At 67.9% G+C, this 56636-nt stretch carries 52 protein-coding genes and 1 other RNA gene (2 of these 53 running past the window's edge); 25 read left to right on the top strand and 28 right to left on the bottom strand.

The features are described 5' to 3' along the window. Positions 1 to 948 carry the 3' portion of an LPXTG cell wall anchor domain-containing protein gene (locus F8O03_RS09380; protein WP_151423594.1) on the top strand. The gene continues 597 nt to the left of window position 1, outside the view, so only the last 948 of its 1545 coding nucleotides appear in the window; its start codon lies beyond the left edge, outside the window; its stop codon occupies positions 946 to 948. A gap of 289 nt (positions 949 to 1237) precedes the next feature. After that, the gene (locus F8O03_RS09375) at positions 1238 to 1777 is read left to right on the top strand and encodes an ankyrin repeat domain-containing protein (protein ID WP_151423593.1); all 540 of its coding nucleotides are present in this window, start codon (positions 1238 to 1240) and stop codon (positions 1775 to 1777) included. A gap of 106 nt (positions 1778 to 1883) precedes the next feature. Here F8O03_RS09375 and F8O03_RS09370 read toward each other — a convergent pair whose 3' ends face one another. From F8O03_RS09370 to F8O03_RS18415, 6 genes are all read right to left on the bottom strand, one after another. Beyond that, positions 1884 to 2393 (bottom strand): DUF1990 family protein, encoded by a 510-nt coding sequence (locus tag F8O03_RS09370; protein WP_151423592.1) that lies wholly within the window; start codon positions 2391 to 2393, stop codon positions 1884 to 1886. A gap of 87 nt (positions 2394 to 2480) precedes the next feature. After that, positions 2481 to 3506 (bottom strand): hypothetical protein, encoded by a 1026-nt coding sequence (locus F8O03_RS18250; protein WP_208851829.1) that lies wholly within the window; start codon positions 3504 to 3506, stop codon positions 2481 to 2483. A gap of 102 nt (positions 3507 to 3608) precedes the next feature. Further along, a complete protein-coding gene (locus tag F8O03_RS09360; RefSeq protein ID WP_151423591.1) occupies positions 3609 to 4586 on the bottom strand; it encodes a zinc-binding dehydrogenase in 978 nt (325 codons plus the stop codon). A gap of 2 nt (positions 4587 to 4588) precedes the next feature. Further along, the gene (locus F8O03_RS09355; RefSeq protein ID WP_151423590.1) at positions 4589 to 5011 is read right to left on the bottom strand and encodes an organic hydroperoxide resistance protein; all 423 of its coding nucleotides are present in this window, start codon (positions 5009 to 5011) and stop codon (positions 4589 to 4591) included. Positions 5012 to 5013: 2 nt separating this feature from the next. Next, the gene (locus F8O03_RS09350; protein WP_208851828.1) at positions 5014 to 5472 is read right to left on the bottom strand and encodes a MarR family winged helix-turn-helix transcriptional regulator; all 459 of its coding nucleotides are present in this window, start codon (positions 5470 to 5472) and stop codon (positions 5014 to 5016) included. 47 nt (positions 5473 to 5519) lie between these two features. After that, complete coding sequence (locus F8O03_RS18415) at positions 5520 to 6551, bottom strand: hypothetical protein (RefSeq protein ID WP_244296111.1); 1032 nt, start codon at positions 6549 to 6551, stop codon at positions 5520 to 5522. Between F8O03_RS18415 and F8O03_RS09340 the strand changes: the two genes are divergently transcribed. Further along, positions 6526 to 6747, top strand: a complete 222-nt coding sequence (locus F8O03_RS09340; RefSeq protein WP_151423589.1) for a hypothetical protein — start codon at positions 6526 to 6528, stop codon at positions 6745 to 6747. The two genes, F8O03_RS18415 and F8O03_RS09340, sit on opposite strands and share 26 nt — an antisense overlap. A gap of 61 nt (positions 6748 to 6808) precedes the next feature. On the opposite strand, the gene F8O03_RS09335 is transcribed toward F8O03_RS09340, so the two are convergent. Beyond that, positions 6809 to 7450: a Pr6Pr family membrane protein gene (locus tag F8O03_RS09335; protein WP_151423588.1), complete on the bottom strand. Its 642-nt coding sequence runs from the start codon at positions 7448 to 7450 to the stop codon at positions 6809 to 6811. A 64-nt stretch (positions 7451 to 7514) separates the two neighbouring features. Between F8O03_RS09335 and F8O03_RS09330 the strand changes: the two genes are divergently transcribed. Further along, the gene (locus F8O03_RS09330) at positions 7515 to 8540 is read left to right on the top strand and encodes a sensor histidine kinase (RefSeq protein WP_151423587.1); all 1026 of its coding nucleotides are present in this window, start codon (positions 7515 to 7517) and stop codon (positions 8538 to 8540) included. A gap of 36 nt (positions 8541 to 8576) precedes the next feature. Here the strand turns inward: F8O03_RS09330 and F8O03_RS09325 are convergent, their stop codons facing one another. The 4 genes from F8O03_RS09325 to F8O03_RS09310 form a co-directional block, all read right to left on the bottom strand. Next, positions 8577 to 9470, bottom strand: a complete 894-nt coding sequence (locus F8O03_RS09325; RefSeq protein ID WP_104253367.1) for an SDR family oxidoreductase — start codon at positions 9468 to 9470, stop codon at positions 8577 to 8579. 72 nt (positions 9471 to 9542) lie between these two features. Then, positions 9543 to 10343, bottom strand: a complete 801-nt coding sequence (locus tag F8O03_RS09320) for an SDR family NAD(P)-dependent oxidoreductase (RefSeq protein ID WP_151423586.1) — start codon at positions 10341 to 10343, stop codon at positions 9543 to 9545. A gap of 63 nt (positions 10344 to 10406) precedes the next feature. Next, a complete protein-coding gene (locus tag F8O03_RS09315; RefSeq protein WP_151423585.1) occupies positions 10407 to 11297 on the bottom strand; it encodes an SMP-30/gluconolactonase/LRE family protein in 891 nt (296 codons plus the stop codon). Then, on the bottom strand, positions 11287 to 13092 hold the full coding sequence (locus F8O03_RS09310; protein ID WP_151423584.1) for a glycoside hydrolase family 15 protein: 1806 nt from the start codon (positions 13090 to 13092) through the stop codon (positions 11287 to 11289). Before F8O03_RS09310 ends, F8O03_RS09315 begins: the two co-directional genes overlap by 11 nt. A 208-nt stretch (positions 13093 to 13300) precedes the next feature. On the opposite strand from F8O03_RS09310, the gene F8O03_RS09305 reads away from it, so the two are divergent. The 6 genes from F8O03_RS09305 to F8O03_RS09280 are packed head-to-tail and all read left to right on the top strand — an operon-like array spanning position 13301 to position 19610. After that, positions 13301 to 14371, top strand: a complete 1071-nt coding sequence (locus F8O03_RS09305; RefSeq protein ID WP_151423583.1) for an acyl-CoA/acyl-ACP dehydrogenase — start codon at positions 13301 to 13303, stop codon at positions 14369 to 14371. Further along, entirely contained in the window at positions 14368 to 15882 is a 1515-nt protein-coding gene (locus F8O03_RS09300) for a PIG-L family deacetylase (RefSeq protein WP_244296109.1), read from the top strand. The genes F8O03_RS09305 and F8O03_RS09300 overlap by 4 nt, the downstream gene beginning before the upstream one ends. Continuing rightward, positions 15879 to 16709: a glycosyltransferase family 2 protein gene (locus F8O03_RS09295; RefSeq protein ID WP_151423582.1), complete on the top strand. Its 831-nt coding sequence runs from the start codon at positions 15879 to 15881 to the stop codon at positions 16707 to 16709. The genes F8O03_RS09300 and F8O03_RS09295 overlap by 4 nt, the downstream gene beginning before the upstream one ends. Continuing rightward, positions 16706 to 17230, top strand: coding sequence for a hypothetical protein (locus tag F8O03_RS09290; RefSeq protein WP_151423581.1), 525 nt, complete (start codon positions 16706 to 16708; stop codon positions 17228 to 17230). The genes F8O03_RS09295 and F8O03_RS09290 overlap by 4 nt, the downstream gene beginning before the upstream one ends. Beyond that, positions 17227 to 18654, top strand: coding sequence for a phytoene desaturase family protein (locus F8O03_RS09285; RefSeq protein WP_151423580.1), 1428 nt, complete (start codon positions 17227 to 17229; stop codon positions 18652 to 18654). The genes F8O03_RS09290 and F8O03_RS09285 overlap by 4 nt, the downstream gene beginning before the upstream one ends. A 29-nt stretch (positions 18655 to 18683) precedes the next feature. Next, entirely contained in the window at positions 18684 to 19610 is a 927-nt protein-coding gene (locus F8O03_RS09280; RefSeq protein WP_151423579.1) for an aldose 1-epimerase family protein, read from the top strand. Positions 19611 to 19668: 58 nt separating this feature from the next. Here the strand turns inward: F8O03_RS09280 and F8O03_RS09275 are convergent, their stop codons facing one another. Next, complete coding sequence (locus F8O03_RS09275) at positions 19669 to 20715, bottom strand: LacI family DNA-binding transcriptional regulator (protein WP_104253357.1); 1047 nt, start codon at positions 20713 to 20715, stop codon at positions 19669 to 19671. Positions 20716 to 20832: 117 nt separating this feature from the next. Here F8O03_RS09275 and F8O03_RS09270 point away from each other — a divergent pair, with 117 nt between their 5' ends. From F8O03_RS09270 to F8O03_RS09260, 3 genes are all read left to right on the top strand, one after another. After that, a complete protein-coding gene (locus F8O03_RS09270) occupies positions 20833 to 21657 on the top strand; it encodes a Nif3-like dinuclear metal center hexameric protein (protein WP_151423578.1) in 825 nt (274 codons plus the stop codon). A 102-nt stretch (positions 21658 to 21759) separates the two neighbouring features. Then, positions 21760 to 22494, top strand: a complete 735-nt coding sequence (locus tag F8O03_RS09265; RefSeq protein ID WP_151423577.1) for a zinc ribbon domain-containing protein — start codon at positions 21760 to 21762, stop codon at positions 22492 to 22494. 149 nt (positions 22495 to 22643) lie between these two features. Next, positions 22644 to 23795, top strand: a complete 1152-nt coding sequence (locus F8O03_RS09260) for an ABC transporter ATP-binding protein (protein WP_104253354.1) — start codon at positions 22644 to 22646, stop codon at positions 23793 to 23795. 189 nt (positions 23796 to 23984) lie between these two features. Here F8O03_RS09260 and F8O03_RS09255 read toward each other — a convergent pair whose 3' ends face one another. The 3 genes from F8O03_RS09255 to F8O03_RS09245 form a co-directional block, all read right to left on the bottom strand. Next, complete coding sequence (locus tag F8O03_RS09255; protein ID WP_151423576.1) at positions 23985 to 24947, bottom strand: carbohydrate ABC transporter permease; 963 nt, start codon at positions 24945 to 24947, stop codon at positions 23985 to 23987. After that, positions 24944 to 26074: a carbohydrate ABC transporter permease gene (locus tag F8O03_RS09250; protein ID WP_151423575.1), complete on the bottom strand. Its 1131-nt coding sequence runs from the start codon at positions 26072 to 26074 to the stop codon at positions 24944 to 24946. The genes F8O03_RS09255 and F8O03_RS09250 overlap by 4 nt, the downstream gene beginning before the upstream one ends. A 112-nt stretch (positions 26075 to 26186) precedes the next feature. After that, positions 26187 to 27503, bottom strand: a complete 1317-nt coding sequence (locus tag F8O03_RS09245) for an ABC transporter substrate-binding protein (protein ID WP_151423574.1) — start codon at positions 27501 to 27503, stop codon at positions 26187 to 26189. 324 nt (positions 27504 to 27827) lie between these two features. Between F8O03_RS09245 and rnpB the strand changes: the two genes are divergently transcribed. Then, positions 27828 to 28216, top strand: an RNA gene (gene rnpB, locus F8O03_RS09240) — RNase P RNA component class A. A 65-nt stretch (positions 28217 to 28281) separates the two neighbouring features. Here the strand turns inward: rnpB and ppgK are convergent. Both ppgK and map read right to left on the bottom strand, forming a co-directional pair. Then, complete coding sequence (gene ppgK / locus F8O03_RS09235; protein WP_151423573.1) at positions 28282 to 29064, bottom strand: polyphosphate--glucose phosphotransferase; 783 nt, start codon at positions 29062 to 29064, stop codon at positions 28282 to 28284. A gap of 51 nt (positions 29065 to 29115) precedes the next feature. Then, positions 29116 to 29988 (bottom strand): type I methionyl aminopeptidase, encoded by an 873-nt coding sequence (map, locus tag F8O03_RS09230; RefSeq protein ID WP_151423572.1) that lies wholly within the window; start codon positions 29986 to 29988, stop codon positions 29116 to 29118. A 12-nt stretch (positions 29989 to 30000) separates the two neighbouring features. On the opposite strand from map, the gene F8O03_RS09225 reads away from it, so the two are divergent. Continuing rightward, positions 30001 to 30189, top strand: coding sequence for an SPOR domain-containing protein (locus F8O03_RS09225; protein WP_151423571.1), 189 nt, complete (start codon positions 30001 to 30003; stop codon positions 30187 to 30189). A gap of 29 nt (positions 30190 to 30218) precedes the next feature. Here F8O03_RS09225 and panB read toward each other — a convergent pair whose 3' ends face one another. Beyond that, entirely contained in the window at positions 30219 to 31046 is an 828-nt protein-coding gene (panB, locus tag F8O03_RS09220) for a 3-methyl-2-oxobutanoate hydroxymethyltransferase (RefSeq protein ID WP_244296107.1), read from the bottom strand. A gap of 75 nt (positions 31047 to 31121) precedes the next feature. Between panB and F8O03_RS09215 the strand changes: the two genes are divergently transcribed. Then, positions 31122 to 32459 (top strand): glutamine synthetase family protein, encoded by a 1338-nt coding sequence (locus tag F8O03_RS09215; RefSeq protein ID WP_104253347.1) that lies wholly within the window; start codon positions 31122 to 31124, stop codon positions 32457 to 32459. Positions 32460 to 32462: 3 nt separating this feature from the next. Beyond that, positions 32463 to 35480, top strand: a complete 3018-nt coding sequence (locus F8O03_RS09210; RefSeq protein ID WP_151423570.1) for a bifunctional [glutamine synthetase] adenylyltransferase/[glutamine synthetase]-adenylyl-L-tyrosine phosphorylase — start codon at positions 32463 to 32465, stop codon at positions 35478 to 35480. Positions 35481 to 35532: 52 nt separating this feature from the next. Here the strand turns inward: F8O03_RS09210 and F8O03_RS09205 are convergent, their stop codons facing one another. Next, positions 35533 to 35856, bottom strand: a complete 324-nt coding sequence (locus F8O03_RS09205; protein WP_151423569.1) for a hypothetical protein — start codon at positions 35854 to 35856, stop codon at positions 35533 to 35535. 124 nt (positions 35857 to 35980) lie between these two features. Next, positions 35981 to 37405: a type I glutamate--ammonia ligase gene (gene glnA / locus F8O03_RS09195; protein WP_104312035.1), complete on the bottom strand. Its 1425-nt coding sequence runs from the start codon at positions 37403 to 37405 to the stop codon at positions 35981 to 35983. 167 nt (positions 37406 to 37572) lie between these two features. On the opposite strand from glnA, the gene F8O03_RS09190 reads away from it, so the two are divergent. After that, the gene (locus F8O03_RS09190) at positions 37573 to 37998 is read left to right on the top strand and encodes an RDD family protein (RefSeq protein ID WP_151423568.1); all 426 of its coding nucleotides are present in this window, start codon (positions 37573 to 37575) and stop codon (positions 37996 to 37998) included. Positions 37999 to 38034: 36 nt separating this feature from the next. Here the strand turns inward: F8O03_RS09190 and F8O03_RS09185 are convergent, their stop codons facing one another. Further along, positions 38035 to 38754 carry a DUF4191 domain-containing protein gene (locus tag F8O03_RS09185; RefSeq protein ID WP_151423567.1) on the bottom strand — a complete coding sequence of 240 codons (720 nt, stop codon included), beginning with the start codon at positions 38752 to 38754 and terminating at the stop codon, positions 38035 to 38037. A gap of 116 nt (positions 38755 to 38870) precedes the next feature. On the opposite strand from F8O03_RS09185, the gene F8O03_RS09180 reads away from it, so the two are divergent. Then, complete coding sequence (locus F8O03_RS09180) at positions 38871 to 40490, top strand: serine/threonine-protein kinase (protein WP_151423566.1); 1620 nt, start codon at positions 38871 to 38873, stop codon at positions 40488 to 40490. A 17-nt stretch (positions 40491 to 40507) separates the two neighbouring features. Here F8O03_RS09180 and sucB read toward each other — a convergent pair whose 3' ends face one another. From sucB to F8O03_RS09165, 3 genes are all read right to left on the bottom strand, one after another. Next, positions 40508 to 41983, bottom strand: coding sequence for a 2-oxoglutarate dehydrogenase, E2 component, dihydrolipoamide succinyltransferase (gene sucB / locus F8O03_RS09175; RefSeq protein WP_151423565.1), 1476 nt, complete (start codon positions 41981 to 41983; stop codon positions 40508 to 40510). Positions 41984 to 42015: 32 nt separating this feature from the next. After that, the gene (gene lpdA / locus F8O03_RS09170) at positions 42016 to 43416 is read right to left on the bottom strand and encodes a dihydrolipoyl dehydrogenase (RefSeq protein WP_167516528.1); all 1401 of its coding nucleotides are present in this window, start codon (positions 43414 to 43416) and stop codon (positions 42016 to 42018) included. 91 nt (positions 43417 to 43507) lie between these two features. Then, on the bottom strand, positions 43508 to 44974 hold the full coding sequence (locus tag F8O03_RS09165) for a leucyl aminopeptidase (RefSeq protein ID WP_151423564.1): 1467 nt from the start codon (positions 44972 to 44974) through the stop codon (positions 43508 to 43510). Positions 44975 to 45076: 102 nt separating this feature from the next. On the opposite strand from F8O03_RS09165, the gene F8O03_RS09160 reads away from it, so the two are divergent. From F8O03_RS09160 to F8O03_RS09150, 3 genes are all read left to right on the top strand, one after another. After that, positions 45077 to 45991, top strand: coding sequence for a proteasome assembly chaperone family protein (locus tag F8O03_RS09160; protein ID WP_104253337.1), 915 nt, complete (start codon positions 45077 to 45079; stop codon positions 45989 to 45991). A gap of 120 nt (positions 45992 to 46111) precedes the next feature. Continuing rightward, positions 46112 to 47428 (top strand): MFS transporter, encoded by a 1317-nt coding sequence (locus F8O03_RS09155; protein WP_151423563.1) that lies wholly within the window; start codon positions 46112 to 46114, stop codon positions 47426 to 47428. Between the two features lie 131 nt (positions 47429 to 47559). Continuing rightward, positions 47560 to 48969 carry an RNA polymerase sigma factor gene (locus tag F8O03_RS09150; RefSeq protein WP_151423562.1) on the top strand — a complete coding sequence of 470 codons (1410 nt, stop codon included), beginning with the start codon at positions 47560 to 47562 and terminating at the stop codon, positions 48967 to 48969. 112 nt (positions 48970 to 49081) lie between these two features. Here F8O03_RS09150 and F8O03_RS09145 read toward each other — a convergent pair whose 3' ends face one another. Then, the gene (locus F8O03_RS09145) at positions 49082 to 49321 is read right to left on the bottom strand and encodes a DUF7455 domain-containing protein (RefSeq protein ID WP_104253334.1); all 240 of its coding nucleotides are present in this window, start codon (positions 49319 to 49321) and stop codon (positions 49082 to 49084) included. Positions 49322 to 49548: 227 nt separating this feature from the next. Between F8O03_RS09145 and F8O03_RS09140 the strand changes: the two genes are divergently transcribed. Beyond that, positions 49549 to 50832: a Mur ligase family protein gene (locus F8O03_RS09140; protein WP_244296105.1), complete on the top strand. Its 1284-nt coding sequence runs from the start codon at positions 49549 to 49551 to the stop codon at positions 50830 to 50832. Next, positions 50829 to 51587, top strand: a complete 759-nt coding sequence (locus tag F8O03_RS09135; RefSeq protein WP_151423561.1) for a type 1 glutamine amidotransferase — start codon at positions 50829 to 50831, stop codon at positions 51585 to 51587. Before F8O03_RS09140 ends, F8O03_RS09135 begins: the two co-directional genes overlap by 4 nt. A 48-nt stretch (positions 51588 to 51635) precedes the next feature. Here the strand turns inward: F8O03_RS09135 and F8O03_RS09130 are convergent, their stop codons facing one another. Beyond that, complete coding sequence (locus tag F8O03_RS09130) at positions 51636 to 52688, bottom strand: alanine racemase (RefSeq protein WP_151423560.1); 1053 nt, start codon at positions 52686 to 52688, stop codon at positions 51636 to 51638. Beyond that, positions 52685 to 53365 carry an alanine racemase C-terminal domain-containing protein gene (locus F8O03_RS09125; RefSeq protein WP_208851827.1) on the bottom strand — a complete coding sequence of 227 codons (681 nt, stop codon included), beginning with the start codon at positions 53363 to 53365 and terminating at the stop codon, positions 52685 to 52687. Before F8O03_RS09125 ends, F8O03_RS09130 begins: the two co-directional genes overlap by 4 nt. 221 nt (positions 53366 to 53586) lie before the next feature. Here F8O03_RS09125 and F8O03_RS09120 point away from each other — a divergent pair, with 221 nt between their 5' ends. Further along, entirely contained in the window at positions 53587 to 55686 is a 2100-nt protein-coding gene (locus F8O03_RS09120) for a DNA gyrase/topoisomerase IV subunit B (protein WP_151423558.1), read from the top strand. 77 nt (positions 55687 to 55763) lie between these two features. Here F8O03_RS09120 and F8O03_RS09115 read toward each other — a convergent pair whose 3' ends face one another. Next, positions 55764 to 56636, bottom strand: partial view of a DNA gyrase/topoisomerase IV subunit A gene (locus F8O03_RS09115; protein ID WP_151423557.1) — the final stretch only. It continues 1674 nt past the right edge of the window; only the last 873 of its 2547 coding nucleotides appear in the window; its start codon lies off the right edge, out of view — the gene reads right to left on this strand; its stop codon occupies positions 55764 to 55766.

The raw sequence follows: 56636 nt of genomic DNA, 5'->3' as shown, positions 1-56636 counted from the left end.
TCCGGCCGTGTCATCGAGACGGTTTCCGGCCCAGTGCAGATCCAGGCCGTCGTGCTGCCCGTGACGTGGTCGCGCTTCGACGGCGGAATCGTCGAGGACGCGTACGGTCTCCAGTTCCTCGCGGGTCCCGCGTCACCCCAGATGGCGATGACCATCAGCCAGGGGCGCACCGGCTACGACATCGAGCGCTGGGCGAGCAGTTGGCGCGGCGGCGGCGTCGACAACCTCGACGAGCGTGCTCTCGAAGAGGCACCGGATGCGGCGGCGTGGCCGCAGACCGTCGACGGTGCGCAGTTCATCGAGACGACGCTGCCGTTCGAAGAGATGGTTGCCGCAGAGACAGGCCCGTTCCCGGTGCAGCTCAACAACGCTTTCTGCTATTCCTTCAGCGAAGCTCGGGATGACGAGGCGCAGTGTGTCGGCACGAACGACCCGACGGCGCCGCCCGAGGGATCCTTCGCAGTGAGCGGTGGAGGCGGCGACTACCTCTCGAACGAGAGCATGTACCGCGCGAACCGCCTCCGCGTCGGCCTGGACCGTCAGGACGTGGCCGGCGGCCACCTGCACGTCCCAGTGCTCGACTACGCCAACCTCGCCGCCAACCGGGCGACGAACGTCGAGCAGACGCAGCAGCTCATCTTGGCCGCGGCCGCCGCGCTTCCGACACCCGCAAGCCCGGAGCCCACGCCCACGGCAACCCCGTCAACCACTCCGACCGTCGCGCCCGAGCCCACGCAGGAACCGGAACCCAGCGTTGCGCCTGAACCATCGACGGCTCCGAGCCCCGTCGAGACCGCGACGTCCGCGCCAGCGGCTCCCGTCGACGGTGACTCGAGCGAGTCACTCGCCACAACAGGGAGCAGCGGAGTGCCGTTCCTGACGATCACTGCGGCTGCGATCGCCGTACTCGGCGGGCTTGTCCTCCTGCTGCGTCGCCGACACAGTTAGGGCTGGCGTGACGGGGGAGGCCGCGGGTCTGTCTTCCCCGGCGGCACAACCACCACGATCTCCGCGGCCAGCCGAACGTCCCGACTCCGAGAGTCTCGACGTCCGGCTGGCGTGGAAGGAGCCCACCCGGTGCGGATGAGTCGTGACGAGCGCCCTGTGTGCGGGTCGGTCCGCCCCCGCACCGTCGACGAAGCCAGTACGGGCAACGGGCTGCCAGATCCCGCTCTCCCGTCTTCGCTAGGCTCGCCCCGTACACCAGCAGAAGGGCTCGACCGTCTTGGAGGCGATCATGCCGAACCGAGCACATCGCGCCGAGGAGGATTCGCTCGAGGCCTTCCTCGCCGACTACACGCCCGACGAAGCGACGTTCTCGCTGTCCACCGGCGACACGCCGCTGCTCAGGGTGATGTTGAATCCAGATCTCGAGGCCCGCCTGCGCATCGCCGAGCGGCTGCTCGACGACGGCGCTGACGCATCCGTCACGCTCTCGTCCGGTCTCAACGCCCTGCACCTGCTGTTCTCGAATCGCGAGCACGACCTCGACGGTGAGGCTGCGCTTGTCGCGCGGCTCGTCGCGGGCGGGGCGGATGCGAACGCGGTCTCGAAGCGGCATGGCCCGCCGCTGCTCGCCATGATCGACTCGGGCATGGGGTCGCTGCCCGGCGTCGGCGTCGTCATCGATGCGATCACCGAGTCGACGACGATCGACCTTGAGGTCCTCGTCAACCGCAGAGGAAGACCTCGGAAGACGCTGCGCGAGGAGATCGCGACCACCGACTGGCGCATTCCCGACGTGAGGGCGCGACTGGGGGTCCCGCAACAGGCCTGACGACTATCGACGAAGCCCAGGGCCGCTCTACACGTGTGCATCACCGACGTCGGACCTGCTGTTCCGCGACAGGATGAGAGTCTGCGACCTCTGGAGGGGGCTCCCGTCAGGTCCCTCGTTCCGCGTCGACGGCCAACGCCGCCAGGTACCGGCGCGTCATCCGCGTCTGCACGGAGCGTGCGAGTGGGCCGCCGAGGCGCGTGAACCAGCGCCCCGGCCTGGAGAAGGCGACGACGCTGAAGATCACGTCGCCGGAGTCGGCGAGCACGAGCTGGAAGCGCTCTTCGCCTCGCTCCGGATGCCCTGGCAGGGTTCCATAGGCGAACCCGCATGTGGTGGGCGTGCGTTCCGCCCACACGACGAGGCACGGGATTCTGAACCTGAGTGGACCGATGCGCATCCGCATGACGACGAGCGAGCCCTCCCGGAGCGGAACGTCGGAGAGTTCGACAGAGGCGCCGGCGCGGCTCTGCGCGCGGCCGGCGAGCAGGTCGTCTGCTGCCCGCTCGAACGCCGCCCGCCCGTGACCGATCACGAGCGACTCGCGCACGTGATGGTAGCCGTCAGGCAGTGCTCCTGCCGTCGCCCCGACCTCCGCATACGTGAGCCGTGTCATGAGGTGCTTGCCAGCCCGCACATCATGTGGGCGAGCTCATGCGACGGTGAGGCGAGATACGCCGAGGCGGAGGCGGTCGGCATGAACCTAGAACCTCTCCTTCGCGTCGATGGCTGCGGGAGACACGACGGCGGCGATCTGCAGGCCCTCTTCCGCGCTGGTGAAGAGGGCCACGACGACGTCGTCGGTGACCGGCCAGAGGTCGACGTGCTGGATCCAGGTCACCTCCATCTTGTTCGCGGCCCACGAGCCGGCCGCGGGTGCCTCGGCTCGAGGGGGTCCCCACCGTGCGGCGAAGGCGGCACGCACATCGCTCATGAGCCGCGCAAGCGTCGCGACGTCGGTCGAGTTTCCGGGTTCCTTCGTCTCGATCACCAGAAGCTCGTGCCCCCACGCGGCCGTGGTCCGCCGAAAGCCCCTGAGTCGTCCGAACTGGATTCCCTCGATGCGGGGCTCGTCGAACAGGTCGAGGCAGGCCGCGATCACCTCGCTGGTGTTCACCTCTGGGGCGACGAACGCAGTGGCGGCGCGGACAGGCTCAGGTTCCTCGTTCTTGACCTCAGCGACCCAGGCGTCGAAGGGATCCGGCTCGCGAACCTCCCACTGAGCGGGCACCTCGACACCGAACTCGGTCTCGACCCACGCCCTGAACGGGGCGAGCGCTGCAACGGACTCCTCATCCTCCTCCGACGGTTCCTCCGGCAGCGCGTAGTCGTTCAGCTCCAGGTAGCCGACTGCGAGCAGTCGAAGGAAGTCGACGGCATCGTCGGCAAGGGAGAGTCGCTCGCCTTCGGAGCCGAGCATGACGAAGCGGATCACGTCCGACGGATCCAGCCAGAGCGCGGCGAAGCTGCCGGTCCCGTCGGTCTGCCCGAGCGGGAAGAGGCGGTCGTGGCCGGGTTCGCCCGGCTCGAACCAGCCGGTCAGCGACTCGGTGGGGGAGAAGACGATGCCGAGCTGCGTGGTCCCGGCATACGGGGTGAGGAAGTAGCCGTGCCTGTTCTCGAAGCCCCAGCCCTGTTCCTCCATCGACGTCCACGCGCGCTCGAGCGGCTCTGGGATGGTCATGCCTGCGGGGAGCTTCGGCGCCAGGAGGTCTGCGAGATGTGACATGCGTTCAGGATGGCGGCCGAGCTTGGGCAGATCCAGGGAGCGTCGTGCGGAATGCCCCGCCCTGTGAAGGGCGGGGCATTCCCGAAGCTGATGCTCGAGCTGCTACGGGCGGAGCAGGACCTTGCCGACTCGTCCCGAGGTGAGGCTCGCCTCGACCGCGTCGGTGATCTGCTCGAACGGGAACACGTCGGCCACGGGGAGCGTCAGCTGGCCCGAGCCGAGGTGCTGGAGCAGCTCGCCGAAGAGGCGCTGCTTGAGGCCGGCGTCGATGGACTGGCTGACCTTGCTGCCCCAGAAGCCACGGACAGTGGCCTGCTTGAAGATGACGTCGCCAGACGACAGCTCGAGCGTGGGTGAGGCCATCGCGCCGAACACGACGAGTTCGCCGTTCTCCGCGAGGAGCGACAGTACCTCCCCGGCCGACTTGCCGCCGACGGATTCGATGCCGACCTTGATGGGCGCGCCCCCAGTGATCGCCTCGACCTCATCGCGCCAGCCGTCGACGTTCGTCGCGACGATGCGCTCGATGCCCTGCTTGCGAAGCTCCTCGACGCCCTCGGACCGACGCACGAGGCCGACCACGTTGACACCGCGGGCCGCTGCGATCTGGGCGACCATGCGGCCGACGGCGCCGTTCGCCGCGTTCTGCACGAGCCAGTCGCCGGACTCGAGGCCGAGCGACTCGAGCAGGCTGATGGCGCTGAACGGCATCGCGACGAGCTGCGCGGCCGATTCGTCCGGCACGCTGTCCGGGACGGGGATGAGGCCAGCGGCGGGGGTGGTCACGTACTCCGCCCACGCGCCGAACGATCCGCCGGTCGCGACCCGCTGGCCGACGCTCAGTCCCTCGACGTCGGGGCCGATCGCATCCACGACCCCCACGGCTTCGGTCCCAGCCCGTGCGGGCAGCTCGGGCTTGAAGCCGTACGTGCCGCGCACGGTCCAGAGGTCGTGGTTGTGGATGGGGGAGAGCAGGATGCGCAGGCGCACCTCGCCGGGGCCGGGCTGGGGGAGTTCCTGCTCCTCGACCGTCAGGACGTCCTGCGGCTCGCCGAAGGTGGGGTGGGTGATGGTGCGCATGTTCAGTCCTCCGAGACCGTGATGGTGACGTCGATGTTGCCGCGGGTGGCGTTCGAGTAGGGGCAGACCTGGTGTGCCGCGTCGGCGAGGGCCTGAGCTTCGTCATGGGCCAGGTTGGGGATGACGACCTCGAGCAGGACGGCGAGCTGGAACCCGCCCTCGCCGTTCGGTCCGATCTGCACGCGCCCGCCGACGCTGGAGTCGCCGAGGTCGAGCTTCTTGCCTCGCGCGACGGCGTGCAGGGCGGAGTGGAAGCAGGCGGCGTAGCCGGCGGCGAACAGCTGCTCGGGGTTCGAGCCGGCACCCGACCCGCCCATCTCCTTGGGTACGGCCATCGTGAGGTCGACGGTGCCGTCGCTCGAGACGACGCGACCGTCTCGGCCCTGGCCGGTCGAGAGAGCTTCCGCGGTGTAGAGCACGTCCACAGCTAGTCCTTCTTTCCTTGTGCGTCCGCCTGGTCGGCGGTGGCTTGCATGGTCTCGGTCAGGTGCTGGAGGGTGCGCAGCAGCGCGGCACCTGATTCCTCGCTCCCGAGACCGGTCCCCGCGGCGATGCGGGATGGGATGTGCGAGAGCTCGGAGCGGAGTGCGACGCCTTGCTCGGTCAGATCGACGTCGACGACCCGCTCGTCACCCGCGCGGCGCTGGCGCGAGATCAGGCCGGCTTCGGCCATGCGCTTGAGCAGTGGCGACAGTGTGCCCGAGTCGAGCTGGAGTACCTCACCGAGCGTCTTCACCGACTGCTGGCCGTCGTTCCAGAGAACGACGAGCACGAGGTACTGCGGGTACGTGAGGCCGAGCGGCTCCAGGAGCTTGCGGTAGGCCTGCGATGTCGCCCTGCTCGCCGCATACAGCGAGAAGCAGATCATGTCGTCGGTAACGGGCATGCGTAAAGCATTGCACACAACTCAATTGTGCACAATCAAACTGACTCTCAGTCATCACCGTCGAAAAGCCCACCGTCGAGCACCCAGTTGTACCGGAGGCGCAGCGCGCGTTCGGTGCTCGCCACCAGGCTCGCGACGACGAGGGAGATATTGAGCCAGGACGGAAGATGGATCGGCGAGGAGAACGTGCCGAACCGATCCGCGATCGGTGGGATGCTCGTCAGCTGCTCTGCGATCTGCGGCAGGCCGAGCACGAGCGCGACGACGAGGATGCTCACAGCCGCGATGCCGATGAAGCGACTCAGTCCTGGCCGGTCCCAATGCAGTCGCGCTCTGCGCCCTTCCGCGGAGCCAGGGTCGGGCACGAGCTGCTGTTCGCGTCCCTCCGCCGAGACGAAGTGGCAGCGTTTGAGCCCGTAGCCGCTGGTGACGACCTCGATCGTGCCTCCGGGGGCCTGGAACAGGGCGGGGAGCTTCGACTGCGCCACATGGCGCCCATCCCGGTAGAGGCCCGCCACAACCTCGCCGTCGGAGTCTCCCCAGAGCTTCACGTCCACCGACCAGAGGTGCTGCACGCCGTCGCCTTCGACGAGCCGGAGGTGGAACAGGGCACGTGAGAAGGGCTGCCACCACCGATACCGCTTGAGCTCGTGGCCATCACCGGCCGTCACCTTCCGGGTGGCCCGCTTGCGTTTCCAGTCCGAGAACATCGCGGTCACGGTAACAACAGGCCCTGCGTGGCTCCCGAACACCGTGACCGGAACGTAGCCGTTCGGGCGCTTGCGGCCAGATAGATTGAAGTCTTCCCGACCCGGAGGATCGCCCGTGACTCGCCCGTCGCCCAAGAAGCGCTCCCGCGCCGGAAGAGACAGCGCCAAGCGCGCGCCGACGACTGCTGGTCCAGGCCGGAAGCGGGTCGCGCCCCGCTCGGGTTCCGCGACGACGAGGCCGCGTCCGCCTCGACGTGCGAGCACGCCGCCGGCCAGGGGCGGCGGTACGAGCGCGAGCAGATCGTCGCGGCCAGCCGCCGCGAGGCGAGCGCCCGTGTGGTGGATGCAGGCGAAGCCGGTCACCTCCACGCTGCGCTATCCGCGGCTCGCCGCGCTCGCATTCCTGCTGGCGGTCACGTTCGTGACACTCGCTGCGACACTCGGCATTCTCTGGCTCTTCGTGCCGGAAGTCGCTGCGCGTACGGTCGAGCAGGGTCTCCAGCTGGCCCTCGGACTCGCCGAGGTCGTGCAGTCCGCCGTCTCGTGGCTCGGGTCGGTGCTCTAGCGCCTCGAACGTGCAGGCCACCTGTCACGGTCTCCCTCACCCGGTCTCGCGTCCTCCACGTTCAGCCGCGCACAGACCCCCGGAAGCGGCTCGCCCACCAGACGAACGTGGCCGCCACAAGGAGAGCACCGAGCAGGCCCACGACGTGCAGGAACAGAGAAACGGGCCCGTGCTCCGGCAGCAGGAACCCGTAGGGCACCCAGCCGTCAGTCGCACCTCGGAGCAGCACGACGAGCATCCAGAGCAGCGGGTAGGGCAGCACGACCCACAGCCGCTGCCAGGCCAGTCGCGGGCGATCACCGACGAGCAGCCAGTCGAGGACCACGTAGGTGGGGAAGACGACGTGCAGGATGGCGCTCACCCACGGAGGCGCAGAACCGGTCCCAGGCACGAGCGTGTTGTAGATGACACCCACGATGATCATGCAGCTCGTAGCGACACCACGGAGAACCGCGAGCCATGCGGGAGCGTCGCGCCCGAGCATGGCGAGGACTCCCGCCGCGATGAGGAGTCCGCTCGTGATGAGGCTCGTCTGGTTCGTGAAGTAGCCGAAGAAGTCGAACGGGTTGCTCTCGCCGACACCGATGCGGCCGACGTAGGTGGAGACGAGCATCGCGATGACGGCGAGACCGACGCCGATCCGCACCACGCCGACGACTCGGCGTGCCGTCGTGGACGCCTGGTGCTCTGTCGTGCTCGTCATCTGCGTCAGCCTAGGGCCGCGAGGCTGGCACGGGACTGCGACCCGCGCTCGTAGGATCTGGAGCGTGACCGACGATTTCCCCCTTCGCGACCCCGCTGCCACCACCGCCCACGTGGCGGAGTCCGATCTCACCGACGCCATCGACGAGGTCCTCGATGCCGCGATGACGTTGCTCTCGGAACGCGGCGATGCGGCGGTCGAAGATGGCGACCTCGATCCCGTCTTCCGCGCCCACGTCGTGGAGATCCTCACCGAGGCTTGGACCAGGCTCGCGGGACTCCGCGATTTCGGGTACCTGCAAGCCCCCGCATCGCTGGACCTCGGCCTCATGCAGGCGACGGCCGACGTGCTGCTCGCCCAGGGCCTGCACCCTGCCCAGCCTCTCGTATCGGCGAACGTCCTCTTCGAGGTCGCCCTTCCCGCCTTCGCTTCCCGGATGCCCGTGCCGACGGTGACGGTTGCCCAGGTACTGCACTCGAGTGTGTTCGGCAGATTCGTCCCGGGTGCGCTCGCCTACGCCGAGACGCTCCGTGGGCAGCTCTCCGGAGTTGAGCGCGTCGCAGAGCTCCGCCTCGCGCGTCAGCTGCGGGAGTCGATCCTGCCCGAGCTGGCCGGTGACCGTCCCGCTCGAGCAGCGGCACTCGTCGACGCGCTGAGCTGGGACCTCGAGCACCCGGTACCGCAGGGTTTCCCGGATGCGCTGCTCGAGTACGCGGGCCACGAGCTGCCGGTCCTGACGCCCGTGCCGGTCACGGAGATCGGCACCAGGGGGCGAATCGCCGCGCCTGCAGCGGAGGAGCTGCATGCCATCGCGGTGGAGGCGATCAGGAACGCGAGGCGTCATGCTGGGGCGAGTCGGATCGACGTCGTGCTGCTCTGGCGGCCCTCGACGCTGGTCCTCACGGTCACGGACGACGGGCACGGCGCCGCCGCGCCGCTGGAAGAGCTCGGGGCGCGAACCCACGGCATCGCCTCCATGCGGCAGCGGGCGGCCCTTGTCCACGCACGCATCCGCTTCGAGACGGACGAGACGGGCACGACCGTGACGCTGACGTGCCCGACGGGTGCAGACGAGGACGCCCGCGCCTGAGGCGCGGGCGTCCGAGGTCGACGAATCAGTCGAGCGCTACGGCGTGGGCATGCCGCCGTTCACGTTGAGCGTCTCTCCGAGCACGTAGCTCGACTCGGGTGATGCCAGGAAGACATACGCGGGTGCGAGCTCTGCTGGCTGCCCCATGCGCCCGAGCGGCGTGTCCTCGCCGAACTGCTCGACCTTCTCCGGCGGCTGGCCGTCCGTGACCTGGAGGGGCGTCCAGATCGGGCCGGGCGCGACCGCGTTGACGCGGATGCCCTTCGGCGCGAGCTGCTGCGCGAGCCCCTTCGTGAACGCGTTGATCGTCGCCTTCGTCGATGCGTAGTCGACGAGGATCGGAGCTGGCGAGTACGCCTGGATCGACGTGGTGTTGATGATCGTCGACCCCGGCGGGAGGTGCGGGATCGCGGCCTTCGAGATCTCGAACATCGCGTAGACGTTGACCTTGAACGTCTCGTCGAACTGCTCGCTCGTGAGCGTCGTCAGGTCCTCGTTGTAGATCTGCTTGCCAGCGTTGTTGACGAGGATGTCGAGTCCGCCGAGCTTCGCGACGGCAGCATCCGCGAGGCCCTTCACGTACTTCTCGTCGGTCAGGTCACCGGGCAGCTGCACCACGTTGACGCCGGCGTCCTGCGCGATTGCGGTGATGCGGTCTGCATCCTCCTGCTCGTCGGGCAGGTAGGCGAGAGCGACGTCGGCGCCTTCGCGTGCGAATGCGATGACCGTTGCAGCCCCGATGCCGGAGTCGCCACCTGTGACGAGGGCGCGGCGCCCCTTGAGCCGGCCGGAACCCTCGTAGGTGCTCTCACCGAGGTCAGCGGTGTCGCGGAGCTTCGCGTCGAGCCCCGGCTCCGTCTGGTCGTCGCTATTCGGCTCGATCTCGCTGTAGAGCTTGGTCGGGTCGGTGAAGGTGTACTGATTTGCCATGTTCGACTCCTGTTCGTTCGTTTGATCGTTCGTGGGTGAGGGGAAGGCGAGTCCGCGCGAAGCGGACGACGCTCAGATGGTGGCGACCGAGCCGGCGTCGACCCGGTAGTTCGAGCCGTTCACGAAGGAGGCTCGGTCCGAGCAGAGGAAGGTGATGACGGAGGCGACCTCATGCGCCTCGCCGCGGCGGCCGAGTTCCATGTACGGGCGCTCCTCGTCGAGGAACGATTCGATGGCCTCGTCGAAGCTGGTGCCGAGCTCCTTCGAGCGCTTCTCCATCATCGCGTCGGTCATGGGCGTCGAGATGAAGGCTGGGGAGACGGCGTTCACCAGGAGCCCCTCGGAGGCGTAGCTGCGGGACAGGCCCTTCGAGAGCGCGAGGATGCCCGCTTTGGCCGCGCAGTAGGGCAGCTCGTCGTCGTACGGCTGGACCGCATCCTCGGAAGCGAGGAAGACGATGCGCCCCCAGCCACCCTTGCGGAGCGATGGGAGGAACTGGCGGACGAGGCGGACCGGCCCCAGCAGGTCGATCTCGACGGTCTTGGTCCAGCCCTCGTCGTCGATCTCGTGGAAGAGCCCCTGCGCGCCGGTGATGCCGGCCGACTGGACGAGGATGTCGATGTCTCCGACGTGCTCCTGCACGAAGCCGTGGAGTTCCGCGAGATCGTCGAGCTTGGTGATGTCGGCGGCGTACGAGTAGAGGCGCCCCTCTGGCGCGTCCAGTTTCGCCGCGGCCTCCGCCAGCGACTCCTCGTCTCGGTCGCTCAGGACGACGGTCGCCCCCTCTTCGAGGAGCTGCTTCGCCGTCTCCCAGCCGATGCCCGAGTCGCCGCCTGTGATGAGTGCCTTCTTGCCGGTGATGCCGAGATCCATGTCTGTCTCTTTCGTGTCAGTCGTTCGGTGATGGTGTGCTGGCGGCCAGAGGACTGGCCGGGGTCAGCGAGACTGGCCGGTGGCCCCAAAGGCGTGGGTCGCTCGGCCTCGCCCGGTGTCCTCGAACGCGAAGATCGAACCGCTGAGCGGTGCGTCGGTGAGGCCCTCCTCCGTCAGGTTCTCGCGCGCCGTGCCGACGAAGAGGGTCGACAGATCTTCGCCGCCGAATGCGACGGAGGTCACGTTCGGGGCGGGAACGCTCAGATCCCCGAGTGGGTCCCCGTCCGAGCTCCAGTGCGCGACGCTCCCGGCTCCGTAGATGCCGTTCCAGAACGATCCATCGACCGCGCGCGCCAGACCATCCGAGTTCCGACCGCGGATGAACGGCTCGAGCTCGCCGAGGTCCTCGGGGCCGGGGCCGTACGCGGCGCGGTAGATGGTCTGCGTGGAGGTGTCCGTCACGTACACGGTGTCGCCGGAGTCGCTCCACTCGAGGCCGTTGGTCGTGTGGAACCCGCCGAGCAGCATCCGCACCGTGCCGTCGGCGTCGAACGTGTAGAGCGCGCCATCCGGGTCCGTCGACGTGGTGTTCATGGAGCCGACGACGAATCGTCCGAACGGGTCGACCTTGCCTTCGTTGAAGCGGATGCCACCGTGCGAGTGCTCGACAGAGGCGAGGGTCTTCGTCAGGTGCCCGTCGGCGTCGAGCTCGACGATGCGGTCTCGGAGCGAGGCGACGAACCCGTCACCCTGTGCTGGCTGGATCGCGCTGACCGGCGCGGGAAGCTCGACGACGCGGTCGTCGCTGCCGTCGCGTGCCCCGTCGAGTCGACCTCGATGGAAGGTCCCTGCGGTGATGTCCACCCAGGCCAGCTCGTCGGTGCGCGCATCCCACCAGATGCTCTCGACGAGCACGGAGCGCAGCTCGCGGAAGACGTTCGGTTCACTGGTCATCGTGGGCCTCCTTCGGTGCCAGGTCCTTGATCATGAGGGCGGCGTTGATGAGCGCGAGGTGGCTGAGCCCCTGGGGGAGGTTGCCCCAGAACGCCCCGTCGCCTGCGGCGACCGTCTCGGCGAGCAGACCGACATCGTTGGTCTGCGTCACGAGCGCTCCCATCGCCGCGACCGCCTCGTCGTGCCTGCCGACGCAAGCGAGCGCCGAGACGCGCCAGAATGCGCAGGCGACGAACGTGTGCTCTTCGTCGGCGACACCGGAGTAGCGGTAGAGCAGGTGGCCAGCACCGAGTTCCCTCGTCAGCGCGTCGATCGTGGATGACATGCGCTCGCCACGGTCGAACCCGCTCGGCGCGTGCAGCAGGACGGAGGCGTCCAGGCGGTCCGACCCCGGGTGCATGACGTAGCTCGCGAGGTCCTCTGACCAGCAGTGCTCGTCGGTCCAGTCGTGAATACGGTCGCGTTCCGCTCGCCAGCGCGCGACGTCGCCGTTGATGTGCGCGCCATCCGCCAGCGCGATCGCGTCGGTCAGCGCCTGCCAGCACCCCATCTTCGAGGACGTGTAGTGCTGCTCGTCCTCGAGCTCCCACATCCCCGCGTCGCGGCTGCGCCACTCGTCGCACACTTTGTCGGCGACCTTGGCGAGCAGGCGCGCTGTCTCGACGTCCAGCAGGTTGCCGTCGTCGACGTAGGTGCGGCTGATGGCGATGAGGTCGCCGTAGATGCCCAGCTGGAGTTGACCCTGCGCGGGGTTGCCGGTGACGACCGGGCCGATGCCGCGCCAGCCAGGTACGTCGTACTCGACGACACCGGCGCAGGTCGAACCGCCGAGGGAGTACATCACGAGGACGTCCGGCCCCTGTTCGCGGATGGTCCGGAGCAGCCAGGAGATCGCCGCGTGCGTCTCCTCCCGGAGTCCGAACCAGGTCAGGGAGTGAGCCGTGTAGGCGAGGTCGCGGATCCAGGCGAAGCGGTAGTCCCAGTTCTTGCCGCCAGCGGGGTTCTCGGGCAGGGAGGTCGTGGCGGCTGCGGCGATGGCGCCCGTCGGGCTGTGGATGAGGAGCTTCAGGGCGAGAGCGCTGCGCTGGACCTGCTCGGACCACGGACCCTCGTATGAGAACTCGTCCGACCAGGTCAGCCAGCTGTCGATGGTCCGGTCGATGCCCTCATCGACCTTCGCGGGATCCGGCACCCGGAGCGGTTCACCCTCCGTCGCTGTCAGGACGAGGAGGTGCCGTGAGCCCGCGGTGGTGGCGAAATGGCCGTGGAGTTCGGCGGGGTCAGCGCTGGTCGGGTCGGAGGAGGCCGGACCGTGGTCTGAGCCGACGACGGCCATCGAGAGCTGACCGCAGCGGATGATGGTGTGCTCGCCGACCCGGTCGAGCCACGGAGATCTGGTCCCGAGCATGGTTCCGGGCGAGATCCGCCAGGTGAACTCGACGGATCCCTCGAGCCCGTCCACGCGACGCGCGAACTCGGCCCAGGGGAGGCGTCCGGCGACACCCGTGACCATGGCGTCCGTGACACGTGCGACGCCGCTGGCGGTTGTGAAGGTCGTCTCCAGCACGTTCGTCTTCTCGACGTAGCGGCGTGAGGATTCGTAGGCCTCGCGAGGGACGAGCTCGACGGATCCGCCGGTCTCCTCGTCAAGGATGCGTGCGAAGACGGGGACGGAGTCGAGGTTCGGGAGGGGCAGCCAGTCGACCCGACCGTTCGGGGCGACGAGGGCGACGGTGCGGCCGTCGCCGAGGGCGGCATAGTCGCGGAGGGGGAGTCCGGGGGGAGTCTTCGTCATGAGGCTGACGACGCTACGGGACGTCACGGCCGACTCCGTGGGAATTTCCTCCGCGTGCCTGGGCGTCTGTCGGTCCTCGTGAGCGCGCGTGGTTAGTGGGTTGCTGGACCGGTGTCAACCCTCCCGGTGACTCACGGTCGAGGTGCGTAGCGTGCCACGTTCGGGCCGTGTGTCGGCTCCGCGCGATGGACTTCGGGAAGGAGAGCACGTGTCTGAAAGCTTCCAGGGCCTCGACGTCGAACCTGAATTCTGGGGTGGTTCGTCCGCGCTCCTGGCGGTGGCTGGCTCGTGCAATGGGGATGCGGCGCCGCTCATCGATGCCCTGCGCGCTTCGCCCCCGCCGCCCGTTCCTGGTGCCGGCCGGACACGGTCACTGTTCGGCTTGCTCGCCAGCTTCGGGGCGCTCGATCTGACCGCCGCCCGAGTCATCGAGCCGCATTTCGATGCCGCGGCCATCATGACCCAGTCGGGTTCTGCCATCGACCCCGGGACCAGCTGGGGTGTCTTCGCCTCCGCCTCGCCTGTCGAGGTCCACTGGGAACAGGAGTCGGCGGCGAGCGTCGACAGCGCGCCGCGTCGCGCGACCCTCTCGGGCACGAAGCGGTGGTGCTCGCTTGCCGCGAGCCTCGACCGTGCGCTCGTGACCGCGTCGGACGAGCATGGCGAGTGGACGTTCGTGCTCGACCTCAACCAGGACGCCGTCATTCCTCATGAAGGGGGCGCGCCCCTCACCGGCCTCAGGGGTGTGCCGAGCGGGGCGGTGGAACTCGATGCCGCGTCAGCGTGGACCATCGGCGGCGGCGCTGGCTGGTACACATCGCGTCCGGGTTTCGCCTGGGGTGGCATCGGTGTCGCCGCTGTCTGGTTCGGCGCCGCGGTAGCGCTCGGTCGGGCGCTCCAGAGCTCGGCGCGGTCTCGTGAGCCGGACCAGCTTGGGTACGCCTGGCTGGGGGAAGCTGACCGCCTGCTGCACGGCATCCGCGTGCAGCTGGAGGACGCCGCCGACCGCATCGACGATGGGACGGCGGACTGGGGGCTGGCGCAGCGGGTGCGCGGGAACACGGCGAGCGGATGCACCCGGCTCCTCGCGCTCTGCGGGGAGGCGCTCGGACCGGCGCCCCTCGCCTTCGACTCCGTCCACGCCAGGCGCGTCGCGGACCTGACCATGTACCTCCGGCAGCACCATGGCGCGCGCGATGACGCGGCCCGTGGGCGGTCTCTCTCCGACCTTCTGCGCGCAGAACGCGACGGGACATCTTCCGGGGGAGGAGCCTCGTGATCGGCGCCGCGCAGCCATCGTTCACGCACCTGCAGGGGGGTACTCCCGAGGCCGCCTGGCTGGAGGCCGGCGTCGCCAGTCTGCCGCAGCTCGACGCTGAGCTGTTCCCGCAGGAGGGCGGAGCGGAGACGATGCTGCTGGTCGGGGCAGCGCATCCCGACGACGAGTCCCTCGGCGCCGCAGGGCTCGTCGTCTCCGCGCTTGCCGCGGGCGTGGACGTGAGCGTGCTGTTGTGCACCAGGGGCGAGGCCTCCCATCCGGGGTCGCCGAGCGTGTGCAATGAGAGGCTTGGCGAACTCAGACGCGCTGAGTTCGAGGCCGCTCTCCGCGAGCTGCTCGAGGGCGCGGCGATGATCGCCCGCCTGGCGGGACGGTCGGTCGGTCGCCTCGATCTCTCCGAACTCGGACTGCCCGATGGGCAGCTGTCGAGCGCCGTCGACGAGATCGCAGCGGCCGCAGGATCGACGCTGCGCCACGCCTCGCAGCAACGGCTGATCGTCGCTGCCCCCTACCGACGCGACGGGCACGCCGATCACGACGCCGTCGGTGAGGCGCTGGCCCGGGCCGCACTGGACGCCGATGCGGTGCTGCTGGAGTTCCCGATCTGGTTCTGGCACTGGGCTGACCCGGAGACGGATGCGGAGTGGCGCCACTGGCGGAGCCTCCCGCTCGCCCCGGAGACCGCTCAGGCGAAAGACCGCGCTATCCTCGCCCACGCGTCACAGGTGCGTCCCCTCTCCGACGCGGCAGGGGACGAGCCGGTGCTGAGTCAAGCGCACCTGCAGCACTTCCGGCGAGGCCTCGAGGTCTTCCGGGTGACGGCTCCCGCCACCCGAGACTCCGGTTCCGCGCGCTTGGCCTTCGACGAAGTCCACGTTGATGCCGCCGACCCGTGGGAGCTCCGCTCGAGCTGGTACGAGCGGCGCAAGCTCGACCTGCTGCTCGCGATGCTGCCGGCCGATCGCTACGAGCAGGGCCTCGAGATCGGCTGCTCGATCGGGGAGAGCACGGCGAAGCTCGCGGACCGGTGCTCCCGGCTCCTGGCCGCGGATGCGAGCCCTGAGGCGTTGAAGCTCGCCGGGGAGAGGCTCACGGGCACCGGACACGTCGATCTGGTCCTCGCGACCCTCCCACGCGACTGGGCCGCGCTCGGCGTCGAGGATGGGCAGCTGGACCTCGTGGTGCTCTCCGAGACGGGCTACTACCTCGCCGAGGACGAACTGTGCGAGCTCATCGCGAGATCGCGGCGGGCGCTGGCCCCAGCGGGAGTGCTCGTGCTGTGCCATTGGCGTGGTCCCATCGTCGGCTGGCCGCTCGACGGGGATCGCGTGCACTCGCTGACCGCCCGTCTCGGCATGCGCCGCCTGGCCTCCTACAGGCAGGACGAGACGCTGATCGACATCTACGAGAACGGGAACGACGCCGAGAACTCCTGCTTCGCCAGCTCGCCCATGGCTGCGAAGACGGGTTCTGATGTCGACAGCGGCCGACCCCAGGAACAGCAGTCGTGAGCTCCACGTCGCGACCAGGAGGCGTCCGCGAGGATGCTCGTATCCGCGACGTGCGCATCGTCGTCCCGGCACGCGATGAAGAGCGCACCCTCGAGACCTGTCTCGCTGCGCTCACCGCAGCGATGGACGCCCTCGGCAGGGCTCAGCGAGACTTCCAGGTGCGGGCTCAGGTAGTTCTGGTCCTCGACTCCTGCATCGACTCGAGTCTCGAGATCGCGAAGCGCGCCGCAGACCGCGATCCCCGCATCCACCTGATCGAACGCGCCCACGGTTCCGTGGGCCGCGCGAGACGCGACGGTGTCCGTACCGCACTCACCCTGTCGGCAGCCCACTCGGGAGACACCCCACTCGAACTGCACACCGTCTGGATCGCCTCGACGGATGCGGACTCGGTCGTCCCGAGGGACTGGCTGGTCGGGCAGCTCGAGTTCGCCGACGACGGAGCCGACCTGCTGCTCGGCACGGTGCTCCTCGCGCACAGCGGCGACCCTCGGAACACGGAGCTCGAGACCAGATGGCTCGAGGAGTACGTCCTCGAAGAGGGGCACCCGCACATCCACGCCGCGAACCTCGGCGTCCGAGCCTCCACCTACCTGCAGGCCGGCGAGTACCCCCCACTGCGCGAGCACGAGGACGTCGAGCTCGCCTCGGCGGTTTCGCGCCTCGGCGGCGTCGTCCGCTCGAGCGCCAGGCATCCGGTCGTGACCTCTGCACGCACGACCGGACGCACCCCAGGTGGGTTCGCGATGTTCCTCAGCCGTCTTTGCGGTGAGGAACAGACACCACGAGAGAATCAAGACACGACGATCGTCAGGAGCATCCGATGACATCACCACGAGGATTCGACCACGAGGTCTACGCTGGCTACCTCAACGCGCACCTCCTTGCCTCGGAGGCTGGCCTCAAAGCCTTCAAGTCCGCCACTGCCACCTGGGCGGGCACGCCCCACGAGAAGACCATGCGTGTACTCGTGGCACACATCGCTGCAGACCGGCGCGACCTCAAGACGCTGATCGAAGGGCTCGGCTACCAGGAGTCCTTCCTCAAGCTGTGGCTCACCAACGGCGCACGTCTCGCGGGCACCTTCAACCCCGTGAACCTCCTCCGCCTGCGCCGTCGACCGAGCACCCAGCTCGAACTGGACATGCTCACCGGCATGGTCCGCGCCAAGCTGTCCATGTGGGAGGCGCTCATCGCGATGCAGCCCAGAGACCCGCGACTTGTGCGCGCCGGGCTCGAAGAGCTCCTGGCGCGTTCGCAGGCGCAGATCGACCTCCTCCAGAGCATCAGCCAGGACTCCGTGGAGGAGCGCTTCCTCGAGCAGGACAAGGCGGACTCCAGGCCATGAATCGGCGCGCGATCGTCGTCGGCGCGGGTCCGAACGGTCTCACCGCAGCGACGCTGCTCGCCAAGCGCGGCGTCGACGTCACCATCTATGAGCGCGCGGCGAAGGTCGGGGGAGCTTCTCGGTCGGCGGAACTCTTCGGAGGCGGGTACGTGAGCGATCTCGGTGCCGCAGCGCATCCGATCGGCATCGCGAGCCCCGCCTTCCGAGAGCTGGAGCTCGAGGCCAACGGCCTCACGTGGGTGCAGCCGGACATCCCCATGGCCCATCCGCTGCCCGGTGGCAGGGCCGCGATGCTGCACCGCGACATCGAGCAGACCGTGCACGAGCTCGGCGTCGACGGGCCTGCCTGGCGGTGGTTGCACGAGCACTTCTCGCACCGGCCCTTCGAGACGGTGGAGAACACGATGGGGCCGCTCCTGCGGATCCCGCCGCACCCGCTGGACATGGCGCGCCTCGGGGCCCTCGGTGCGCTCCCTGCCGCAACCCTCGCCGGCATGCTCTTCCGCAGCGGAGCCGCCAAGGCGCTGTTCGCCGGCTCATCCGCGCACGCGACGCTCCCGCTGACCCACGTGCTGACCTCCGCCTTCGGAATCACCTTCGGCGCGCTCGGCCACAGCACCGGATGGCCGGTCGCCGAGGGCGGTTCCGGGAGCATCACGGACGCGCTCGCCAGGGTCGTGCTCGCCCACGGCGGCCGCATCGAGACGAACGCCGAGGTCACCGATCTCCGGGACCTGCCGGAGGCCGACGCGGTGCTGCTCGACCTCACCCCGAAGCAGATCCTGCGCGTCGCGCACGAGCAGCTGGAGTCTCGGTACGCCGCCCACCTCGCCGGATGGAAGTACGGGGTCGGCGTCCACAAGATCGACTACCTGCTCGACGGCCCGGTGCCGTGGGCGGATCAGCGCGTGACCGGCGCAGGCACCGTGCACGTCGGTGGTCGCATGCAGGAGATCGTCGCCGCGGAACGGGCCGTGAACCGTGGCCGCATGCCCGACCGCCCATTCGTGATGGTGACGCAGCAGTCCAACGTGGACCCGAGTCGCACGCACGACGGCAAGCAGGTGCTGTGGGCATACGCGCACGTGCCGAACGGGTCTGAACTCGACGTGCGTCCGGCGCTCGAGGCGCAGATCGAGCGCTTCGCCCCCGGCTTCACGGAGGTCATCCGAGACCGCCGCGAGTGGAAGCCCAGCGCACTCGAGGCCTGGAACCCGAACCTCGTGGGCGGCGACATCGGCGGAGGGACGCTGGCTGGCACGCAGCAGATCTTCAGGCCGGCTCCATCCTTGCACCCGTACCGGGCCGGACGCAGAGGACTCTACGTGTGCTCCTCGTCGGCGCCCCCTGGGGGAGGAGTGCACGGGATGCCGGGGATGCACGCCGCGCGGGCCGTCCTGCGCGATTGGTCGCGCAGCCGGTGAGCGTGGGCTCCGAGCGCTACGGTGGAGGCATGCACCCACCCGTCACCGGCGTTCAGCACCAGCTCGAGAATGCGCGTGTCCGCGTGGCGGTCGGCACCGTCGCGGCGGTGCTTCGCTCCCTCGAAGTCGACGGCGTGCAGCTGGTCGAGGACTTCGCCGACGACGTCCTTCCGCCGTTCGGGGCCGGCATCACTCTGTTCCCGTGGCCGAACCGGGTCCGCGACGGAAAATGGAGCTTCGGCGGCAAGACGCAGCAGCTCGACATCACCGAGCCGAGCAAGGGCAACGCCTCGCACGGCCTGCTCCGCAACACCGAGTACGCGGTCCTCGACGCGGACGCCTCGAGTATCGAGCTGGGAGCGACCGCCTACCCCCAGCACGGATGGCCGTTCACCCTCCGACACTGCGTCCGCTATCGGGCGACCCAGCACGGGCTCGAGGTCACGCACACGGTCACCAATCTCGGGGCCAAGGACGCGGTGTTCGCCGTCGGCGCGCATCCGTACTTCCGACTTGGCGACGAGCCGATCGGCGACCTCGTGGTCACGTCCGACCTGACCGAGCGGGTCCTCCTCGACGATCGCCTGCTCCCCATCGGCACGGAGCCTGTCGTCGCCGGAGGTGAGTTCGACCTGACATCGGGACGCGAGCTCCGAGAACTCGACCTGAACTACGCATTCAAGGTCCGGCCGAACGGCGAGAAGACGCTGGTCACCCTCTCATCCCGATCGGGTGCCCGCCTCGAGCTGTGGGGCGACGACGACTTCCGGTACGTCCAGCTCTACACGCCGAGCGACTTCCCTCGACCCGAGGGGCACCACGGCGGTACGGGCCTCGCATTCGCTGCAGAGCCCATGACGGCACCGCCGGACGCCCTGAATTCCGGCACCGACCTCATCGGGATCGAACCGGGCGAGGTCTGGACATCCTCCTGGGGAGTCACGTTCACTCGCTAGCAGGCAGTCCTGATGGCTTGATCGCCGGTGACCGGTCGCCCGTCAGACGCCAGTGCGTTCAGATGCCGGAGCCTGACGACCGTCGCACGACGAGGCGCGGCTCGATGAGCAACTCATGCGGCAGCGAGTCGTTGCCGGCCTCGGCTTCGATGAGCCAACGGGCAGCCTCTCGTCCGATGACGCCGTTGTGCGGGTCGACCGAGGTCAGCGAGACTCCGGCTATCGACGCGAGGAACGAGTTGTCGTACCCCGTGAGCGCCACGTCCTCCGGGGTCAGCCCCCGCTCATCGAGGGCGCGCTGCACTCCGAGAGCCGCGAGGTCGTTCGCCGCGATGATGGCCGTCGGCCGGTTCTCGCGAGAGAGCAGGCTCGTCGCGGCCACGTAGCCGCCGAGCTCCGTGAAGTCGCTGTCCTGCACATGCACGTGGCGTGCGAGCCCGTGCCTGGTCATGGCCTCCTCGTAGGCGTCCGCTCGGCTGCGACCGACGGCCGTCATACCGCCGAGGTGCGCGATGTCACTGTGCCCGAGACTCGTGAGGTGCTCGATGAGGAGGGCGAGTCCCTTCCTGTCGTCGGTTCGGACGCTGCCCGCGCTCGGCAAGCCCTCCGCCAGGCCCGAAGCCACGACGACCGGGCGGTCCTCGGCGAGCGAGCCGAGTGACGTCACGTCCGGAAGGGAACCGGCGATGAGGACGCTTCGGGGACGCAGATCGCTGAGCGTCGCGATCGTTCCCTCGTTCAGGAGACGAACGGTCCCGGATTGCGGCAGCACGGCGGTTGTCATCAAGCCGCGGCGCCCCGCCCGGTCGAACTCCAGGCTCGCGGCGTCGATGATCTCGGCGAAGACTGGATTCACGGGGTCGGCGACGAGGATGCCGATGAAGTCGCTCATATTCGTAGCGAGGGAACGGGCGAGCAGATTCGGGCGGAAGCCGAGCTCCTCGGCGGCGGCGAGGACGCGCCCCTTCCGGGCTTCGCTGACCTTCTCCGGGTCGCTGTAGACGAGCGACACCAGCGACTTCGAGACGCCAGCGACCGCTGCCACATCGCGGATAGTCGGACGCTTCGCGGGATTCGCGACAGCGTCGCGCTGTTGTTCTGACAAGACGTCTCCTGGGGGAAACTCTGATAGCAGGACTGCCGGGGGGGAAGGAGCAATGAACTGCTCACTCTACGCGGAAAGTCCACTGCTTGGCCGTATCACCGCAGCTAGGATCGCCCTATGGTGACCCGACTGCGCGACGTCCTGGAATTTGCCGAGAGAAGCTGGCCGACGGCGGGGGCGGAGCCCTGGGATTCCGTCGGACTCGTGTCCGGTTCGCCCGAGGCGACGATCACCCGGATCCTGCTGGCGGTGGATGCGACGCGGATCACCGTCGACGAGGCGGTCGACACCTCGTCTGACCTCCTCCTCGTGCATCACCCGCTGCTCCTGCGCGGTGTCACGACCGTCGCCGAGACGACGGCGAAGGGGGCACTCCTTACGAGCCTCATCCGAGCCCAGTGCGCCTTGCTTGCGGCTCACACCAATGCGGACGTCGTTGAGACCGGGACCTCCGCAGCGCTCGCCGCGGCGCTTGGCCTCGAAGGTGCAGTACCCATCGTCGTGTCGACCGACCACCCGAGTCGCGGGCTCGGCCGCGTCGGCGTCCTGCCGGAACCGATGACGCTCGGTGCGCTCGCTCGGAGAGTCGCCAGCATCCTGCCGGCGACCGCTACGGGCATCCGGGCCGCGGGCGCGTTCGACCGAGTCGTCGAGACCGTCGCGCTCTGCGGAGGCGCGGGCGACTCGCTGCTCAGCGAGCCGGCAGTCGTGAGCGCGGATGTCTACATCACCAGCGACCTCCGGCATCACCCCGCCTCAGAGGCTCTCGAAGAGAGCCTGGCGAGGGGGAGCGGCCCGGCGCTCATCGACACCTCGCATTGGGCGAGTGAGTGGCTGTGGCTCGATCACGCGGCGCGAGAGCTCCGGGAGGCGTTCCCAGAGGTGGAGGTCGAGGTCTCGGAGCTGCGGACGGATCCCTGGGACTTCGCCATCCCTCAGTAGTCGACTCCGCGCACGCGAGCGCGCCCTGTGCGGGCAGCTCGCGACTTCACGACAGAATGAGAGCACTATGAACGTCATCCAAGACATGAACACGGGCCGGGCATGAAGGCCAGCGAGGCGGACCAGCGGCGTCTGCTCGAACTCGCCGACGTCGACACCAAGCGTCGACGAGTGCAGCACGTCGCGAAGAACCTGCCAGAGCAGCATCACCTGAACGCCCTCGACGAGGAGCGGACGCAGCATCGCGCCGAGGTCGTTCGGCTGCTCGGACAGCTCGAGGACTCCCGCAGCGAGCTCAGCAAGATCGAGTCGGATGTGGCGACCGTCGAGGCGCGTCTCAAACGCGACGAGGAGCGACTGCAGGGCGCATCGAGCCGCAAGGACATCGAGGCGCTGCAGCGCGAGATCGAAGTGCTCCAACGCCGTCGCTCGATCCTCGAAGATGGCGAACTCGAGGTCATGCAGCGCGTCGAGGAGCAGACCGCTGCTCACCAGGCAGCGCTCGAGTCGCAGCGTGGAGTCGAGGAACGTGCAACCGAGCTCACGGTGCTGCGGGATGCCGCCCGCGACAACCTGAAAGGCGAGTATCGCGTGCTCGCCGAACAGCGTGCGAGCGTGCTTGCCACGCTCCCGACCGATCTCGTCGCCCTCTACGAGAAGCAGCGGGAACGGTACGGGGTTGGCGCGGCCGAGCTCATCGGCATCATTACGACCGGCACGAACGTCGCGCTCGATCGGCCGGAGCTCGAGAAGATCCGCCGCGCCGCGCCGGATGACGTCGTGATCTGCCCGGATTCCGGCGCGATCCTCGTGCGCACGGAGAAATCCTCGCTCTGATGCGAACAAGTCGCGCGCCTGCCGCTGAGTTCTGACATACTCAGTGGTGGAGCGCCGACGGCGTCGCTTGCAGTGAAACGCATCGTTGCTCCTCACCTATTACTACGGATCGTCCGGCACGTACCTGCCGGTAATGAGGGAGTACTCCTATGGCAACTGTGACCTTTGAAAGCGCCTCGCGCATCTACACCGAGGGCGCTCGCCCAGCGGTCGACAGCTTGGACCTCGAGATCGACGACGGAGAGTTCCTCGTCCTCGTCGGCCCGTCCGGCTGCGGCAAGTCCACGTCGCTGCGCATGCTCGCAGGCCTCGAGGAGGTGAACCGCGGGCGCATCCTCATCGGCGACCGCGACGTCACGCATCTCCCGCCCAAGGACCGCGACATCGCCATGGTGTTCCAGAGCTACGCGCTCTACCCGCACATGACCGTCGGCGAGAACATGGGCTTCGCCCTCAAGATCGCAGGCATCAACAAGGAAGAGCGTGCGAAGCGCGTCCTGGAGGCCGCCAAGATCCTCGACCTCGAGCCCTACCTCGACCGCAAGCCGAAGGCGCTCTCCGGTGGTCAGCGCCAGCGCGTTGCGATGGGCCGCGCCATCGTCCGCAGCCCCCAGGTGTTCCTCATGGATGAGCCGCTCTCGAACCTCGACGCGAAGCTGCGCGTGCAGACGCGTACGCAGATCGCGAGCCTCACCCGCCGTCTCGGCGTCACGACGGTCTACGTCACGCACGACCAGACCGAGGCGCTCACCATGGGCGACCGCATCGCCGTGCTCAAGGACGGCGTGCTGCAGCAGGTCGGAACGCCGCGTGAGCTCTACGCGAAGCCGAAGAACGTCTTCGTCGCTGGCTTCATCGGCAGCCCGTCGATGAACATCTTCGGTGCCGACCTGACCTCCGAGGGCGTCCGCTTCGGCACCGACGTCATCCCGCTCGAGCGCGCGACGCTGGCGAAGCTCAAGTCGGGCACCGCGACCGTCGGCGTTCGCCCGGACGACATCATCATCTCGCGCGAGGAGAAGCCCGGCCTCAAGGTCGAGGTCGACCTGGTCGAGGAGCTCGGCGCCGAGGGATACCTCTACGGCCACTCGATGATCGACGGGAAGCGCACGGACATCGTCGCTCGCGTGGACGGCCGCAGCCACCCCGAGGTCGGCGAGACGATCTACGTCACGACCGACAACGACCACATCCACATCTTCGACCCGGAGACGGAGCAGCGCATCAGCGGTGCGCTCACGGAGGCCATCCGCCTCCAGGAGGCGAACGACGCTCTCGCGAGCGGCGCGGCAACCAGCTAGCAGCCACCCGCACATGCGGAACGCCCTCCGCAGATCTCGCGATCTGCGGAGGGCGTTCTGCTGTCCGTGTCCATATCTTGCTCAACACGGTCTCGCCGCGGCGCGAGGCGCGTGCCAGACACGAAGGAGGGGGAGCCTCGCGGCTCCCCCTCCTCGGTGTTGCTGGCACGCGATGGTGCCGGCACGGTCCTACCCCTTCGTGGATCCAGCCAGGAGGCCCCGGACGAAGTACCGCTGCAGCGAGAAGAACACGATGAGCGGAACCAGGATGGACAGGAACGCGCCCGCCGTGAGCAACGGCCATTCCTGACCGCGGGAGCCCGTGATCTCGGCGAGCAGCTTTGTCATCGGGGCGACCGCACCGTCGGCGAACACGAGCGCGACGAGCAGGTCGTTCCAGACCCAGAGGAACTGGAAGATGCCGAACGAGGCCACTGCGGGCAGCGTCAGCGGGACGATGATGCGGAAGAAGATCTGGCCGTGGCTCGCGCCGTCGACCCGAGCCGCTTCGATGACCTCACGCGGAATCTCTGCGATGAAGTTGTGCAGCAGGAAGATCGCGAGCGGCATGGCGAAGATCGAGTGTGCGATCCACACCTGCGCGAATCCGGCGTCAGCGCCGAACGCCGCGATGACGGGGACGCCGAAGATCTCGCCGCGAGCGAAGAGCTGCAGGAGCGGGACGAGCGCCATCTGGATGGGCACGACCTGCAGTGCGAAGACCAGGATGAACAGCCAGTTCTTGCCCTTGAAGTCCATCCAGGCGAACCCGTAGGCGGCGAGCAGCGCGATCGCGAGCGGGATGACCGTCGCGGGGAGGGCGATCACGATCGAGTTGAGGAAGGCCTGAGCCATCGTCAGCTGCGTGTTGCCCGAGGCGAGCACCTCGACGTAGTTGTCGAAGGTGAAGCCCCAGTTCTCGAAGATCGTCCACCAGCCGGTGCTGACGACCTCCGCCTTGGGGCGGAACGAGGAGACGAAGAGTCCGAACGTCGGGATGGTCCAGATGACGGCGATGGCGATCGCCGCGATGGTGGCCCATCGACTGGTGAGATTCTTCTTGACCTTGCCGCTTGTGCTCTGCTCGCCTCGCGCGAGCTGCTCCGCCGTCTTGGTGTCGACGGGAAGTTCGACTGGAACGATGGCGCTCATCGGATCTCCCTCTGCTTCTTCATCTGGTTCGCGTTGTAGATGATGATCGGCAGCACGAGGATGAACAGCACGACCGCGAAGGCGGCCGATCGTCCGGTCTCGAAGGTCTTGAACTGCGTGTACATCTCGTTGGCGATGACGCTCGTGTCGTTGGCGCCTGCGGTCATCGTGCGAACGATGTCGAAGACCTTCAGCGACGCGATGGAGATCGTCGTCACGACGACGACGAGCGATGAGCGGATGCCGGGAACCGTGACGTTGATGAAACGCTGCCACGGGTTGGCGCCGTCGAGCGATGCGGCCTCGATCTGGTCCATCGGCACGCCCTTGATGGCTGCGGACAGCACGACCATGGCGAAACCGGTCTGCACCCAGATCAGGACGATGATGAGGAAGAACGTGTTGAGCGGCGACTCGGCCAGGAAGTCGTACGGCTGTCCGCCGAACCAGACGAGGATCTGGTTGAGGAGGCCGATCTGGTCCTGGTCTGCGGGCCGTGCCGTGTACATGAACCGGAAGATGATCGACGCGCCGACGAACGAGATCGCCATGGGCATGAAGACGAGCGCCTTCAGGAACTTCTCGCCGCGCGACTTGTCGATGAAGACGGCGTAGGCCAGGCCCGCGACCGTCGACAGGATCGGCGTCACGACGACCCAGATGATCGTGTTGAAGACCGTCCGGAGGCCGCTCGGCTGCGTGAAGATCCAGATGAAGTTCTCGAGGCCGACGAAATCGCCGGACTTGTTCGTGAACGCCTGCCCGGTCGTCTGGATGCTCGGCACGATGAGGCCGACGACGACGAGGATGAGCGCTGGGCCGAAGAAGCCGATGAGACCGATGAGGTAGCCGGCACCTTCACGCGACCGGCTGTCGAGCCAGAAGAGCAGCGCGCCGAGCACGATGGCGATGATGGCAGCCCAGGTGTACGTGCCCAGGATGAAGACGAGCGCGACCGGGACTGCGATGCAGACCACGAGGCGGAGCACCGTGTACTTGGTGCCTGGACGAGGAGCGAGCTCGACGAAGTAGACGATGAGCGCGACCACCGCGAGGAACGCGATGATGACGATCGGGACTTGCAGGAATGGTGGCAATTGAGCCAACCACGTGAAGAAACTTGCCATGGTGACCTTCCAGGGTGGCAGACAAGCACGTTCGTTCGCGGGGGACGACGTCGTCCGTGCGGTGGAATGCGTGTGGAGCACCCGGCGAACGCCGGATGCTCCACACGAGTGCTTAGCTGGAGGGCCAGCCTGATTCGATCTGGGTCGTCACGGTGTTGACGTCCGTGCCGTTGATCCAGTCGATGATGCCCTTCCAGAACGTACCTGCGCCCACTGCCGACGGCATGAGGTCAGACCCGTCGAAGCGGAAGGTCGTCTCGGGGTCCTGAAGGATCTGGATGGACTCCTGCAGGATCGGGCTCTTCGCGTTGGCAGGGTCAAGACCCGTGTTCGCGCTGATGACGCCACCGAGCGCGACGCGGCTGTTCGCCCACTCCGGGCTGGAGAGGTACTCGAGCACCTTGACGGTGTCCTCGTCCGAGTTGAACGATCCGACGATCTCACCGCCGCCGGTGACTGCCTGCTCCTTGCCCTCTGCTGGGGGCGTCATGAAGGCCCAGACGTCGCCGTCCTCGCCCACGGTGCCGCCGGCTTCGGTGATGAAGCCGTCGTAGAAGGAAGCCTGGTGGTGGAGTGCGCACGTGCCGTCGACGAGCTTGGGGGCAACGTCGCCGAATGCCGTCGAGTTGATGGAGCGCACGTCACCGAAGCCCGCGTTGACGTAGTCGGGGTTCGTGAGGATCTTGCCTGCCTCTTCGAACGACGCCTGGATGCGCTCGTCGGTGAAGGGGATCTCGTTGGCGACCCACTGGTCGTACACCTCGGGTCCGTGCATGCGGATGACGAGGTCTTCGATCCAGTCGGTTCCGGGCCAGCCGGTTGCCGCGTCGGAGCCGAAGCCCGCGCACCACGGCGCGGTGCCCGTCTTGCCCTGGATCTCGCCCGTGAGGGTGACGAGCTCTTCCCACGTCTTCGGGACTTCGTAGCCGTTGTCCTTGAAGAACTTGGGGGAGTACCAGACGAAGCCCTTGAGGTTCGCCATGAGCGGCGCGCCGTAGACGGTTCCGTCGTACGAGGAGTACGTCTTCCAGTCCTCGGACCAGTACTCTTCGAGGTTGCTCACGACGCCCTCAGGTGCTTCGGTGAGCAGTCCCGTGCTGGCGAGGTCGCCCATGAGGCCAGGCTGCGGGAAGATCGCGACGTCGGGCGGCGTGCCACCCTGAGCGCGGACGGAGATCTGCGTCTCGAACTCCTTGGAGCCCTCGTAGACGATCTCGATGCCGTTCTCTTCCGCCCAGCCGGACCAGGACTCCTCGAGGAGCTCTGCTTCGGCGTCGACGATGGTGCCGTAGATCGTGACCTTGTTGTCACTGGGGGCACCTGAGTTGTCCTGCACACCGGGTCCGCCTGAACAGGCGGTCAGACCCAGACCGGCGACTGCGAGTGCGGCAACCGCTGTTGCGGCGCGCCGCTTCGTGGATGTTGTCATTGAACTCCTCCTTAAGTCCTTGACTGCGAGTGAACCGCCGTTACGGGCAGTCATTGCCCGGATTCGCTGCGAGAACGCGGCGGTTCGAGCACGGCATTCCTGAGATCTGCGTGTGGAAATGCCGTGCGCTTTTGGAGCGTACACGAACATATGAGTTCATCCACGCCGTTCACTAAGTCGTTATCAAGCGATCTCCCGCGGGATGGGAAGTGCCTCGGCGTGCGCCGAATTTGTTGTTTGACACGACGATGCCAGCGCGCTCGCGAGTGCCGTGCCGTCGCGGCGGTCCGGGGCCACGTTCAGGGCGGTAGCATTGCTGGCGAGTAGGTCGACCAGGCGGTCGCGTCATGGGAGACCATGCCGAGGAACGTCCGGGCTCCGCAGAGCAGGACGGTGGGTAACGCCCACCCGGGGAAACCCGCGAGACAGTGCCACAGAAAGCAGACCGCCCCGCCGCCGCTTCCTTCGAGGAGCGGGACGTCCTCCGGGACGCAGGGGTAAGGGTGAAAGGGTGGGGTAAGAGCCCACCGGGTGCCTGGTGACAGGTGCCGCACGGTAAACCTCGTCCGGAGCAAGGCCATACAGGGGATGACGACGCTGCTCGCCGAGTCCCCGGGTAGGCCGCTAGATTCGCGCGGCAACGTGCGAGCGAGAGAGATGGCCGCCCCCGACGCAAGTCGGGACAGAACCCGGCGTATCGGTCGGCCTGCTCACCTCAGTTTGGAGACGAGAGGCCGGGGCGACGCGTCGCCCCGGCCTCTCGTCGTGCTTGGAAGTCCTACACCCAGTGCTCTGCTGCGAGGCACGCCGAGCCGACGATCCCGGCGTTGTTCATGAATTCGGCCACCACGATCGGCGTCTCCACATCGATGTAGTGGAGGAACTCATCGGCCTGCTTCGAGATGCCCCCGGAGACGATGAACACGTCGGGGGAGAACAGTGCTTCGAGCTGACGGTAGTACGGGGTGAGGCGAGCCCCCCATTCCGCGAATGACAGCTCCTCGCGCTCCCGGACCTTCGACGATGCGTACTTCTCGTAGTCGCTGTGCTCGCCGATGCCGATGTGGCCGAGCTCGGAGTTCGGGAACAGGTGGCCGCCGTAGAACATCGCCGTGCCGATGCCGGTGCCGAGCGTGGTCATGATGACGCTGTCGAGCCGGCCGTGGGCGACGCCGAATCGGACCTCGGCGATGCCGGCCGCGTCCGCATCGTTGGCGAGTGCGACCTCCCGGCCCACAGCTTCCGAGAACGCCGCGCGAGCCGCGAAGTTGATCCACAGCGGCGAGATGTTGGCGGCTGATCGGGTCACGCCGTGCTTGACGATCGCGGGGACGCTGATGCCGACGGGCACGTCGGTGTCGCCGTCGAGGTCCTTGGCCCAGATCTTCCGGACGATCTCCATCGTCGCCTCGATCACCTCGCGGGGATCCCCGCCGACCGGAGTCGGCACCTTCCGGCGCTTGGAGAGGAGCTCTCCTGTCTGCAGGTCGACAAGCGCTCCCTTGATGCCGGTCCCGCCGATGTCGATGCCGATGGCCTTCGTGGCTCTGCTCTTCCCCATGCCTGCGAGCATATCGGGCGCGGGGGCGATGGCCCTTCGCCGTCGGGGGCGTCAGGCTGTTGGAACCGTGAGGAGGCGCGCTCCTTCCGCGGTGACGACGACGGTGTGCTCCCACTGCGCGCAGCGGGACCCGTCGGCGGTGACGACCGTCCATCCGTCCTCCCAGAGACGCCAGTCGGATGTTCCGAGCGTGAGCATGGGCTCGACCGTGAAGACCATGCCCTCTTCGATGACGGTCGTGTACTGGGGAGCGTCGTAGTGCGGGATGATGAGGCCGGAGTGGAATGCCCCGCCGACCCCGTGACCCGTGTAGTCCCGGACGACCCCGTAGCCGAACCGGCCCGCGTACTTCTCGATGACTCGGCCGATGACGTTGACCTGGCGACCCGGCTTCGCGGCGGCGATACCGCGCATCATGGCCTCGTGGGTTCGCTCGACGAGCAGCCGGGACTCCTCATCCACCTCGCCGACGAGGTACATGCGGTTCGTGTCGCCGTGCATCCCCTCGAAGTAGGCGGTGATGTCGACGTTGAGGATGTCACCCGATTCGAGCCGCGTGTCATCGGGGATTCCGTGGCAGATGACTTCGTTGAGCGAGGTGCAGCTTGCCTTCGGGAACCCGCGGTAGCCGAGCGTCGACGGGTAGGCGCCGCGGGTCGTCACGAACTCGTGGGCGATGCTGTCGAGCTCGTCCGTCGTGATGCCGGGAACGACGTGCTGTTCCAGGTGCTGGAGCGCGTCGGCGGCGATCGCGGACGCTCGAGCAATGCGTGCGACCTCGTCTGGCGTGTACACGTCACCGCCGGTCCACGTGTCCGGTGCCTGCTTGCCGACGTACGGCGGTCGTGCGATCGAGGACGGGACGGATCTGACTGGTGCGCTTCGGCCGGGTGTGAGGAGTCCGGTTCTCGGGTCTTTCGGCATACGCTTGAGCCTATGACCGATACGCATGCACAGGAATTCTGGTACAACTCGCGCACGGGAGAGGTCGAGGTCGGAAAGCAGTCCCTCGGCTCCGAGCTCGTCGGCCCGTTCGCCTCTGAGGCGGAGGCGAAGCGTGCCCCCGAGAAGCTGCAGGAGCGAGCAAAGGCCTGGGCCGAGGAGGAAGCCGACGAGGACCGCTGACTCGCACCTCCGTCGGCCGTCTGACGCAGCTAGCTGGTCTGGTCTTCGAAGCTCTCGGCGGCGGAGGGGAACGCCCCTGACTTGACCTCGTCGCGGTACGCGGATGCCGCGTCGAGGAGCGTCGTGCGAAGGTCCGCGTACTTGCGGACGAATCGCGGCACGCGCCCCGTGCCGAGGCCCATCGCGTCAGTCCAGACGAGGATCTGCCCGTCGCATTCAGCACCGGCGCCGATGCCGATGGTGGGGATGGCGAGCTCCCGGGTGATCTCGGCGGCGAGCACCGCCGGCACCATCTCGAGCACGACGCTGAAGGCGCCGGCGTCCTGCACGGCTCGTGCATCCGCGCGCACGCGCTCAGCGGAGTCGCCCCTGCCCTGGACGACGTGCCCACCGAGACCGTGCTCGCTCTGCGGCGTGTAGCCGATATGGGCCATGACGGGGATGCCCGCCTCCACGATGCGCTTGATGGTCGCGTGCGATCGCACGCCGCCCTCGAGCTTCACCGCCTGCACGCCTGCTTCCTTCATGAAGCGGACCGCGGTGTCCAGCGCCTGCTCGGGTCCGCGCTCGTAGCTGCCGAACGGGAGATCCGCGACGACAAGGGCCCGCGACACGCCGCGCGCGACAGAGCGCGCCATGGGAATCAGCTCGTCGACCGTGACAGGCAGCGTGGAGGTCTCGCCGAGCACGGTCGTCGCGGCGGAATCGCCGACGAGGAGCACGTCGATGCCGGCTTCGTCAAACACCGCAGCGGTCATGGCGTCGTAGCTGGTGAGTGCGGTGATGCGCTCACCAGCGGCCTTGGCCGCCTGGAAGTGTCGAATTCGGACTCGCTTCGGTGCACTGGCCTGAGACATGCAGGCCATCATACGGCGGGGCGGCCTCAAGCCCAGTAGCCTATGGGGAGGCGCACAACAAGAATTGGAGCCCGAGTGGACAAGCAGCAGGACTTCGTACTCCGCCAGATCGAGGAGCGCGGGATCAAGTTCATCCGCCTGTGGTTCACGGATGTTCTCGGAACATTGAAGTCCGTGGCTATCGCACCGGCGGAGGTCGAGGGTGCCTTCAACGAGGGCATCGGGCTCGACGGCTCCGCCGTCGAGGGCTTCACGAGGCGCTCCGAGGCGGACATGCTCCTCCACCCGGACCCGTCGACCTTCCAGATGCTGCCGTGGCGTGGGGACATCGACCCGACGGCGCGCATGTTCTGCGACATCTCGACGCCGGATGGCCAGCCCTCCGTGACCGACCCGCGTCGGGTCCTCCGCCGCGCGCTCGACGTGGCCTCGGCGCAGGGATTCACGTTCTACGTGCACCCCGAGATCGAGTTCTACCTGCTGAAGTCGGATGAGGCGCTCAACGGCGAACCAGTGCCCGCCGACAACGCCGGCTACTTCGACAACGTCCCCGGCGGCACCGCACACGACTTCCGTCGCCGCGCCGTCCGCATCCTGGAGGACCTCGGCATCTCCGTGGAGTACAGCCACCACGAGGCTGGACCCGGGCAGAACGAGATCGACCTCCGCTTCTCCGACGCGCTGAACACGGCCGACAACGTCATGACGTTCCGCACGGTCGTCAAGGAAGTGGCCATCGAGCAGGGCGTGTACGCGACGTTCATGCCGAAGCCCATGTGGCAGCACCCGGGCAGCGGCATGCACACGCACGTCTCGCTGTTCGAGGGCGACACGAACGTCTTCCACGAGCCGGGGGCCGAGTACCAGCTCTCGAAGATCGGCAGGCACTTCGTCGCAGGTCTCCTCAAGCACGCGCCCGAGATCACCGCCGTGACGAACCAGTTCGTCAACTCCTACAAGCGCATCTGGGGTGGCGACGAAGCCCCCAGCTACGCCTGCTGGGGCCACAACAACAGCTCGGCACTCGTGCGCATCCCGACCTACAAGCCCAACAAGGGCGGCTCGGCGCGTGTCGAGTACCGCGGCATCGACTCAGCCGCGAACCCGTACCTCGCGTACGCCGTCCTGCTCTCCGCTGGGCTGAAGGGCGTCTCGGAGGAGTACGAGCTGCCCGCTGAGATCGAAGGCGACATCTGGGAGATGTCGCCTCGCGAGCGCAGCGTGCTCGGCTTCGACCCGCTGCCCTCGAGCCTCAACGAGGCCATCTCCATCATGGAGAACTCGGAACTCGTGGCAGAGACGCTCGGCGAGCAGGTGTTCGCGTACTTCCTCGCGAACAAGCGCGCCGAGTGGAAGCAGTACCGCGCACAGGTCACCCCGTTCGAGCTGGCCTCGAACCTGCACGCCTTGTAAGCCGTGCGCTCCGACGGACTGCGCACGCGCCTCGCGAGGGCAGGATTTGCTGCGCCAAGCGAGGCAGAGCCGCACCTCGCGGAACTGACCGAGCTCACGGGGGTGCGCGCGGACGACCTGTTCTCGGTCGTCGACGAGCGCGTCGCGGACCCGGACCAGGCGCTGCAGTGGCTCGTGTACCTCGCCAGGCAGCACCCGAGTGCGGTGGACTCGCTGTTCGCCGAACGGCCCAACGCGAAGACGGTGGTGCGCCTCCTTGGCGCATCGACCGGCCTCGCCGAGTTCTTCCTGAGGCACCCGCGCACGATGGAGGTCGTCCAGTCGGGCGAGGCGGAGCTGCCGACCCGCGAGGAGCTGCAGCGTCGCATGGCGGCGAGCGTGGGCGTGGACGCCGAGCGCGCTGACGCCGACGGTGGCTTCGGCATGGCGGTTGCCCAGCTGACCGGGTCCGATGCGATTCGCTCGCTCCGCATCCGGTACCGCACCGAGCTCGCGCGAATCACCGCGTTCGACCTCGCTCAGGATGACCAGCGCGGGTGCGTCCGAGAGGTGAGCCGCGCGCTCGCCGATCTCGCCGGAGAGACGCTGGATGCGGCCATCATGGTCGCGCGAGCGGAGACGCAGTCGCCACCGAGCGGTTTCGGTCGATTCCCCGCCGAACAAGTCGAGTGCGTCCGCCTCGCGATCATCGGCATGGGCAAGGCGGGCGCGGAGGAGCTCAACTACATCAGCGACGTGGACATCATGTTCGTCGCCGAGTCGTCAGACCCCGAACGCGTCGCGGTGCCGAGGGCGGTCGAGATCGGGACGCGGCTCGCGAGCCTCACGATGCGCGTCATCGATTCCACCGACGTCGAGCCGGCCCTGTGGGAGGTGGACGCGAATCTCCGTCCAGAGGGCAAGGACGGCGCGCTGGTCAGGACGATCGACTCCTACGCCAAGTACTACGAGCGGTGGGCGAAGAACTGGGAGTTCCAGGCACTCATCAAGTCACGGGCCATGGCGGGCGACCTGCGCCTCGGCTCGGACTTCGAGCGCAGAGTCGAACCGCTGATCTGGGCGAGCGCCAGCCGGGCAGACTTCGTCAAGCAGGTGCGCGCCATGCGTGAGCGCGTGACCGACCACATCCCCGCCGAGGAAGTCGACCTGCAGATCAAGCTCGGCCCAGGTGGTCTGCGTGACATCGAGTTCACGGTGCAGCTGCTCCAGCTCGTGCACGGGCAGCACGATGAGAGCGTCCGAGAGCGCGCGACGCTCGCGGCGCTCGAAGCGCTCAGCGAGGGCGGGTACATCGGGCGCGATGACGCGAACCAGTTCTCCTCGGACTACGAGTTCCTGCGGCTGCTCGAGCACCGCATCCAGCTGCGCGCGCTCCGACGCACGCACCTCATGCCTACGAGCGACATCGAACGTGCCGTGCTCGCGCGCTCGGCCAGCTTCGCGAACTCCCGAGAGCTCACCGACGAGTGGCAGCGGGTGAAGCTGCGCGTCAGGGGTCTGCACGAGAAGGTCTTCTACCGGCCGCTGCTCTCTGCGGTCGCCGCCCTGCCGACGGCTGGCTTCGCGCTCAGCTCCGACCAGGCCGAGGCTCGACTGCGCGCGATCGGCTTCCTCGACCCCAAGGGCGCGCTCGCGCACATCACCGCGCTCGTGAAGGGCGTCTCCCGGCGTGCCATCATGCAGCGCACGCTGCTCCCGGTGCTCATCGACTGGTTCTCGCAGGGGAGCGACCCGGACAGCGGGTTCCTCGCCTTCCGCAAGCTCTCAGAGCGTCTCGGCGACACCGCCTGGTACCTGCGGCTGCTGCGCGACAGCTCGGCCGCAGCGAAGCGCCTGACTCAGCTGCTCTCGGGCTCCAAGTTCGCGGCGGAGTTCTTCGAGCTCTACCCGGAGGCGGTGAAGTGGCTCGATGACGACGCGCAGCTCAAGCCGCGCTCGCTCAGCGCGCTCCTCGACGAGGTTGCGACGACGATCCGTCGCCACGACGACGAGGTCGCTCTGCGGCGCGCGCTCCGGACGTTCCGCCGGCGGGAGGTGCTCCGTCTGGCGATCGGCGGGCTGCTGAGCCTCATCGACATCAAGCAGACGGGGGCTGGTCTCTCGGACATCGCGACGGCGACCCTGCAGGGCGCGTACGACGCGGTCCGTCGCATCGACAAGGTCGAGTATCCGCCATTCGCCATCATCGCCATGGGTCGCTACGGCGGCCGCGAGCTCGGTTTCGGCTCGGACCTCGACGTGCTCTACGTGTTCGAGCCCGGTGACTTCTCGAACCCGGATCTCGCGAGCCGGCGGGCTCTCGCGCTTGTGCATCGCATCGTCGAGTTCACGGCGGACCCGCGGATGCCGATCGACCTGGATGCGGGTCTCCGGCCCGAGGGCAAGTCGGGTCCGCTCGTGCGTTCCCTGTCGGCCTACCGGAGCTACTACGCGCGGTGGTCGCTCGGGTGGGAGACACAGGCGCTGCTCCGTGCCCACGATGTGGTCGGGGACGCGAACGTGCGCGACCGCTTCATGGATCTGGTGGACGATGTGCGCTACGGCAAGGAGCTCTCCGAGGACGGGCTGCGTGAGGTGCGCCGCATCAAGGCGCGCGTGGAGAACGAGCGTCTTCCGCAGGGAGCCGACCCGAAACGTCATCTGAAGCTGGGCCGCGGGTCCCTGAGCGACGTCGAGTGGCTCGCGCAGACCCTGCAGCTGCAGCACGCGATGCACACCGCGGCGCTTCGCACGACCTCGACTCTCGAGACCCTCGACGCCGCCCAGGAGGCGGAACTGCTGACGCTTGCCGAGGCCAACCAGCTCAAAGACGCGTGGCTCCTGGCGTCTCGGGTGCGTTCGGCGCTGTACCTGGCTACGAACAAGCAGTCGGACCTCCTCCCGCAGGACGGTCCGACGCTCGACGCCGTCGCGCGGGCGCTGGGCTACGCGCCAGGCTCGGGTCCGCTCCTCGAGGACGACTACCTGGGTGAGACGCGCCGAGCGCGGCGCGTGTTCGAGCGACGCTTCTACGGCGAGTAGCGCGGATGCGGGACAGTCGCGCCTTGACCGACCGAGGCTGCGGGACGGGGGTCTAGGACTCGGCCTGCTGGTCGTGGATCGCCCGTTCGAGGCTGTCGGCGATCAGGACGGCGTCGAGGCCCGACTGCCGGCCGATGCCGACGGCGTGCTGCGCCTCATGCGAGGCGAGGGCCTGCAGCGCCGACTTGGCGGTGGTGAACTCGTGGGCGAGGAGCTCGTCGATGAAGCGATCGACGTCGGCGTTGTGCCGCTGCCAGTCCTCGCTCTGCGGCTCGGACGACAGTCGGCGGACGGCCGCCGCGTGGATGCTCGCCGCGAGGCGCTTGTGGTGGTCGATGGCGGCCAGGGCTTGCGCGCGAAGCTCTTCGTCATCCATCCGTCCAGCTTGCCACGTCGTCGAGCGTCAGCCTGGGCGGATGCGGAGACACCGCCGCTGGCGCAGACGGAACCGGCCCGCCTCGCAGGAGCGAGACGGGCCGGCCGCGGAACTGCGCTGACGGCTAGACGCCGTAGTAGAGCTCGAACTCGTACGGGTGCGGGCGCTGCGCGAGCGGCTGCACTTCGTTGACCGTCTTGTAGTTGATCCAGTTCTCGATGAGCTCCGGCGTGAAGACGTTGCCCTTCGTGAGGTACTCGTGGTCAGCCTCGAGAGCTGCGAGCGCCTCGGGCAGCGAGGTCGCGAGCTGCGGGATGCTCTTCGCCTCTTCCGGGGGAAGCTCGTAGAGGTCCTTGTCGACGGGCTCGTGCGGCTCGATACGGTTCTGGATGCCGTCGAGGCCAGCCATGAGCTGCGCGGCGAACGCGAGGTACGGGTTGGCCGAGGCGTCCGGCGCGCGGAACTCGATGCGCTTCGCCTTCGGGTTGGAGCCCGTGATCGGGATGCGGATCGCAGCCGAGCGGTTGCCCGCCGAGTAGACGAGGTTGATGGGGGCTTCGAAGCCCTTCACCAGGCGGTGGTAGGAGTTCGTCGTCGGGTTGGTGAACGCGGCGAGCGAGTTGGCGTGTGCGAGCAGTCCGCCGATGTACCAGCGAGCCGTGTCCGACAGCGAGCCGTAGCCAGCCTCGTCGTAGAAGAGCGGCTCGCCGTCCTTCCACAGCGACTGGTGCGTGTGCATGCCTGAGCCGTTGTCGTTGTAGAGCGGCTTCGGCATGAATGTGGCCGACTTGCCCCACTGCTCGGCCGTGTTCTTGACGATGTACTTGAACTTCAGGATGTCGTCAGCGGCGCTGACCATCGTGTCGAACCGGTAGTTGATCTCCTGCTGGCCGCCCGTGCCCACCTCGTGGTGCGAGCGCTCGAGGATGAAACCGGCTTCGATGAGCTTGAGCGTGATGTCGTCGCGCAGGTCTGCCGTCTTGTCGACGGGGGAGACGGGGAAGTAGCCGCCCTTGAACGGCGTCTTGTTGCCGAGGTTGCCGCCCTCTTCTTCGCGGCCCGAGTTCCAGGCGCCCTCTTCGGAGTCAACGGAGTAGAAGCTCTGGTTCGACGTCACGGAGTAGCGCACGTCGTCGAAGATGTAGAACTCCGCCTCTGGTGCGAAGAACGCCGTGTCCGCGATTCCCGTCGAGGACAGGTAGTCGACAGCCTTCTTCGCGACCTGGCGGGGGTCGCGGTGGTAGATCTCACCCGTGCGGGGGTTGTAGATGTCGAAGACCATGATCAGGGTCTTCGCCTCGCGGAACGGGTCGAGGTACGCCGTGGTGACGTCGGGGATGAGCTGCATGTCCGACTCGTGGATCGACGCGAAACCGCGGATCGAGGAGCCATCGAAGAGCTGGCCGACGGAGAAGAACTCCTCATCGACGGTCGACGCGGGGATGTTGAAGTGCTGCTGCACACCGGGGAGGTCGGTGAAGCGGATGTCGAGGAACTTGACATCGTTGTCGGTGATATAGGCGAGGACTTCAGACGGTTCTTTGAACATGGCTTCTCCGGGTCGTGTCGAAGGTGTTGGCGGACGGGGTCCTGTCATAAGCTAACCACTCGCTGTTGCCCAGTGGTCACTGTTATGTTTCGCGCACGTTACGCAGAGCGTGATAGTGCGCCGTCAGGGGCCCGCCGTCCGCCTCCGTCCGACGGTAAGCTTTTCGGATGCCCGCACAGTCAAGCAGCCCGGAGTTCGCTCGACCGGAGAACAACCGCTACCCGGGCTACCGCCTCGGCTACCCGGAAGAGGGTCGTGGCAGCATGGCGCCGATGCGCCGCCGTGTGCCGGCGCTCATCATCGACTACGCGGTTGCCGCGGGACTTGCCTTCATCTTCTTCGAGTACGACTCGATCGCCATTCTGCTGCTCTTCTTCGCGATGACGACCGTCGGGATCATGCTGTTCGGTGGCTCCATCGGGCACCTGGTGTTCAGGATGCGAGTCACGAGGCTCGATGGCTCAGCGCCTGGCTACCTTCGACCCCTGCTCCGCCAGCTGCTGGTGACGCTCGTGCTTCCCATGCTCGTGTGGGACAGCGACCAGCGCGGCGGCCACGACATCATGACGAAACTCGCCCTGCGGCTCGTGTAGAGCGGCAGGGCGAGTCTGTGGCGGGGATGCTGCAGGTCAGCGCATCTGCGAACGCGAGGAGCGCATCCGCATCGGGTCGATCCCCTTGGGGATGGGGAGGGCGTTGCTGCCGAGCGCCTTCAGGCGGCTCGTCACGGCGACGATCTCCGGCTTCGTGAGCTTCTTCGGGAGCTTGTTGAGCGTCTTCCGGATCTGCACGAGCTTCACGTCGTCAGTTCCCGTGCCCACGTGGAAGTGGTGGATCGGGACGTTCGGCAGGATGCGGGCGGTCTTGCGGCGCTCATCGTCGAGCAAGCGCTTCGTGCCGGCCTTGCTGCCCTCGCTGAGGATGACGACGCCAGGCTTACCGACCGCGCGGTACACGGCGTCCTGCGTCTTGGCGTTGAACGCGACGGGCATCTCGCTCGTCTGCCACGTTCCGCGCAGGGCGCTCGTGAGCACCTGGCCTGCAGCACCCGCGCGGCCTTCGAGCTGCCCGAACGCAACCCGTTCGGCCCGCCAGTTCAGCGTGAACATGAAGAGGAGCACACCGACCATGAGGCCGAGGATCATCGTGAGGATCCAGATGAGCGCGTTCGAGCCGGGGAGGAAGATGCTCACGAGCGCTGCGATGATCAGGGGGACGAGCACGGCAGCGGCCATGATCCAAGGTGCGGTCTTGTCGTACTTGACCGTCATCTTGAGGACTTGCCAGATCTGCTTGAAGCGACCCGGCTCTTTTTCCGCTGCTGCGCTGGCTTGTGGAGAGTTCGCCATAGTGCATCCAGAATACCGGCACTTCACCCCGTATTCACATTCGGACTCGTGACGACTTCTCCACAGACGATGAAGCTCGTCCGCTCCTGGCGTGAACTGGGCGTCAGAATCTCCGTGTGCAAGCCAGAGACCAGCGCAAAACCGCCCGCAGCCAGGCTCCCGCCTACCTCGATATCGCGGGCTGGCGGGTCGTCGACGTGCTCTCGGACGACGGGCCCTGGCACCGCTACCTCGCCGTGGCGCGCGAACGGGCTGCGTTGGCTGACGACGACTGGCTGGCCGGCCCATCCCTCTCGCCCCCGCGAGTCGTCGCTCCTGCGCCCAAGGAGGCCGTCGAGCTCGTCGTAGAGGCGTCGCCAGGCCCGGGACTCACGCTCTCCGAGGTCTGCGTGCTGCTCGAGGAGATCGACGCCCCGAGTGCTCCTGCAGTCCGCGATATCGGTCAGACCGAGCATCGGGACGCGGTGGTCGTCCTCGAGGCCACGGAGGGGTCGAGCGTGGAGGAGCTCCTCGACCGGCCTCACCCCCTCACGGCGGGGGAGATCGTGACGATCCTCGCCTCCATCGCGGAGACTCTCGTGGAGCTGCACGAGCACGGCGTGGCGGTGGGCCCGTTCGGATGCGACGACGTCCGCCTCACCCTGGCAGGGCGACCGGTTCTCAAGAGCTGGCAGACGGTGACTCGTCTCGAGCAGAAGGGCCGCCCGAACGCTGGTGTGCTCCGAGACTGGCGATCCTTCGAGTCCCTCGCGGATCTGGTGCTGGCGCAGCTGCCCCCGGAGACGGAGCTGCCCGCCGCTCTGGAGCGCGAATTCGACCGCTGCCTGTCGGGGGAGATCGACGAGGGGCTCGGTGCGCGACTGATTGACGCCCTGTTCACCTGGCAGGACGCCACGGATATCCACGACCCGGCGGTGGGTGAGCCCAGGCCCTGGCGCGCCGTGCTGGCGGAACAGGTGCCTGGGGCTGTGTCGGGGAGCCCAGTGATCGACCCGTCATCGGATGGCCCCGTAGGCGGAGGTGGTGGTCCGACGCTCCTCGACGGTGACAACCGGGGTGAGGACCCGTCGGGGCGTCTCGTCCACGCGACGCGCGAGGTCGCCAGCAGGCGTGAGCGACGGACGCGACGACATCGCGGCGGTTCGAGGGCGCCGCAGCCGTCTGCCATCCGGATGCCGTACCGCATCGCGGCGGTGGCCGCGCTGGTGATGTGCATGTGCGCGGTCGTCATCGGGGTGGCGAGCAGTCGCAGCGGGGGAGACGGCGCTGATGGCCCGAGTGACGGCGGCGCCGTTCCCACGGCGAGCCAGCAGACGCAACAACCTCAGGAAGCGACCGCTCCAGAAGTGCAGACGCCAGCACAACCTGAACAGTCGGCACCAGCGGAGGCAGTGCAGGACTGGCGAACCGCGGCGGCGACCGATGATCCTGCCGCGGCTGCTGCGGCGCTCGTGGCAAGACGGACCGAGTGCCTTGCCACGGCCGCCGCCGGCTGCCTCGAGGAGGTCTACCAGAGCGACGCGCCGGGACTCCATGCCGACCTCAACCGACCAGAAGGAGCGCAGGACGAACTGGTCAGCCTCCCCGCGGCGACGCTCCGGGACCGCTACGGGGATTTCGCCGTGGTGGAGCTGTGGCCACAAGGCGCGGCGCAGACGGCAGAGACGCCACCGGCCTCCCTCACGATCGCTCGTGGGGAGGCCGGATGGCGTCTACGCGATGTTCGAGTGGCGTGAGCCGCTCGAGAACGCTGCTAGATCCCGAGGTTGCCCTCGAACGCGCCCTCTTCGAGGCGGTTCTTGATCTGCGAGAGGAAGCGAGCCGCGTCCGCACCGTCGATGATGCGGTGGTCGTAGCTCAGCGCGAGGAAGACGAGCGAGCGAATCGCGATCGACTCCTGCCCATCGGCCGTCTTGACGACCGCGGGACGCTTCGCGACGATCCCGGTACCGAGGATCGCGCTCTGCGGGAGGAAGACGACTGGCGTGTCGAACAGCGCGCCACGCGAACCCGTGTTCGTGACGGTGAACGTGCCACCGGCAAGCTCATCGGGGAGCAGCTTGTTGTCGCGCGTGCGCTCCGCGAGGTCAGCGATCTGACCGGCGAGACCCGCGATGTCGAGCTCCGACGCCTTCTTGATGACCGGCGTGAGCAGTCCGCGCTCCGTGTCGACCGCCATGGCGATGTTCTCGGACTCCGGGTAGACGATGGAGTCACCGTCGACCGTGGAGTTGATGATCGGGAAGCTCTGCAGAGCCTCGGCCGCCGCCAGCGTGAAGAACGGCAGGAACGAGAGCTTGTTGCCCGTCTTCGAGTGGAAGTCGCCCTTGACGCGATCACGGAGCTGCGCGATTCGAGTCACGTCGACCTCGACGACCGTCGTGAGCTGAGCCGTCGAGTTCATCGACGCCACCGCACGCTCGGCGACGACCTTGCGGAGACGCGACATCTTCGCTGTCGTGCCACGCAGCTCGGAGACCTCGAACGGAGTCGGCTCGCCCGGCGTGCCAGCCGAAGCGGCCTGCGCGGGAGCTGCGCTCTTGCTCGACTCGGCGAACGCGACGACGTCCTCCTTGCGGATGCGTCCACCGACGCCCGTGCCCTGGACCTTCGAGAGGTCGACGCCTGCGTCGGCAGCCAGCTTGCGGACAAGCGGCGTCACGTAACGCGGGTCGGAGCTGGACGCGGCCTGGGCCGAGTCACCGCTCTGCTTCGGCTGCGAGGGCTGCTTGGGCTGTGCCGGCGGCTTCGGAGCTGATGCGGACTGCTGCGCGGTCTGGGCTGCGGGCGTCGCCGCCTCCTTGGCAGGAGCCTCAGACGTCGTCTCCTTCTCGGGAGCCGGCTCGGCGTAGCCCTCGTCTTCCTTTTCGGCGGGTGCCTCTTCGGTCTCAGGAGCCGCGGCGGGCTGCGAGGTGGCTTCCGCCGCCTCCTCGACCTCTGGCTCGGCCTCGGCCTCGGCAGGGGCGCTGTCGTCGGAAGAGGCCGCACCTGAGCCGTCACCGAGGCGTGCGAGGACGGCGCCGACCTCGACGGTCTCGTCTTCTCCGACGAGGATCTCCTCGAGGACGCCGGCGATCGGCGACGGGATCTCGGTGTCGACCTTGTCAGTCGAGACCTCGAGCAGCGGCTCGTCGACCTCGACGGTGTCGCCGACGCTCTTCAGCCAACGGGTGACGGTTCCTTCTGTGACACTCTCGCCGAGTGCCGGGAGCGTTACGTCTTCGCTCATGATGTTGGTTCTCCTTGAGTGGTTCTGGCGGGTCAGAGGGCGTGCAGCGGGACACCGGCGAGCAGACGGGCTGCTTCGCCGATCGTCTCACCCTGCGTCGGGTGGGCGTGGATGAGGTGTGCGACGTCCTCTGGGTAGGCCTCCCAGTTGACGATGAGCTGAGCTTCGCTGACGAGCTCGCCGACGCGGCCACCGATCATGTGGACGCCGACGATCGGGCCGTCGTTGACGCGGACCAGCTTGACCGTTCCGCTCGTGCCGAGGATCGAGCTCTTCGCGTTGCCCGCGAGGTTGTACTCGGCGGTGGAGATCGCGTCGTCGCCGAACTTCTCCTTGGCCTTGACCTCGGAGTAGCCGACGGAGGCGATCTCAGGGTCGGAGTAGGTGATCTTGGGGATGTTGATGTCCTCGACCTGAACGGGGTTGAGGCCGGCGATCTGCTCGGCGACGAAGATGCCGTGCTGGTAGCTGCGGTGTGCGAGCTGGAGACCGGGAACGATGTCGCCGATGGCGTAGACACCGGGAACGTTGGTCTGGAGCGTCTCATCCACCGGGACGAAGCCGCGGTCGGTCGTGACGCCGACCTCCTCGAGGCCGATGCCCGCAGTGACGGGGCCGCGGCCGACTGCGACGAGGAGCAGGTCCGCGTCGAGCACGTCACCGGACTCGAGCTCGACGTGCACGCCGTAGTCGTCCTGCGTGACGCCCTTGAAGCGGACACCGAGCTTGAAGTCGATGCCGCGCTTCTTGTACGCACGCTCGAGCTGCTTGGAGACGGACTCCTCTTCGGCGGGCGCGAGGTGCTTGAGGCCCTCGACGATCGTCACCTCGACGCCGAAGGAGCGCCAGACGCTGGCGAACTCGAGGCCGATGACGCCGCCGCCGAGGATGACGACGCGGTTCGGGAGCCAGGTGAGCTCGAGCGCCTGCTCGCTCGTGATGACGTTGCCCGAGATCTCGAGGCCGGGGAGCGAGCGCGAGAAGGAGCCGGTCGCGAGGACCACGTTCTTTCCCGTGAGGGTGTCGTCGCCGACCTGGACGCTCGTGGGAGAGACGAGCTTTCCCTCGCCCTGGAAGACGGTGACGCCCTTGGCCTTCAGGAGACCCTGCAGGCCCTTGAACTTGCTGGCGACGATGCCCTCGCGGAAGGCGTTGACCTTCTCGATGTCGACGCCCTGGAATTCGGTCAGCACGCCGACGGATGCGGCTTCGTGTGCGTTGTCTGCAAGCTCTGCAGCGTGGAGCATGGCCTTCGTAGGCACGCAGCCACGGTGGAGGCACGTGCCTCCGAGCTTGTCCTTCTCAACGAGAGCGACGGTTGAGCCCAGCTGAACGGCGCGGATAGCTGCGGCGTATCCCGCACTTCCTCCGCCAAGGACGACGAGGTCGAAATTGTGTTCTGACACCCGGAAAACTCCCTCAATGGAATTCATAGAGAAGCGGCGGCCGGTCTGTGGTCGCCACGCGCGGCGAAATTACCCCTCAGAGAAGCCTACACGCGTCGAACTGGCAGGAATAACCAGCTCAGGCACGTGCCTCGAGCAACGCGATGAGCGTGCGCAGCATGACCCCGGTCGCGCCCTTGGGCACGTAGCCGTAGGCCGCCGACTCGTTGTTGGACGGGCCGGCGATGTCGAGGTGCACCCAGGGGAGGGCTCCGCTTCCGTCGGCGCGGTCGCCGACGAATCGCTCGAGGAACGCCGCGGCGACGAGCATGCCCGCCGAGCGGTTGCCGGAGCGCATGTTCGCGAGGTCCGCGACGGGCGACTTCAAGGTGTCGCCGACTTCCTCGGGGATCGGCATCGCCCACGAGGGTTCGCCGACGGAGCGTGACGCGTCGACGACGCTGCGGATCCACGCGTCGTCGTTGCCCATGACAGCGGTCGTGCGGTCGCCGAGTGCGACGACCTGTGCTCCCGTGAGCGTCGCGATGTCGATGATGAGGTCGGGGTGCTCCTCGCTCGCGGCCGCGATGCCGTCCGCCATCACGATGCGTCCTTCGGCATCGGTGTTGGTGATCTCGACGGTCTTGCCCCCGTAGATGGTCACGACGTCGTCTGGACGCGTGGCCGTGCTCGACGGCATGTTCTCAGCGATGCACAGCCACCCGGTGACGGCGACCTGGATGCCGAGCTCGGCGGCTGCCTGGAGGACTCCGATGATGGTCGCGGCGCCGGCCATGTCGAACTTCATCCCGACCATGGAGGCGGCGGGCTTGAGCGACAGGCCACCCGTGTCGAAGGTGATTCCCTTCCCCACGAGCGCGATGTGCAGCTCAGCTCCTTCTGGGCGATAGGCGAGGCGGACCAGGCGGGGGCCACGTGAGGACCCCTGGCCGACGGCGGTCAGACCGCCGTACCCGCCGTCACGCAGCTGCTGTTCGTCCCAGACGCGGGACTCGAAGCCGTTCTCGTGGGCGACTCGCAGTGCGATGTCGGCCAGTGCGGCGGGCGGGAGGTCGTTCGGCGGCGTGTTGACGGCGTCCTGGACGAGAGCGACGGCGTTCGCGAGCGTCGTGGCACGCGCGTTCTCCGCGGCGGCGCGGTCTCGGTCACCCGTGACGACCGTGATGGTCGTGAGCGCGTCGTCGTCGAGTTCCGACTTGTAGGCGGTGAAGCGATAGCTGGCGAGCAGCGCACCGAGCAGGACCGCCTGGCGGATGGCCGGCTCGAGCGCATCCGCGTCGATCGCGACCGCCGACGTTCCCGCGGCGCGAGCGAGCGCCCCTCCCGCGCGTCGCGCCTGCTCCTCGTCGCTGCCGTCGCCGAGCCCGAGCGCTATGGCGGCACGCACCCCACCCTCGTGCGGGACCGCGATCTTCTGCGTCTCGCCGCTCTTCCCGCGGAACCCGGTCGCCTCGAGCGACGGCCCCAGGTCCGGGAGCCCAGGGGGAGCGGAGATCGTCAGAGCGTCATCGAGTCGGAGTACTGGGAGCACCAGCAGCTGTGCGTCGGGGGCGGATTCGGCGAGTTCGAGGATGGCGTGCGTCATGCACGCAAGCCTATTGCGGGCCCGAGGGGCGAGGCTGGCGGGCTCGTGCGCCAAGCGCGAACGCCCGCGCAGGGGTCAGCGTTCCGACCTAGCATTGTGCGTATGAGCGAGACTGAGCGCATCTTCCGAGTGGCTGCCGCATGGCATGACGTGCCTGCTGGTCTGCCCCTCATCGTGGCGCTGCGTGGCGGTCACGACGCGGGTGCCGTGGCCGCGCAGGTCTCAGATGAGATCGTCGGGCTGGATGAGGACGCACGGATCGTCGCCGAGTTCGATGTCGACGAGTTGTACGACTACCGGGCGCGCCGCCCGATCGTGTCCGTGTCGAACGGGCGCGTGAAGTCTGTGACGGAGCCGAGGCTCGATCTGCGTCTCGTCACGGACGAGCTCGGTCAGGAGTTCCTGTTCCTGTCCGGCTTCGAACCCGACTACCGCTGGCGCCTCTTCAGCGAGGCGCTCGTGAGCGCGGTCGACGCGCTCGAGGTCTCGTCGACGACGTGGGTCCATGCCGTGCCGATGCCGGTGCCGCACACGCGTCCGATCCGCATCGCGGCGACAGGCAACCGAGAGGAGCTCGTCGATTCCCTGTCGGTATGGAATCCGACCACCGAGGCCCCGGCGCACGTGATGCAGTACTTCCAGGTTCGTGCGGAGGAGCTGGGGCATCCCGTGCTCAGCCTCGCGATGCTCATCCCGCACTACGTCGCGGACTCGTCGGTACCGGCGGGCGCCGTTGCGGCGCTCTCCGCGCTCGGCAGCGCGACGGGCCGCATGATCGCGACCGAGGCCCTGCGTGAGCGCGACCGCACCTTCCGTGCCGGGGTGGATGCTGAGCTCGAGTCGAATCCCGACGGGCAGAAGCTCATCCACGCCCTTGAGACGCAGCATGATGCGTACCTCCAGAATCTCGCCGTGAGCAACGACTTCGAGGACGCGGCAGGGGAGCTGCCTTCCGCTGACCAGCTCGCCGCCGAGATCGAGCGCTACCTGGCGCTCGGTCGAGACGACGACGCCTGAGCCGAACGTGGGGCGAGGCCTCGCCGCCGCGCCGGACGTTCTCTGCGTCTGATCGGCTGAGGAACCGGCCGATCGGCAGAGCGTGATCGGCCGGCTCGCCGACACGAGAGAATAGGCGAGATGAACCCTCGTCTTGCTCCCGCGATGTTCGCCATCACGGCGACTGCATACATGGTCGCCGTGACGCAGCGCTCGTCGCTCGGGGTCGCCGGCGTGCTCGCGAGTGAGCGCTTCGACGTCGGCGCGACCGCACTCTCCACGTTGGCGGTCGCACAGTTGGCGGTCTACGCGGCGCTGCAGATCCCCGTCGGCATGCTGCTCGACAGGTTCGGGCCGTCGCGATTGATCCTGGTCGGCGCCCTGCTGATGTCGGGTGGCCAGCTGATCGTGGCGCTGGCACCGGAGCTCGGCGTCGCGGTCCTGGGCCGGATGCTCGTCGGTGCCGGGGACGCGACGACGTTCGTCTCCGGCCTCCGCATCATCGCCGCGTGGTTCCCGCCGCGCCGGGTGCCGATCTTCGTGCAGTGGTACGGCAACCTGGGTCAGCTCGGTCAGGTGCTCTCCGCGGTGCCATTCGGGTTCCTGCTCCGAACCACGTCATGGACGCCTGCCTTCCTCTCGGTTGCGAGCCTCGCGGTCGTGACGGCCGTGGCCGTGGCCGTCTTCCTGCGTGATAGCCCCGAACTGCGCCGTGCGGGTGAGGCGATCAGCGTTCGCGGCGTCCTCGGCAAAGTCGGCCAGGCCGCCAAGCGCCCTGGCACGAGGCTCGGATTCTGGGCGCACTTCACGACCCAGTTCCCTGGCACGGTCTTCGGCCTGCTCTGGGGGTACCCGCTCATGACCCAAGGCCTCGGCCTCGATCCTGCTGTCGCGTCGTCGCTCCTGCCGGTCATCGTGCTCGCCGGCATGGTGCTCGGTCCCTTCCTCGGCGTCCTGACGGGGCGCTACCCCCTGAGACGCTCGAACCTCGTGCTCATCTGCGCGCTCCTCATCCTCGTCGTCTGGGTCGCGATGCTGCTCTGGCCGGGTCTGCCTCCCCTCTGGCTCCTGATCGTGCTGCTCGTCGTCATGGGGATCGGCGGCTCCGGATCGGCGATCGGCTTCGACTACGCGCGCACGTTCAACCCAGCCTCGAGCCTCGGCTCTGCCTCCGGCATCGTGAACGTCGGCGGCTTCGTCGCGAGCTTCACGACGATGTTCCTCATCGGCATCTCCCTCGATGCGCTGGGGATCGGAGTCGCTGGCGCCGTCGACTGGCAGCAGTACAAGCTCGCCTTCTGGGTGATCCCCGGCATCATGCTCCTCGGCCTCTGCGGTCTCCTGCTCAGTCGTCGCCGCACCCGAGGCCGCATGGCGCGCGACGAGGGAATAATCATCGACCCGATCTGGGTTGCAATAGGCAGGAAATGGTTCGGTTCCGGACGGCGCGGATTGTGAATGCACGGCCGCAATCCAGGGTTTCGTCCGAAACCGTGCCATAATCAACGGATGGACCCTGCGGGTCTGCCTTCGAGCAGACTTGACAAGGGCCTTCCTTATGCCCGCACCGTGACGAGAGGGGTCTGAACATGGCGACACGCACGGGAGCTACCACGGCTACTGCAGAAGCAACCGAGGAAGTCATCAAGAAGGCGCCAGCGCGCAAGCGCGCGACGCCGGTCAAGGACGCGAGCGCCGACGCAAGCGCCGCAGCCGAGACCGAGAGCACCACTGACGACGCCGCGACGGCGAAGAAGCCCGCCGCCAAGCGCGCGCCCGCGAAGCGCAAGGCTGCCGCTGCCGCCGATGGCGCACCCGCGAAGGCGGCGCCTCGCAAGCGCGCAGCTGCGAAGAAGAAGGTCGACGGCGACGAGCCAGAAGACGGCGTCGACGAGGCTGAGATCGAAGAAGTCGACCAGGACGCGGATGTCGCCGACAGCCCGGAGTCCGATGACGACTCGGTGAAGCCCGCCGATCCGAAGGACGCCAAGGCTGACGCCGAGAAGGCACGCGTCCAGGGTGCGATCGTCCTCACGCCGAGCGACGATGAGGAAGAGACTCCGGTCTATTCCGCTGCCATCACGGGCGCGACCGCCGACCCGGTCAAGGACTACCTCAAGCAGATCGGAAAGGTCGCGTTGCTGAACGCGGCAGAAGAGGTCGACCTCGCCATGCGCATCGAGGCCGGACTGTTCGCCGCGGAGAAGCTCAAGGAGCAAGAGGGCGAGCTCGACAAGCAGCTTGTTCGCGAGCTGAAGTGGGTTGCCCGTGACGGCGACCGCGCGAAGAGCCACCTCCTCGGAGCGAACCTCCGTCTCGTCGTCAGCCTCGCGAAGCGCTACACGGGGCGCGGAATGCAGTTCCTGGACCTCATCCAGGAGGGAAACATGGGCCTCATCCGTGCCGTCGAGAAGTTCGACTACACGAAGGGCTTCAAGTTCTCGACCTACGCCACCTGGTGGATCCGTCAGGCGATCACGCGAGCCATGGCAGACCAGGCGCGCACGATCCGCATCCCGGTGCACATGGTCGAGGTCATCAACAAGCTCGCCCGAGTCCAGCGTCAGATGCTGCAGGACCTCGGCCGCGAGCCCACGCCAGAAGAGCTCGCCAAGGAGCTCGACATGACGCCTGAGAAGGTCGTCGAGGTGCAGAAGTACGGCCGCGAGCCGATCTCGTTGCACACGCCGCTCGGTGAGGACGGTGACAGCGAGTTCGGAGACCTCATCGAGGACACCGAGGCTGTCGTCCCTGCGGACGCCGTCAGCTTCACCATGCTCCAGCGTCAGCTCGAATCGCTCCTCGACTCGCTCGCGGAGCGTGAGGCTGGAGTGATCCGCATGCGCTTCGGCCTCGGCGACGGCATGCCGAAGACGCTCGACCAGATCGGCGACACGTTCGGCGTCACTCGCGAGCGCATCCGCCAGATCGAGTCGAAGACCATGGCCAAGCTGCGCCACCCGTCGCGTTCGCAGTCGCTGCGCGACTACCTCGAGTAGCGAGCACTGCCGCGCTGGCGTCGTGCCAGCACCGAGAAAGGCCCGGATGCACTTGCATCCGGGCCTTCTTCGTGTGCGGCGCTGGCTGCGCCAGCGCGTCGTGTGTCGGTGACTACTCCGCGGTCTGTCCCGCGGCGGCCTTCTCGCCGTGCAGGCGAGCGGTCTCGTCGTGCCAGGCCACTGCCTGCTGGCGGAGCTTCTCCTCGTGGCGCGTCGCGTGGTGTGCGCAGAAGAGGAGTTCTCCGGCGCTCAGCTGGACTCGGACGTACGCCTGGGCTCCGCACGCGTCGCAACGGTCTGTTGCGGCGATGGGCGCCGAGTCGGTGCGCAGGGCCGTTGTGCTCTCCGTCATGATGCCTCCAAAGCTTCGGTGATCTTGCGATCACGACAATTAGAGCACGCGAGCCGGGGTTCCGCGTGATTCGAGGGGCCAGGTTCGCCCTGCGCGTAGCCGCCTCCGGCCCGGGTGACGTCAGTCGCCGCGTGGCGGGCCCATGAGATACTTGCGGCGGTCGGCGAGACGGGGGATTCTCGTCGCTTCGACGACAGCGCAGGCAGTGCGCGGAAACGGGAGTGTGCATGGGTGGCAAGCTGCGGCGGATGATCGCCGTCGGTCTCGGACGGAGCGCGCGCGGGGCGATGCGGCTCCGCGGGGGTGGCTCCGCGGTCCCAGGCAGGGTGGCACTCGCCATCTCTCCAGACTTCCTCGAGACGGCAGTCGCGAAGCTTCCACTCGGCGTCATCTTCGTCTCCGGCTCGAACGGGAAGTCCACGACGACGCACTTCCTGACCAGGATGCTGCGCCGCCACGGTCTCCGCGTTTTCACGAACTCCTCGGGTGGAAACCTGCCGCAGGGCATCGCGTCGTCGATGCTTCCCGACGTCGACGTCAACGGGAATCTGCGCGCTGACATCGCGGTCCTCGAGGTTGATGAGGCCTACGGGCCGAGGCTGCTCGCACACCTGCATCCGCGCGGCGTGCTGCTGCTCAACGTGCAGGTCGACCAGCTGAACCGCTTCTACGACCCATCGCGAGTGACGGAGTTCCTCCGCACCATCGCGGCGGCGTGCGGCGACTTCAGCGTGCTCAACGCCGACGATGCCTCGCTGCGGAGCCTGCCGCCATCGCTGGATGCGCCAGTGACCTGGTTCGGCGTGGCCCCGGAACTGATCGAGCAGTCCCCAAACGGTCTTTCCAACTTCGATGACATCTCCGCCGCGAGCGTGGAGGTCGCCGCCGGCGAGCGCGCGGTGCAGGTCGTCGCGCTGAGAGGGCGAGACGCGACGCTTCGCATCGGCGACGACGAACTCGCCATCAAGCTGCCCGCGCGCGGCCTCCACTACGCCCTCGACGCGGCCGGCGCAGCTGCGACCGCGCAGCGCATCCTCGGAGACTCCTTCGTGCCCGCCCTCGTCGCAGAGGCACTCGGCGAATCGCAGACCGTCTACGGGCGCGGCGAGGTCATGAGTGTTCGCGGTGAGGACATCGAGATCATCATGATGAAGAACCCGCCGAGCCTCCAGATGAACCTGGATGCGCTCGAGGAGGCACCTGAACAGGTCTTCGTCTCCGTCGACGAGGGCACGCCAGACCCCTCATGGATCTTCGGCGCCGACCTGAGCAGGCTCGACCACGTCGACGTGGTCTCCGGTACCAAGGCCTGGCAGATCGCGACGCGCCTCGGCTACGGGGACATCCCGGTGGGACACGTCGAGCCGAACCTGGGTGAAGCCCTCGACAGGTTCCTCGCATTGCCGAAGCCGAGCCGGGGCATGAAGACGATGATCGTGAACTACGAGCAGATGATGTCGATCCGGCGCCGCCTCGGGCAGTCCGGCATCGAGGGGAAGGTCAACTCATGAAGCTGCGGATCGCGCACCTCTACCCGGTCGAGCTCGGGATCAACGGGGATGTCGGCAATGTGACGGTGCTCGCCAAGCGTGCGCGTGCGCGGGGGCTCGACGTCGAGATCGTCAATGTCGGACGCGGCACACCGGCGCTGCCAGAGGCCGTCGACCTCATCCACGTCGGCTCTGGCCCACTCGCGGCCGTGCAGACCGTGCAGGCGGACGCGCTGCGGCATGCGGAGCAGCTGCGCGAACTCGCGGCGGCAGGGGCACCGCTGCTGGCGATCGGCGGCGGCTGGGAGCTGCTCGGCTCCCGCATCACGCATGATGACGGCGAGCTCGAAGGCCTCGGCGTCTTCGCCTCGAGGGCGGTTCGCGAGCCGTCCCAGAGCGTCGCGGAAACCGTCGTGCGCACCGGGGACGGGCTCATCGCGGGATTCGCGAACCACAACGCGCTGACAACACTCGATGCGGGTGCTGAAGCGCTCGGAGAGATCGTGCGGGGCTTCGGCAACGGCGGTTCGGCGGCCGAGAACTCGGGGCTCGAGGGCATCAGGCACGAGGCCGCGATCGGAACGCATCTGCACGGGCCGATTCTCGCGCTGAACCCGGCGCTGGCTGACCACCTGCTCGAGCGGGCGCTGCAGCGCCGCGACCCCGACAGGAGCCTCGGCGACGGGGGAGACGAACTCGCTCGCCTCGATTCGTGGTCCGAGAACGCCCGCCTCGCGCTCATGCGGCGCATCGGAGTGACGACGCCGACTTCCTGACCTTCGCCGGGGCGTGCTCGGGCACGCCCCGGCATGGGCCGGGCTTCGTCAGGAACCGGCGAACTGGCGTCGAACGCGCCCGGTGAGCCCGGTCACGATCTCGTCGCCGACCGTTCCGCCCCAGCTGGCCCACTGCTCGGCCGTCGCCTCGCCACGGGAACCGTCCCCGAACACGATGCACTCGCTGCCGGCCGCGACTGCTCCCGCTGCCGGCGGCAACGCGACGACCGTCTCGTCGACGCCGACTTCGATGACGGGCGCCGCATGTCCATCCACGACGACGAAGGCCGCTGCGGCAGGGTCGGACTGGATGCCGTCTCCGAACCCGACGGCGATGCTGGCCAGCCCGTGTCGTGCGTCGAGCACCGGCGCCCGCAGCTGCATGGCAGGACGCAAGCCGAGGTCCGCGGCGCTGCGGTCGTCGAATGGTGAGATGCCGTAGGCGGCGATGCCCACCCGCACGAGGTCGAAGTGCGCCTCAGGGAGATCGATCACGGCAGCGCTCGCGCCGAGGTGCAGCAGCTCGAACTCGGCGCCGAGCGACCGGGCCTCGTCGACCGCCGCGCTGAACAGCCGCGTCGATGCGAGATCGGCGCTGTGCGATGTGTCGGAGAGGTGGCTCCAGGCGGCGACGACTTCGAGCTTCCCGAGCGCCTGCAGGCGAAGCGCCTCGGTCACGAACTCGGCCCAGCGCGGGCGGTCCGCGCCGCCACGGTGCAGGCCGGTGTCGATCTTCAGGTGCACGCGCGGGCGGACGCTGGACCCGGAGGCCGCGATCGCCTCGAGCTGCCAGAACGTCTGCACACCCAGGTCGACCCGCGCTTCGGCCGCGGCGGCGAAATCGGTGCCGTGCCCGTGCATCCAGGCGAATACCGGCACCTCGACCCCGGACGCGCGCAGGGCGATCCCCGCAGTCGTCTCGAGGACGCCGAACGAGGAAACGCCCGCGCCGAGGCCAGTGCGGACCACCTCGTGCAGACCGTGGCCGTACGCATTCGATTTCACCGCGAGCATGAACTGCGACCGCGGCGCGAGGGCGCCGAGCGTGCGGATGTTCTGGCTGATTGCGTCGAGGTCGACGTGCGCGACGGCACCGCTCATGTGTAGCTCCGTTCGAATCGCGGGCTCATCCGGCTGGCGATCGCAGCGGCTCTGAGACCCGTCGCGTGCTGCCAGTCCAAGATGCTCGGCTCGCCACTCGCCGGATCGCCGAAGAGGATCGCAAGGTCCCCAGGCGAGACCTCGGCACCATGCAGGTCGACCGAGAACTGGTCCATGGAGATGGCCCCGACGATGGTGCGAGTCGCTCCGCCGATGAGCACGGGCGCCGTGTTCGACGCGCGTCGGACGACGCCGTGCGCGTACCCGACGCCGACCAACGCGAGCTGCGTCTGCTCGGTGGTGACGTAGCTGTACCCGTAGGACACGCCTTCACCCGCCTGGACGTCCTTGACAGCGAGGACCTCGGCGCTGACCCGCATCGCGGGTCGATACGCGCGATCCGAGAGCCCGAAGAGCGAACCGCCCGTGATCCTGTCCGAGTTGACGGCATCCGCGTCGAGCAGCGGGGTGCTCAGATGGGACAGGGCCGCACGGTCGAGCTCGCGGGAGACGACGAAGCCCTCGTACCCCTCGGCGTCGAGGGCCTCGGCGACGCGGACCGCTCCGTGTCCGTACGCGTCCGCGCGGAGGTCTGCATAGCTGGCGGTCTCCGACCCGAGGAGGCGGGTCGAGTTGTCGCGGATCGCGCGAAGATCGATGTGGATGCGTCTGCGCACCGGCTCGGGAGTCTGCACGTTGTGCCCTCTCTGGTCGTCGCTGGGCGTGGTCAGGCTAGCACCGGCGGTTCCGGCCCCGGCTGAGGCGCGCGTAGGCCCGACGTGGTGTGGGAGGCGCACGAAACCGAGCATCCGGTCTACGCTCGAAGGCGGCCTGCCGCTGCTCTGCGGCCCGGCCGAGATCGAACGCATGACGACGCAGAAGAAGGACGTGGACCTCGGTGGCGAATTCCGGAGACGCATACTCAGCCAGACACCTGTCGGTGCTCGATGGGCTCGATGCGGTTCGGAAGAGGCCGGGCATGTACATCGGGTCGACCGACTCCCGGGGTCTCATGCACTGCCTGTGGGAGATCATCGACAACTCCGTCGACGAGGCCCTGGCGGGTCACGGCTCCCGCATCCGCGTCCAGCTGCACAGCGACGGGTCGGTCAGCGTCGACGATGACGGACGTGGGGTTCCCGTCGACATCGAGCCGAAGACCGGTCTCAGCGGTGTCGAGGTGGTCTTCACGAAGCTGCACGCCGGTGGCAAGTTCGGCGCGAGCAACTACGGGTCCGCCGGTGGCCTCCACGGCGTTGGCGCATCCGTCGTGAACGCGCTGTCCGCTCGCCTCGACGTCGAGGTGGACCGCGGTGGCAAGACCTACGCGATGAGCTTCCGCCGGGGTGAGCCCGGAGTCTTCGAGGACGGGCCAGACGGGCCGAGCCCGACGTCGAACTTCATCCCGTTCACCAGCACCAGCGAGCTCCGGGTCGTCGGGAAGGCGAAGCGAGGCGTCACGGGAACGAGAGTGCGGTACTGGGCCGACCCGCAGGTCTTCATCCGCGAGGCGAGCTTCCAGACGAACGACCTCGCCGAGCGTGCGAGGCAGACCGCCTTCCTGGTGCCCGGACTCGAGATGGTGATCGAGGACGCGCGCGACGAGTCGGCTGAGCCGACGACGCAGCGGTTCCGGTTCGACGGCGGCATCACCGAGTTCGCCGACTTCCTCGCCCCTGACGCCCCCACGACGGACACGTGGCGCATCGAAGGAAGCGGGGAGTTCACCGAGACCATCCCCGTGCTCGACGACGAAGGCCTCCAGCTCGTGACGAAAGAGGTGGCGAGGACGATGCACGTCGACCTCGCGCTCCGCTGGGGAACCGGGTACGAGACCAACGTGAAGAGCTTCGTCAACATCATCTCGACACCGAAGGGCGGATCTCACCTCGCGGGCTTCGAGCAGGGCATGCTCCGCTTCTTCCGCGCAGAGGTCGAGAAGAACGCCAGGCGCCTGAAAGTCGGCAACGACAAGCTCGACAAGGACGACGTCCTCGCCGGACTCACCGCCGTCGTGACGGTCCGCATCCCTGAGCCGCAGTTCGAGGGGCAGACCAAGGAGGTGCTCGGGACACCCGCGGCGCGGGCCATCGTGCAGAAGGCCGTGACGGCCGGCCTGACGGAGAAGTTCGCCTCCACGAAGCGCCAGGACAAGGCTGAGACGAACCTCCTGCTCGACAAGGTCGTGCAGGAGATGAAGTCCCGCCTCTCCGCGCGTGCCCACAAGGAGACGCAGCGGCGCAAGAACGCGCTCGAGAGCTCCTCGCTGCCGACGAAGCTCGTCGACTGCCGGTCGAACGACGTGGCTCAGAGCGAGCTGTTCATCGTGGAGGGGGACTCCGCGCTCGGCACGGCGAAGCCGGCGCGCAACTCGGAGTTCCAGGCCCTGCTGCCCATCCGCGGCAAGATCCTCAACGTGCAGAAGGCCTCGATCTCGGACATGCTCTCGAACTCCGAGTGCGCATCGATCATCCAGGTCGTCGGCGCGGGGTCCGGTCGGAGCTTCGACATCGGCCAGGCCCGCTACGGCAAGGTCATCCTGATGAGCGACGCCGACGTCGATGGCGCGCACATCCGCACGCTGCTGCTTACGCTCTTCTTCCGCTACATGCGCCCCATGCTCGATGCGGGCCGCGTCTTCGCAGCCGTCCCGCCCCTCCATCGTGTGGTCATCATGCACGCCGGCCGCAAGCCGAACGAGACGGTCTACACCTACTCCGAGAAGGAGCTGCAGACGCTGCTCGCGAAGCTCGAGAAGCAGGGCAAGCGCTACCAGGACCCCATCCAACGGTACAAGGGCCTCGGCGAGATGGATGAGGACCAGCTCTGGAACACGACCATGGACCCGAGCGCGCGCCTCCTGAGACGAGTCACGAACGCTGACGCTCACAACGCGGAGCGCGTCTTCGACCTGCTCATGGGCAGCGATGTGGCGCCGCGCAAGGAGTTCATCATCGAGGGATCCGAGCAGGTCGCGCGAGCGGACATCGACGTCTAGCAGCCTCCGATTCGCAGCACAGAAGAAGGCAGGCTCCCGTGGGAGCCTGCCTTCTTCGCCCTCGCGGGGTTTGTCGGTCAGTCGGTCACGGACGCGGCCGTGGTGTCCTCGGAATCGGGCGCGGCCCCCTCAGCCTCGGCACCGGGTAACGGCGTCGGGTCGCCGATGCCACGGCCGATGAAGTCCACGACCTGCTCAAGCGGGGTTCCGGACGCGTCGCGCTTCGCGCCTCCGGTCGGCAGCGCGCGGACGGCGCCGTCACGGGCGTTTCCGAAGGGGGTGCCCGGCCCGACCCACGCTGCGCTGAGGCGGCGCTCGCCGCGGAGGAGGCGCTGGGCCCTGACCCCACCCGTCGCCCGGCCCTTCGCGGGGAACTCGCTGAGGCTCGAGACCTTCGCCGTCCCCGAATCTGTTCCCTCGAGCGCGTCCTCATTGCGCGCGACGCTTGCGACCTCCGCGAGCTCGATGTTCGCCGCTGCCACGACGGCGAACGAGAGCACGACGGCCCCGTCCGACAGCTTCATGCCTGCCATTCCCGCGGCAGAGCGGCCCTGCGGCCTGACGAGCTTGCCGGAGAAGCGCAGCAGCTGAGCGTCGTCAGAGACGAAGACGAGCTCATCGTCGTCGGCGGCGAGCGCTGCACCGACGACTTCGTCGCCAGCCTTCAGCGTCATGATCTCGAGTTCGCGGTTCTTCCCGAAGTCGATGCCCGTGACCCGCTTGACGACGCCGAGCCTCGTCCCCAGGGCGATCGGCGTCTCCTGGTCGATGGGCACCAGGGCGACGACCTGCTCCTTGGCGTTCGTCAGGCCCACGAAGTCGTGTGCCTTCACCCCGGCCGAGAGCAGCACGGACCCTTGCGGGCTGGAAGGGAGCGCCACCACGGGAACGCGGAGGAGCCGTCCGAGGTTGGTGACCGCCCCGAGCTCGCCCTGCACGGTGGTGGTCAC

This window comes from Pseudoclavibacter terrae (genome assembly GCF_008831075.1).
Classification (GTDB): Bacteria; Actinomycetota; Actinomycetes; order Actinomycetales; family Microbacteriaceae; genus Pseudoclavibacter; species Pseudoclavibacter terrae.
The sequence above is the reverse complement of the archived record's forward strand: the minus strand, read 5'-3'. Positions and strand labels throughout refer to the sequence as shown.

Excerpts from the sequence above, each read along its gene's own strand:
- F8O03_RS09150 (WP_151423562.1), top strand. The coding sequence starts at position 47,560 with ATGGCGACACGCACGGGAGCTACCACGGCTACTGCAGAAGCAACCGAG.
- F8O03_RS09315 (WP_151423585.1), bottom strand. The coding sequence starts at position 11,297 with ATGACCAGTGAACCGAACGTCTTCCGCGAGCTGCGCTCCGTGCTCGTC.
- F8O03_RS09285 (WP_151423580.1), top strand. The coding sequence starts at position 17,227 with ATGAATCGGCGCGCGATCGTCGTCGGCGCGGGTCCGAACGGTCTCACC.
- F8O03_RS09265 (WP_151423577.1), top strand. The coding sequence starts at position 21,760 with ATGAAGGCCAGCGAGGCGGACCAGCGGCGTCTGCTCGAACTCGCCGAC.
- F8O03_RS09185 (WP_151423567.1), bottom strand. The coding sequence starts at position 38,754 with ATGGCGAACTCTCCACAAGCCAGCGCAGCAGCGGAAAAAGAGCCGGGT.
- F8O03_RS09205 (WP_151423569.1), bottom strand. The coding sequence starts at position 35,856 with ATGGATGACGAAGAGCTTCGCGCGCAAGCCCTGGCCGCCATCGACCAC.
- F8O03_RS09290 (WP_151423581.1), top strand. The coding sequence starts at position 16,706 with ATGACATCACCACGAGGATTCGACCACGAGGTCTACGCTGGCTACCTC.
- F8O03_RS09370 (WP_151423592.1), bottom strand. The coding sequence starts at position 2,393 with ATGACACGGCTCACGTATGCGGAGGTCGGGGCGACGGCAGGAGCACTG.
- F8O03_RS09270 (WP_151423578.1), top strand. The coding sequence starts at position 20,833 with ATGGTGACCCGACTGCGCGACGTCCTGGAATTTGCCGAGAGAAGCTGG.
- F8O03_RS09135 (WP_151423561.1), top strand. The coding sequence starts at position 50,829 with ATGAAGCTGCGGATCGCGCACCTCTACCCGGTCGAGCTCGGGATCAAC.
- F8O03_RS09325 (WP_104253367.1), bottom strand. The coding sequence starts at position 9,470 with ATGGCAAATCAGTACACCTTCACCGACCCGACCAAGCTCTACAGCGAG.
- F8O03_RS09360 (WP_151423591.1), bottom strand. The coding sequence starts at position 4,586 with ATGCGCACCATCACCCACCCCACCTTCGGCGAGCCGCAGGACGTCCTG.
- F8O03_RS09155 (WP_151423563.1), top strand. The coding sequence starts at position 46,112 with ATGAACCCTCGTCTTGCTCCCGCGATGTTCGCCATCACGGCGACTGCA.
- F8O03_RS09340 (WP_151423589.1), top strand. The coding sequence starts at position 6,526 with ATGCAGGCGAAGCCGGTCACCTCCACGCTGCGCTATCCGCGGCTCGCC.
- sucB (WP_151423565.1), bottom strand. The coding sequence starts at position 41,983 with ATGAGCGAAGACGTAACGCTCCCGGCACTCGGCGAGAGTGTCACAGAA.
- F8O03_RS09280 (WP_151423579.1), top strand. The coding sequence starts at position 18,684 with ATGCACCCACCCGTCACCGGCGTTCAGCACCAGCTCGAGAATGCGCGT.
- F8O03_RS09350 (WP_208851828.1), bottom strand. The coding sequence starts at position 5,472 with ATGCCCGTTACCGACGACATGATCTGCTTCTCGCTGTATGCGGCGAGC.
- F8O03_RS18250 (WP_208851829.1), bottom strand. The coding sequence starts at position 3,506 with ATGTCACATCTCGCAGACCTCCTGGCGCCGAAGCTCCCCGCAGGCATG.
- F8O03_RS09140 (WP_244296105.1), top strand. The coding sequence starts at position 49,549 with ATGGGTGGCAAGCTGCGGCGGATGATCGCCGTCGGTCTCGGACGGAGC.
- F8O03_RS09250 (WP_151423575.1), bottom strand. The coding sequence starts at position 26,074 with ATGGCAAGTTTCTTCACGTGGTTGGCTCAATTGCCACCATTCCTGCAA.
- lpdA (WP_167516528.1), bottom strand. The coding sequence starts at position 43,416 with ATGAATTCCATTGAGGGAGTTTTCCGGGTGTCAGAACACAATTTCGAC.
- glnA (WP_104312035.1), bottom strand. The coding sequence starts at position 37,405 with ATGTTCAAAGAACCGTCTGAAGTCCTCGCCTATATCACCGACAACGAT.
- F8O03_RS09335 (WP_151423588.1), bottom strand. The coding sequence starts at position 7,450 with ATGACGAGCACGACAGAGCACCAGGCGTCCACGACGGCACGCCGAGTC.
- map (WP_151423572.1), bottom strand. The coding sequence starts at position 29,988 with ATGCCGAAAGACCCGAGAACCGGACTCCTCACACCCGGCCGAAGCGCA.
- F8O03_RS09160 (WP_104253337.1), top strand. The coding sequence starts at position 45,077 with ATGAGCGAGACTGAGCGCATCTTCCGAGTGGCTGCCGCATGGCATGAC.
- F8O03_RS09190 (WP_151423568.1), top strand. The coding sequence starts at position 37,573 with ATGCCCGCACAGTCAAGCAGCCCGGAGTTCGCTCGACCGGAGAACAAC.
- F8O03_RS09165 (WP_151423564.1), bottom strand. The coding sequence starts at position 44,974 with ATGACGCACGCCATCCTCGAACTCGCCGAATCCGCCCCCGACGCACAG.
- F8O03_RS09255 (WP_151423576.1), bottom strand. The coding sequence starts at position 24,947 with ATGAGCGCCATCGTTCCAGTCGAACTTCCCGTCGACACCAAGACGGCG.
- F8O03_RS09320 (WP_151423586.1), bottom strand. The coding sequence starts at position 10,343 with ATGGATCTCGGCATCACCGGCAAGAAGGCACTCATCACAGGCGGCGAC.
- F8O03_RS09145 (WP_104253334.1), bottom strand. The coding sequence starts at position 49,321 with ATGACGGAGAGCACAACGGCCCTGCGCACCGACTCGGCGCCCATCGCC.
- F8O03_RS09245 (WP_151423574.1), bottom strand. The coding sequence starts at position 27,503 with ATGACAACATCCACGAAGCGGCGCGCCGCAACAGCGGTTGCCGCACTC.
- F8O03_RS09260 (WP_104253354.1), top strand. The coding sequence starts at position 22,644 with ATGGCAACTGTGACCTTTGAAAGCGCCTCGCGCATCTACACCGAGGGC.
- F8O03_RS09130 (WP_151423560.1), bottom strand. The coding sequence starts at position 52,688 with ATGAGCGGTGCCGTCGCGCACGTCGACCTCGACGCAATCAGCCAGAAC.
- F8O03_RS09375 (WP_151423593.1), top strand. The coding sequence starts at position 1,238 with ATGCCGAACCGAGCACATCGCGCCGAGGAGGATTCGCTCGAGGCCTTC.
- F8O03_RS09310 (WP_151423584.1), bottom strand. The coding sequence starts at position 13,092 with ATGACGAAGACTCCCCCCGGACTCCCCCTCCGCGACTATGCCGCCCTC.
- panB (WP_244296107.1), bottom strand. The coding sequence starts at position 31,046 with ATGTCTCAGGCCAGTGCACCGAAGCGAGTCCGAATTCGACACTTCCAG.
- ppgK (WP_151423573.1), bottom strand. The coding sequence starts at position 29,064 with ATGGGGAAGAGCAGAGCCACGAAGGCCATCGGCATCGACATCGGCGGG.
- F8O03_RS09225 (WP_151423571.1), top strand. The coding sequence starts at position 30,001 with ATGACCGATACGCATGCACAGGAATTCTGGTACAACTCGCGCACGGGA.